44 protein-coding genes and 1 pseudogene (1 of these 45 running past the window's edge) are annotated in these 57,671 nt (G+C 53.0%); 19 read left to right on the forward strand and 26 right to left on the reverse strand.

Going from position 1 to position 57,671, the window contains the following annotated elements; translation table 11 throughout:
• From fghA to UC15_RS04175, 3 genes are all read right to left on the reverse strand, one after another.
• A partial coding sequence (fghA, locus tag UC15_RS04165; protein ID WP_112287267.1) for an S-formylglutathione hydrolase occupies positions 1–764 on the reverse strand: 764 nt, incomplete at its 3' end.
• Positions 765–775: 11 nt separating this feature from the next.
• The gene (locus UC15_RS04170) at positions 776–1,900 is read right to left on the reverse strand and encodes an S-(hydroxymethyl)glutathione dehydrogenase/class III alcohol dehydrogenase (protein ID WP_112287268.1); all 1,125 of its coding nucleotides are present in this window, start codon (positions 1,898–1,900) and stop codon (positions 776–778) included.
• Positions 1,901–1,944: 44 nt separating this feature from the next.
• Positions 1,945–2,874, reverse strand: coding sequence for a LysR family transcriptional regulator (locus tag UC15_RS04175; RefSeq protein ID WP_112287269.1), 930 nt, complete (start codon positions 2,872–2,874; stop codon positions 1,945–1,947).
• Between the two features lie 199 nt (positions 2,875–3,073).
• On the opposite strand from UC15_RS04175, the gene UC15_RS04180 reads away from it, so the two are divergent.
• The 7 genes from UC15_RS04180 to mglC all read left to right on the forward strand — a co-directional run bounded on the left by UC15_RS04180 (position 3,074) and on the right by mglC (position 11,757).
• A complete protein-coding gene (locus UC15_RS04180; RefSeq protein WP_112287270.1) occupies positions 3,074–4,201 on the forward strand; it encodes a YbfB/YjiJ family MFS transporter in 1,128 nt (375 codons plus the stop codon).
• Between the two features lie 126 nt (positions 4,202–4,327).
• The gene (folE, locus tag UC15_RS04185) at positions 4,328–4,993 is read left to right on the forward strand and encodes a GTP cyclohydrolase I FolE (RefSeq protein WP_112287271.1); all 666 of its coding nucleotides are present in this window, start codon (positions 4,328–4,330) and stop codon (positions 4,991–4,993) included.
• 114 nt (positions 4,994–5,107) lie between these two features.
• Positions 5,108–6,262, forward strand: a complete 1,155-nt coding sequence (gene yeiB / locus UC15_RS04190; protein ID WP_112287272.1) for a DUF418 domain-containing protein YeiB — start codon at positions 5,108–5,110, stop codon at positions 6,260–6,262.
• A gap of 270 nt (positions 6,263–6,532) precedes the next feature.
• Positions 6,533–7,576 (forward strand): HTH-type transcriptional regulator GalS, encoded by a 1,044-nt coding sequence (galS, locus tag UC15_RS04195; protein ID WP_112287273.1) that lies wholly within the window; start codon positions 6,533–6,535, stop codon positions 7,574–7,576.
• 249 nt (positions 7,577–7,825) lie between these two features.
• On the forward strand, positions 7,826–8,824 hold the full coding sequence (gene mglB / locus UC15_RS04200) for a galactose/glucose ABC transporter substrate-binding protein MglB (protein ID WP_112287274.1): 999 nt from the start codon (positions 7,826–7,828) through the stop codon (positions 8,822–8,824).
• A gap of 368 nt (positions 8,825–9,192) precedes the next feature.
• Positions 9,193–10,728 carry a galactose/methyl galactoside ABC transporter ATP-binding protein MglA gene (mglA, locus tag UC15_RS04205; protein WP_112287275.1) on the forward strand — a complete coding sequence of 512 codons (1,536 nt, stop codon included), beginning with the start codon at positions 9,193–9,195 and terminating at the stop codon, positions 10,726–10,728.
• 18 nt (positions 10,729–10,746) lie between these two features.
• Positions 10,747–11,757, forward strand: a complete 1,011-nt coding sequence (mglC, locus tag UC15_RS04210; RefSeq protein WP_112287276.1) for a galactose/methyl galactoside ABC transporter permease MglC — start codon at positions 10,747–10,749, stop codon at positions 11,755–11,757.
• A 108-nt stretch (positions 11,758–11,865) separates the two neighbouring features.
• Here the strand turns inward: mglC and sanA are convergent, their stop codons facing one another.
• The 9 genes from sanA to UC15_RS04255 form a co-directional block, all read right to left on the reverse strand.
• Positions 11,866–12,783, reverse strand: coding sequence for an outer membrane permeability protein SanA (gene sanA, locus UC15_RS04215; protein WP_112287277.1), 918 nt, complete (start codon positions 12,781–12,783; stop codon positions 11,866–11,868).
• A 227-nt stretch (positions 12,784–13,010) separates the two neighbouring features.
• Complete coding sequence (locus UC15_RS04220) at positions 13,011–14,708, reverse strand: NAD-dependent malic enzyme (RefSeq protein WP_112287278.1); 1,698 nt, start codon at positions 14,706–14,708, stop codon at positions 13,011–13,013.
• A gap of 158 nt (positions 14,709–14,866) precedes the next feature.
• Positions 14,867–15,751 (reverse strand): cytidine deaminase, encoded by an 885-nt coding sequence (cdd, locus tag UC15_RS04225; RefSeq protein WP_112287279.1) that lies wholly within the window; start codon positions 15,749–15,751, stop codon positions 14,867–14,869.
• A gap of 298 nt (positions 15,752–16,049) precedes the next feature.
• Complete coding sequence (locus UC15_RS04230; RefSeq protein WP_112287280.1) at positions 16,050–16,784, reverse strand: arginine ABC transporter substrate-binding protein; 735 nt, start codon at positions 16,782–16,784, stop codon at positions 16,050–16,052.
• Positions 16,785–17,009: 225 nt separating this feature from the next.
• On the reverse strand, positions 17,010–17,678 hold the full coding sequence (gene artM, locus UC15_RS04235; protein ID WP_112287281.1) for an arginine ABC transporter permease ArtM: 669 nt from the start codon (positions 17,676–17,678) through the stop codon (positions 17,010–17,012).
• Positions 17,678–18,394 (reverse strand): arginine ABC transporter permease ArtQ, encoded by a 717-nt coding sequence (gene artQ, locus UC15_RS04240; RefSeq protein ID WP_013574753.1) that lies wholly within the window; start codon positions 18,392–18,394, stop codon positions 17,678–17,680. Before artQ ends, artM begins: the two co-directional genes overlap by 1 nt.
• Positions 18,395–18,406: 12 nt before the next feature.
• Positions 18,407–19,138 carry an arginine ABC transporter substrate-binding protein gene (gene artJ, locus UC15_RS04245; RefSeq protein ID WP_112287282.1) on the reverse strand — a complete coding sequence of 244 codons (732 nt, stop codon included), beginning with the start codon at positions 19,136–19,138 and terminating at the stop codon, positions 18,407–18,409.
• Between the two features lie 47 nt (positions 19,139–19,185).
• Entirely contained in the window at positions 19,186–19,914 is a 729-nt protein-coding gene (artP, locus tag UC15_RS04250) for an arginine ABC transporter ATP-binding protein ArtP (RefSeq protein WP_112287396.1), read from the reverse strand.
• Positions 19,915–20,124: 210 nt separating this feature from the next.
• Positions 20,125–20,706: a lipoprotein gene (locus UC15_RS04255; protein ID WP_112287283.1), complete on the reverse strand. Its 582-nt coding sequence runs from the start codon at positions 20,704–20,706 to the stop codon at positions 20,125–20,127.
• 189 nt (positions 20,707–20,895) lie between these two features.
• Here UC15_RS04255 and UC15_RS04260 point away from each other — a divergent pair, with 189 nt between their 5' ends.
• On the forward strand, positions 20,896–21,222 hold the full coding sequence (locus tag UC15_RS04260; RefSeq protein ID WP_112287284.1) for a heavy metal-binding domain-containing protein: 327 nt from the start codon (positions 20,896–20,898) through the stop codon (positions 21,220–21,222).
• On the forward strand, positions 21,219–22,067 hold the full coding sequence (locus tag UC15_RS04265; RefSeq protein ID WP_112287285.1) for an N-acetylmuramoyl-L-alanine amidase: 849 nt from the start codon (positions 21,219–21,221) through the stop codon (positions 22,065–22,067). The genes UC15_RS04260 and UC15_RS04265 overlap by 4 nt, the downstream gene beginning before the upstream one ends.
• Positions 22,068–22,104: 37 nt before the next feature.
• Here UC15_RS04265 and UC15_RS04270 read toward each other — a convergent pair whose 3' ends face one another.
• From UC15_RS04270 to UC15_RS04300, 7 genes are all read right to left on the reverse strand, one after another.
• Complete coding sequence (locus UC15_RS04270) at positions 22,105–23,139, reverse strand: NAD(P)-dependent oxidoreductase (RefSeq protein WP_112287286.1); 1,035 nt, start codon at positions 23,137–23,139, stop codon at positions 22,105–22,107.
• 156 nt (positions 23,140–23,295) lie between these two features.
• Positions 23,296–24,750, reverse strand: a complete 1,455-nt coding sequence (locus tag UC15_RS04275; protein WP_112287397.1) for a DUF2867 domain-containing protein — start codon at positions 24,748–24,750, stop codon at positions 23,296–23,298.
• Positions 24,751–24,834: 84 nt separating this feature from the next.
• Positions 24,835–25,848, reverse strand: a complete 1,014-nt coding sequence (gene ltaE, locus UC15_RS04280; RefSeq protein WP_112287287.1) for a low-specificity L-threonine aldolase — start codon at positions 25,846–25,848, stop codon at positions 24,835–24,837.
• 188 nt (positions 25,849–26,036) lie between these two features.
• Entirely contained in the window at positions 26,037–27,758 is a 1,722-nt protein-coding gene (poxB, locus tag UC15_RS04285; protein WP_112287288.1) for a ubiquinone-dependent pyruvate dehydrogenase, read from the reverse strand.
• A 294-nt stretch (positions 27,759–28,052) separates the two neighbouring features.
• Entirely contained in the window at positions 28,053–29,066 is a 1,014-nt protein-coding gene (gene hcr / locus UC15_RS04290) for an NADH oxidoreductase (protein ID WP_112287289.1), read from the reverse strand.
• A gap of 6 nt (positions 29,067–29,072) precedes the next feature.
• A complete protein-coding gene (gene hcp / locus UC15_RS04295; protein ID WP_112287290.1) occupies positions 29,073–30,725 on the reverse strand; it encodes a hydroxylamine reductase in 1,653 nt (550 codons plus the stop codon).
• A 166-nt stretch (positions 30,726–30,891) separates the two neighbouring features.
• Positions 30,892–31,791, reverse strand: coding sequence for a lysine exporter LysO family protein (locus UC15_RS04300; RefSeq protein WP_112287398.1), 900 nt, complete (start codon positions 31,789–31,791; stop codon positions 30,892–30,894).
• Positions 31,792–31,980: 189 nt separating this feature from the next.
• Here UC15_RS04300 and UC15_RS04305 point away from each other — a divergent pair, with 189 nt between their 5' ends.
• Entirely contained in the window at positions 31,981–33,714 is a 1,734-nt protein-coding gene (locus UC15_RS04305) for an ATP-dependent endonuclease (RefSeq protein WP_112287291.1), read from the forward strand.
• On the opposite strand, the gene UC15_RS04310 is transcribed toward UC15_RS04305, so the two are convergent.
• Together UC15_RS04310 and cspD are read right to left on the reverse strand one after the other, a co-directional pair.
• On the reverse strand, positions 33,711–34,700 hold the full coding sequence (locus UC15_RS04310) for a VirK/YbjX family protein (protein WP_112287292.1): 990 nt from the start codon (positions 34,698–34,700) through the stop codon (positions 33,711–33,713). The genes UC15_RS04305 and UC15_RS04310 overlap by 4 nt on opposite strands.
• A gap of 294 nt (positions 34,701–34,994) precedes the next feature.
• Positions 34,995–35,216 (reverse strand): cold shock-like protein CspD, encoded by a 222-nt coding sequence (gene cspD, locus UC15_RS04315; RefSeq protein ID WP_015696601.1) that lies wholly within the window; start codon positions 35,214–35,216, stop codon positions 34,995–34,997.
• 394 nt (positions 35,217–35,610) lie between these two features.
• Between cspD and clpS the strand changes: the two genes are divergently transcribed.
• Positions 35,611–35,931: an ATP-dependent Clp protease adapter ClpS gene (gene clpS / locus UC15_RS04320; RefSeq protein ID WP_013574769.1), complete on the forward strand. Its 321-nt coding sequence runs from the start codon at positions 35,611–35,613 to the stop codon at positions 35,929–35,931.
• Between the two features lie 27 nt (positions 35,932–35,958).
• A complete protein-coding gene (gene clpA, locus UC15_RS04325) occupies positions 35,959–38,241 on the forward strand; it encodes an ATP-dependent Clp protease ATP-binding subunit ClpA (RefSeq protein ID WP_112287293.1) in 2,283 nt (760 codons plus the stop codon).
• A 231-nt stretch (positions 38,242–38,472) separates the two neighbouring features.
• Here clpA and infA read toward each other — a convergent pair whose 3' ends face one another.
• The 5 genes and pseudogenes from infA to trxB all read right to left on the reverse strand — a co-directional run bounded on the left by infA (position 38,473) and on the right by trxB (position 44,160).
• Positions 38,473–38,691 (reverse strand): translation initiation factor IF-1, encoded by a 219-nt coding sequence (gene infA / locus UC15_RS04330; RefSeq protein WP_002211347.1) that lies wholly within the window; start codon positions 38,689–38,691, stop codon positions 38,473–38,475.
• Between the two features lie 93 nt (positions 38,692–38,784).
• Entirely contained in the window at positions 38,785–39,519 is a 735-nt protein-coding gene (gene aat, locus UC15_RS04335; RefSeq protein WP_112287294.1) for a leucyl/phenylalanyl-tRNA--protein transferase, read from the reverse strand.
• A gap of 53 nt (positions 39,520–39,572) precedes the next feature.
• Positions 39,573–41,294, reverse strand: coding sequence for a cysteine/glutathione ABC transporter ATP-binding protein/permease CydC (gene cydC, locus UC15_RS04340; protein WP_112287295.1), 1,722 nt, complete (start codon positions 41,292–41,294; stop codon positions 39,573–39,575).
• Between the two features lie 2 nt (positions 41,295–41,296).
• The gene (gene cydD / locus UC15_RS04345; RefSeq protein WP_112287296.1) at positions 41,297–43,063 is read right to left on the reverse strand and encodes a cysteine/glutathione ABC transporter permease/ATP-binding protein CydD; all 1,767 of its coding nucleotides are present in this window, start codon (positions 43,061–43,063) and stop codon (positions 41,297–41,299) included.
• Between the two features lie 129 nt (positions 43,064–43,192).
• Positions 43,193–44,160, reverse strand: a pseudogene (trxB, locus tag UC15_RS04350) (thioredoxin-disulfide reductase).
• A gap of 732 nt (positions 44,161–44,892) precedes the next feature.
• Here trxB and lrp point away from each other — a divergent pair.
• The 7 genes from lrp to dmsA all read left to right on the forward strand — a co-directional run.
• Positions 44,893–45,387 (forward strand): leucine-responsive transcriptional regulator Lrp, encoded by a 495-nt coding sequence (gene lrp, locus UC15_RS04355; protein ID WP_013574775.1) that lies wholly within the window; start codon positions 44,893–44,895, stop codon positions 45,385–45,387.
• Positions 45,388–45,507: 120 nt separating this feature from the next.
• Positions 45,508–49,029: a DNA translocase FtsK 4TM domain-containing protein gene (locus UC15_RS04360; RefSeq protein ID WP_112287297.1), complete on the forward strand. Its 3,522-nt coding sequence runs from the start codon at positions 45,508–45,510 to the stop codon at positions 49,027–49,029.
• 281 nt (positions 49,030–49,310) lie between these two features.
• The gene (gene lolA, locus UC15_RS04365; protein ID WP_112287298.1) at positions 49,311–49,922 is read left to right on the forward strand and encodes an outer membrane lipoprotein chaperone LolA; all 612 of its coding nucleotides are present in this window, start codon (positions 49,311–49,313) and stop codon (positions 49,920–49,922) included.
• Positions 49,923–49,929: 7 nt separating this feature from the next.
• Positions 49,930–51,273 carry a replication-associated recombination protein A gene (locus UC15_RS04370; RefSeq protein WP_112287399.1) on the forward strand — a complete coding sequence of 448 codons (1,344 nt, stop codon included), beginning with the start codon at positions 49,930–49,932 and terminating at the stop codon, positions 51,271–51,273.
• Positions 51,274–51,380: 107 nt separating this feature from the next.
• On the forward strand, positions 51,381–52,673 hold the full coding sequence (gene serS, locus UC15_RS04375) for a serine--tRNA ligase (RefSeq protein WP_112287299.1): 1,293 nt from the start codon (positions 51,381–51,383) through the stop codon (positions 52,671–52,673).
• 201 nt (positions 52,674–52,874) lie between these two features.
• Positions 52,875–55,331 carry a selenate/tellurate reductase subunit YnfE gene (gene ynfE, locus UC15_RS04380; protein WP_112287300.1) on the forward strand — a complete coding sequence of 819 codons (2,457 nt, stop codon included), beginning with the start codon at positions 52,875–52,877 and terminating at the stop codon, positions 55,329–55,331.
• 81 nt (positions 55,332–55,412) lie between these two features.
• Positions 55,413–57,671, forward strand: partial view of a dimethylsulfoxide reductase subunit A gene (gene dmsA / locus UC15_RS04385; protein WP_112287301.1) — the 5' portion only. The gene runs 189 nt beyond the window's last position; only the first 2,259 of its 2,448 coding nucleotides appear in the window; its start codon is at positions 55,413–55,415; its stop codon lies beyond the right edge, outside the window.

A 57,671-nucleotide genomic window follows, 5' to 3' on the forward strand; every position in this document is an offset into this window, starting at 1 on the left:
GCGCGCAACTGTAAAGGCCAGCCGCGCTGACGGGCGATTTCTGCCAGCTTTGACGGCTGCAACTGATCCGCCAGGAACTGATCGTCGTCGCCCTGATCAACTAAAATCGGGAACGTTTTCTGATCCGCAGGCAATGCACTCAGCAGGTGGCAACTGTCGTATTGCAGCCACTGGCTTTCGTCATCCCCCAGATACGCAGTGAAAGCTTTACGCCCCCACGGCACCTGAGCCGGGTTCACAATCGGTGCAAACGCGGACACAGAACAGAAACGCTGGGGATTACGCAACGCCAGCATCAGCGCGCCGTGGCCGCCCATCGAATGGCCGAAGATTGACTGCCGGTCGCTGACCTTGAAATGCCCGCTGATCAGCGCAGGCAACTCATCGAGCAGGTAATCGTACATCCGGTAATGCGCTGCCCACGGCGACTGCGTGGCGTTCAGGTAAAAACCTGCGCCCTGACCGAGGTCGTAGCCTTCGTCGTTGGCGACACCTTCACCGCGCGGGCTGGTGTCCGGCATCACCAGAATCAGCCCCAGCTCAGCCGCGACGCGCTGCGCCCCGGCTTTAAGGGTGAAGTTTTCATCATTACAGGTCAGGCCCGACAGCCAGTACAGTACCGGCGGCGGTGCATCGTCTTTTGCCGGTGGCAGATAAATGCTGAACGTCATGCTGCAATTCAGGCTCGCAGACGTATGACGGTAGCGCTGCTGCCAGCCGCCAAACATCCGGTGTTCTTCGAGTAGTTCAATCGAGCTGCTCATCGAAACATTCCTTACTTATTAAAATGAATAACCGTGCGGATAGATTTCCCTTCGTGCATCAGGTCAAACGCTTCGTTGATTTCTTCCAGCGGCAGGGTATGGGTGATGAAATCGTTCAGGGCGAATTCACCGTCCATATAACGCTGCACAATGCCCGGCAACTGGCTGCGGCCTTTCACGCCACCAAATGCGGAACCACGCCATACACGACCGGTCACCAGCTGGAACGGACGGGTGGAGATTTCTTCACCGGCACCGGCCACGCCGATGATGACGGATTCGCCCCAGCCTTTGTGGCAGCATTCCAGCGCGGAACGCATCACGTTGACGTTGCCGATACATTCAAAGGAGAAGTCCACGCCGCCGTCGGTCATTTCAACGATCACTTCCTGAATCGGCTTGTCGTAATCTTTCGGGTTGATCAGATCTGTAGCGCCGAGTTTACGTGCCAGATCGAACTTGCTGGTGTTCAGATCGATACCGATGATGCGGCCTGCGCCGGCCATCACTGCGCCGATAATCGCTGAAAGGCCAATGCCACCCAGACCGAAGATCGCCACGGTGTCGCCTTTTTTGACTTTAGCCGTGTTCATTACCGCGCCCATGCCGGTGGTCACGCCGCAACCGAGCAGACACACTTCTTCCAGCGGCGCTTCTTTGTTGATTTTCGCCAGGGAGATTTCAGGAACAACGGTGTATTCGGAGAAAGTCGAAGTGCCCATGTAATGGAAAATCGGCTTGCCGTCTTTGAAGAAACGGGTGGTGCCGTCCGGCATCAGGCCTTTACCTTGTGTGGTGCGGATCGCCTGACACAGGTTGGTTTTGCCGGATTTACAGTATTTACACTCGCCACATTCCGGCGTGTACAGCGGGATCACGTGGTCGCCGACGGCCAGGCTGGTGACGCCTTCGCCAACGGCTTCAACGATACCGCCGCCTTCATGACCGAGGATTGCCGGGAAAACGCCTTCCGGATCTTTGCCGGACAGCGTGTAAGCGTCTGTATGACAAACACCGGTGGCGACGATACGCACCAGCACTTCGCCTTTTTGTGGTGGCATCAAATCGACTTCTTCGATGGACAGAGGTTGATTCGGGCCCCAGGCGACGGCCGCACGCGTTTTAATCATTTCCATTATGTAGCTCCAGTCAGGTGTTTTTTACTTAATCAGATTTCAGGTTAATACGTCGGATGCAAAGCCGGGTCATGTTCGCCAGCCAGCGGGTGTTTCAGTAACGGGATCACACCGTCATTCTGTTCAATAATCAGTTCTTTCAGCGCCCGGACATTCGGGCTGAACGCATCCCTGCGCCAGATAAGCCAGGTGGCGGTATCGGCGAATTCATCCGGAATTTCGTGAATTTCTACCCGTTCGTGCCCGGGCAATTGTTCCAGCACCGAACGCGGGATCATCGCGATACCCGCACCGCTGGCGACACAGGCCATCATTGAATGATAGGACTGGATCTCCATTGTGTTGGCAACCGGCACATTCATATGCTTAATCCAGCCCTGCAACCGCTGGCGGTAGGAACAGCTCGGGCGAAACGCAAAAACGGTATGACCGCTGCGACCGGCGGGCACGTCGAGCGGTGATTCGCGCAGCGGACTGATCACCACCATGCGTTCGTGAAAAGAGATACAACCGTTGATGTCGTCAAAATCGATCGGGCCATCAACCAGCGCCGCCGCGAGACGTCCCGCCCGCACGCTGTCGATGGTTTCACCGGACGTGGCGGTCACCAGCGACAATGCCACCTGCGGGAATTTCTGATGATAGGCCGCCAGCAACGAAGGCAGACGCGTTGCTGCCGTGCTTTCCATCGAGCCCAGCGCGAAGTTCCCGGCAGGTTCTCCGGCATGTGTGATGCTCATGGCTTCATCACTCAGCGCCAGAATACGTTCGGCGTAGTTAAGGAAGTTGTGACCCATCGCGGAAAGGCGGATGCGCTGTTTTTCACGGATGAACAAATCTGTACCCAGTTCGAGTTCGAGCTGGCGTAAACGGGTGGTCAGGTTTGATGGCACGCGGTGTAACTGCTCTGCCGCACGCGCCAGCGAACCGGTTTCCGCTACGCAGCAAAACATCCGTAACTGAGTCAGATCCATTATGGGTTCCTGTGTTCTCTTATCGTAAGCAAGTTGGTTTGTATTATTCAGTTTTCGTGATTGTACTCATAAGGCATCATAGCCACAACTTCCAATTAACTTTCTTTTAAGAAATCTGCTGTTTTCGGCAACAGGCTTTGAGTATGTTTATTCATTGTTTCTGATATGTTGCATCGCGGTTTCTTCTGACGGAGCAGTTATGGCTTTTCGTATTGCATTAAGTGGTTTTCTGGCTTTTGTGGTCGCGATGGGTATCGGGCGCTTCGCCTTTACGCCGCAGGTTCCTTTAATGATAGCTGAACATCAGTTCAGCCTGACCGGCGCCGGGCTGGTCGCGGCCTTCAACTATCTTGGTTATCTGTGCGGCGCATTCGATGGAATGCGTGCCAGCAAACATCTCGAACGCCGTCTGTGGCTCGGCGTGTGGGGCGGGGTAGTTCTGACGTTATTATCCGCAGTGATTTCCGGTGAAGTGCTGCACAGCATTGTGCGCTTCATGATTGGCTGGACCAGCGGCTGGGCGATGGTAATGGTGTCGGCGTGGTGTAACGAACGGCTGGCGCATTATGGCCGTCCGGCACTGAGTGCGGCGGTTTTCGCCGGGCCAGGGGCGGGAATTTTTCTCAGCGGCACGTTAGCGGTCGGTATCCACAGTTTGCAGCTGAGCTCGGCGCAGGCCTGGTGTGTCTACGGCGTGCTGGCGCTGATTTTTGTGGCGATTATCACCCCGAACCTGCCGCGCAAAGGCGATCTGCACCGTTCCCATGTGGCGACGGAACCGCTAGTGATGACGCCTGCGCTGAAACGTCTGGTGTGGAGTTACAGTCTGGCGGGTTTTGGTTACATCCTTCCGGCGACGTTTTTATCGCAAATGGCGAGTGCGCGTTTTCCTGACAGCCTGTTCGCGCAGTTCGTCTGGCCGGTGTTTGGCGGCGCGGCGGTTATCGGTATTATCATCGGCATTCTGACCCGGCACCGCCTGACGACGCATAAACGTCTGGCGCTGACATTATGGGCGCAGGGGCTGGGAATTTTATGTGCGGAAGTGGTGCCGGGCGTGACCGGTCTGGTGCTCGGCGCATTGCTGACCGGCGGCGGTTTCCTCAGCGTGGTTCAACTCGCTTTGCAGTGCAGCCGTGAACTGGCGCCGAATCACAGCCGTTATATGGCCGGATTGCTGACCACCGGTTACGCCGTCGGTCAGTTATTTGGCCCGGTTCTGTCGGCAATTTCTACCGCGCTGACGCATCAGCTGGAGCCTGCGTTGTACGTCGCGCTGGCTGGTTTCATTATTGCAGGGGCGCTGGTCTTCCGGCATAACCGATAAGTTGCAGCTATTTCATCCATCATGAAACACTATCACTGGATTCTGAACCGGCTCTCCTCTACAGTAAGCCACCTCACTTTAGCGTGATCTGCGTCAAAGTGATTACATCTGCCGGAGAAAGAAAGAATGCCAATCCTGAGTAAAGAAGCCAATTTGGTTCACGAGGCCCTGTTAGCCCGTGGTCTGGAAACCCCTCTGCGTGAAGCTTTGCCGATCGACAATGAAACGCGCAAGCAGCGGATCCAGGAACATATGACCGGTATCATGCAGCTTCTTAATCTGGATCTTTCCGATGACAGTCTGGCGGAAACGCCGCACCGCATCGCCAAGATGTATGTGGATGAAATCTTCTCCGGGCTCGATTACGCCAACTTCCCGAAAATCACCGTCATCGAAAATAAGATGAAAGTGGATGAAATGGTCACCGTGCGCGACATCACGCTAACCAGCACCTGCGAACACCATTTCGTGACCATCGACGGTAAAGCGACCGTGGCGTACATCCCGAAAGACACTGTGATTGGCCTGTCGAAAATCAACCGCATCGTGCAGTTCTTCTCGCAGCGTCCACAGGTTCAGGAACGTCTGACCCAGCAGATTCTGGTGGCCTTGCAGACCCTGCTCGGCACCACCAACGTGGCGGTTTCCATTGATGCGGTGCATTACTGCGTGAAAGCGCGCGGTGTGCGTGACGCGACCAGCGCAACGACCACGACGTCTCTGGGCGGTCTTTTCAAATCCAGCCAGAATACGCGACAAGAATTTTTAAGAACCGTAAGACACGCCAGCTAACAGCAGCGTTTTAAACAGTCAGACACTTTAATATTGCGGCACCTTCAGGGTGCCGTTAGTCTGTCTGGAGCCCGCACAATTATCAGCTCCTTACCGTTAACAGGAACGCCAGGTATGCGCTCACGTATTGCCACGCTCGACTTTGCCCGTGGTCTCGCCATTTTTGGCATTCTTCTGCTCAATATCAGCGCCTTCGGGTTACCGAAAGCCGCTTACCTGAATCCGGCATTTGCCGGTACTCCCTCGACTTCTGATACCTGGACATGGGCGGTGCTCGACGTCGTGGCGCAGGGCAAGTTCCTGATGATGTTCGCCATGCTGTTTGGCGGCGGACTGTATTTGTTGCTGCCGCGTGGTAAACACTGGATCCAGGCGCGTCTTTCGATTCTGTTGCTGTGCGGATTTTTACACGCGACCTTGCTGTGGGATGGCGATATTTTGCTGTCTTACGGACTGATCGGTCTGGTGTGCTGGCGGATGGTGCGGGAAGGGCGCAGCAGTCAGTCGCTGATTTCCACGGGCATTATTTTGTATCTGATTGGCGTGGCGGTACTGGCCATGCTCGGGCTTATCAGTTCGCCCAAGCCCGGCAGTTTCTGGCTTCCGGGACCGGCGGAGATTCAATATGAACAATACTGGCGGCTGAAAGGCGGCTGGGAAGCGATTCAGAACCGGCTCGATTTGCTGTCGTCGAGTCTTCTGGCGATCGGCGCGCAATATGGCTGGGAACTGGCGGGCGCAATGCTCATAGGTTCCGGTCTGATGCGCAGCGGCTGGCTGAAAGGCGGATTTCGTCCCTCGCATTACCGTAAAGTTGCCGCAGTACTGTTACCGCTTTCATTGCTGATACAAATCCCGGCGATTTATATGCAATACCGCACCGTCTGGGACTACCGCTGGAGTGGTTTTTTATTGCAGGTGCCGCGTGAAATTGGCTCACTGATGCAGGCCGTCAGTTATCTGGCGCTGTGTTACGGCTTCTGGCCGCAGATCTCCCGCTGGCGACTGACGCGCTGGGTATCAATGATTGGTCGCACGGCGCTGACCAACTATCTGTTGCAGACTCTTATCTGCACCACCTTTTTCAACATTTTCGGCTTCTACCAGCACTTCGACCGCTTGCAACTGGTGGCGCTGGTGCCGATGGTCTGGGCATGTAATCTGCTGGTGACGCTGCTGTGGTTGCGCCGTTTCAGTCAGGGGCCGGTGGAATGGTTATGGCGTCTTCTGACGGCGAAAGCCGCAGGCGAAGAACTGAAAACCACCTGAGCCTGAGGTCGATACATCATCCTAAATGATGGATTTGGGATGAAGGTTGCAAAATTGTATGTAAACGTTTTCTTTCCTGTGACGAGATTCACGCAGGCGTTTTCACAAAATGATTAGGATAGCGGTCGTGCCAGTCCGACGACCACTACACTAATAAAGGAAACGCCATGAGCACTTCACCTCGCTTCTCTTTGTCTGCATTTTTTACTTCCTGGGTCAAAAACTTCCGTATTCCTCCTTACCATTCTCTGGCTGATCACGGAGCGACGCATGGTCACCATTCGTGATGTCGCCCGGCTGGCGGGCGTTTCTGTCGCCACCGTTTCACGTGTTCTGAACAATCCGGCAATCGCCAGCAAAGAAGCGCGCGAACAAGTTTTACAGGCGGTCGCCACGCTGGGATACCGGCCAAATGCCAATGCGCAGGCGCTGGCAACTCAAACCAGCGACACTATCGGCGTTGTCGTGATGGACGTTTCCGATCCGTTTTTTGGCGCGCTGGTGAAAGCGGTGGATACCGTTGCACAGCAGCATCAGAAATATGTCCTGATAGGTAACAGCTATCATATTGCCGAAAAAGAAAGGCATGCTATTGAGGTTTTGATTCGACAACGCTGTAACGCGCTGATTGTGCATTCCAAAGCACTGGGCGATGACGAGCTTTCCCGCTTTATGGATCAGGTTTCCGGCATGGTGCTGATTAACCGGGTTATTCCGGGCTACGAACACCGTTGCGTCTGGCTTGATAACGTCAGCGGTGCGGAAATGGCGACCCGTTTACTGCTATCTCAGGGGCATCAGCGCATTGGTTATATCGGTTCCAGTCACGGAATCGAAGACGATTTGCAGCGTTATCAGGGCTATTCACAAGCAATGACGCAGACAATGACGCAGGCACATCAGAGCGGTGATGCGCCACCTGCCGCATGGCGGGCGCAAAGTTCGCCGGATCTGCAGGGCGGGGAGGCGGCGATGGTGGAATTGCTTGGCCGTAATTTACATCTGAGTGCGGTGTTTGCGTATAACGATTCGATGGCGGCGGGTGCGATGGCCGTGTTGAAAGAAAACGGAATTAACATTCCAGACGATTTTTCTTTGATTGGTTTTGATGATATTCCGATTGCCCGTTATACCAGTCCGAAGATGACGACGGTGCGCTATCCGATCGTTTCTATGGCAACACTGGCAACCGAACTGGCGCTAAAAGGTGCGGCAGAACAGCTATCTGCGGGCGTATCGCATTGTTTTATGCCGACGCTGGTCAGACGCCATTCGGTGTCACCGTGGCAAAATGTGGCGCCCGTCACTTATTGATCAAATAACGCGATGTAACCGTTTTCAATCTGTGAGAACTTTCACAGTTTATTAACATCACGCACATTATGATTCATTCGTTTTCAATATGATTCAATTTGGGTCCGCCTGGCGGACTTGTTTCACAGCGAGTCAGGACGTTATAAGTCAAGGATGGCAGGCACCCGCAAACATAGCGTGGATCTGTACTGCTCCCGCATGGATTTCCGGTGCCACATTCTGTAACACCCTACATAACCGGAGATACAAATGAATAAGAAGGTCTTCACCCTGGCGACTCTGGCTGCAAGCATGATGTTTGGTTTTGCCGCGCATGCTGCTGATACAAAAATCGGCGTCACCGTCTACAAATATGATGACAACTTCATGTCCGAAGTTCGCAAAGCCATTGAGAAAGATGCAAAAGCGTCTCCAGATGTGCAACTGCTGATGAATGACTCGCAAAACAGCCAGTCCACCCAGAATGACCAGGTTGACGTTATGCTGGCGAAGGGTGTTAAAGCGTTAGCCATCAACCTGGTTGACCCGGCTGCTGCCCCGGTAATTATCGAGAAAGCCCGCGGTGCTGGCATTCCTGTTGTTTTCTATAACAAAGAACCTTCCCGTAAAGATTTAGACAGCTACGACAAAGCGTATTACGTCGGGACTGACTCTAAAGAATCCGGCGTTATCCAGGGTGAGCTGATTGCTAAACACTGGAAAGCTAACCCGGCCTGGGATCTGAACAAAGACGGCACCATCCAGTACGTACTGATCAAAGGCGAACCGGGTCACCCGGATGCTGAAGCGCGTACTAAATACGTGATCAGCACCCTGAATGGCAAAGAAGGCCTGAAAACTGATCAGCTGCAGCTCGATACCGCCATGTGGGATACCGCTCAGGCGAAAGACAAAATGGACGCATGGTTGTCCGGTCCTAACGCTAACAAAATCGAAGTGGTTATCGCCAACAACGACGCAATGGCAATGGGCGCTGTAGAAGCACTGAAATCTCATAACAAATCCAGCATTCCGGTCTTCGGTGTGGATGCGTTGCCGGAAGCGCTGGCACTGGTTAAATCTGGCGCAATGGCCGGTACCGTGCTGAACGATGCAAGCAACCAGGCTAAAGCAACCTTTGAGCTGGCTAAAAATCTGGCTGCAGGCAAATCCGCAGCTGATGGCACCAGCTGGAAAGTTGAAAATAAAGTCGTTCGTATTCCTTACGTGGCGGTAGATAAAGATAATCTGTCTACTTTCACGAAATAAGACTGACTTTTAGTTTTATGTAGTAAGCATCAAGACTGACAGACAGCAATAAAGAAAAACAAAGTTAAGCAGTGGCAATTAATATTGCGGTTAAGCTGTAAAAAAGAGTAAGTGTTATACCCAAAATAATTTGAGTTGCAGGAAGGCAGCAAACGAGTGAGTCCCGATGAGCTTACTCAGGTAAGTGATTCGGGCGAATAAGAGCGGCCAACGCATCTGCAACGTGAAGAATGAAGGGTATTGAGACGTTAATGCTTATCTGACAGGACGTCATGTCATGATGCAGCCGGCAGGTTCGCTTGCCGGCTGCATTACTGACATCAGGTATTAATACATCCGTTTATTTTTATCTTTAGCCAGGTACAACTATGGCCGATATTTCGTTATCTGACACAAAAACAGAAAAGCCAGGTGAATTCCTGCTGGAAATGAGCGGCATTAATAAATCATTCCCAGGCGTTAAGGCGTTAGATAATGTGAATTTAAAAGTGCGTCCGCATTCCATCCATGCCTTAATGGGTGAAAATGGCGCGGGTAAATCCACATTATTAAAATGTCTTTTTGGAATTTACAGCAAAGACTCGGGTACGATTCTTTTTCAGGGACAGGAAGTTAATTTTAAAAGTTCCAAAGAGGCGCTTGAACAAGGTGTGTCGATGGTGCATCAGGAATTAAACCTGGTGTTACAACGTACCGTCATGGACAACATGTGGCTGGGACGTTATCCGACCAAAGGCATTTTTGTCGATCAGGACAAAATGTACAAAGACACCAAAGCGATTTTTGATGAGCTGGATATCGATATCGATCCGCGTGATAAGGTCGGTAAATTGTCTGTTTCCCAGATGCAGATGATCGAAATCGCCAAGGCGTTTTCCTACAATGCCAAAATCGTCATTATGGACGAACCGACATCTTCCCTGACGGAAAAGGAAGTGAACCACCTGTTCACGATTATCCGTAAGCTGAAAGATCGCGGCTGCGGCATTGTGTATATCTCTCATAAGATGGAAGAAATTTTCCAGCTGTGTGATGAAATCACCATCCTGCGTGACGGCCAGTGGATTGCCACTCAGTCGCTGGAAGGCCTCGACATGGACAGAATCATTTCCATGATGGTCGGTCGTTCACTCAGTCAGCGCTTCCCGGACCGTCAGAACGTCCCGGGTGAAGTGATCCTCGAAGTCCGTAATCTGACTTCACTGCGTCAGCCTTCGATCCGCGATATTTCCTTTGATTTACATAAAGGGGAAATCCTCGGAATTGCCGGTCTGGTCGGTGCGAAACGTACGGATATCGTTGAAACATTATTTGGCATCCGTGAGAAAGTATCCGGAACCATTAAACTGCACGGCAAAAAAATTAACAATCACAGCGCCAATGAAGCCATTAATCACGGGTTTGCGCTGGTGACTGAAGAGCGTCGTTCAACCGGTATTTATGCGTATCTGGATATCGGTTTTAACTCGCTGATTTCGAACATCCGTCAATATAAAAATAAAGCCGGATTGCTCGACACCGCCCGTATGAAAAGCGATACCCAGTGGGTTATCGATTCCATGCGCGTGAAAACACCAGGGCATAAAACCAGTATTGGCTCTTTGTCTGGCGGGAACCAGCAAAAAGTCATTATCGGGCGCTGGTTATTAACCAATCCTGAAATATTAATGCTGGATGAACCAACTCGTGGGATTGACGTTGGCGCTAAATTTGAAATTTACCAGTTAATCACCGAGTTGGCTAAAAAAGAGAAGGGGATCATTATTATCTCCTCTGAAATGCCTGAGTTGCTGGGTATTACTGACAGAATATTGGTTATGAGTAATGGACAGGTTGCGGGTATTGTTGACACAAAAACGACTTCGCAGAATGAAATATTACGCCTGGCTTCCTTGCATCTCTAATTTTTAAGGGTTCTTATTATGAAAGCATTAAATAAGAAAAGTGTGCTCACTTATTTAAAAGAGGGCGGGATTTATGTGGTACTGCTGGTCTTACTGGCCATTATTATCATCCAGGATCCCAGCTTCCTCAGTCTGGTTAACTTAAGTAACATTCTTACGCAATCTTCTGTGCGCGTGATTATTGCGCTTGGTGTGGCGGGTCTGATTGTCACACAAGGTACCGACCTGTCTGCCGGTCGTCAGGTTGGTTTAGCGGCGGTTGTCGCAGCCACCATGTTGCAGGCAATGGACAACGTCAACAAAGTCTTCCCACATCTGGAAGTGGTGCCGATCCCGCTGGTCATTCTTACCGTGTGTATCGTCGGCGCGCTGATCGGTTTGCTTAACGGTATTATCATCGCTTACCTGAACGTGACGCCGTTTATCACTACGTTGGGTACCATGATTATCGTTTACGGGATTAACTCCCTGTATTACGACTATGTGGGCTCCTCACCGATTGCCGGTTTCGATCCTGCTTTCTCCAAGTTTGCACAGGGCTTTATCCACCTGGGCGGCCTGAAGCTTTCCTACATCACCTTCTATGCGGTCATTGCTATCGCTTTCGTCTGGGTGTTGTGGAACAAAACGCGCTTTGGTAAAAACATCTTCGCCATCGGCGGTAACCCGGAAGCTGCGAAAGTTTCAGGCGTTAACGTACCGTTAAACCTGATCATGATTTACGCGCTCTCTGGTGTGTTCTATGCCTTCGGTGGTTTGCTGGAAGCAGGGCGTATCGGCAGTGCGACCAACAACCTCGGCTTTATGTACGAACTCGATGCCATCGCAGCGTGCGTGGTCGGTGGCGTATCATTCGCCGGTGGTGTGGGTTCTGTGGCAGGCGTGGTAACCGGTGTGCTGATCTTCACCGTCATCAACTACGGTCTGACCTATATCGGCGTCAACCCTTACTGGCAGTACATCATCAAAGGCAGCATCATCATCTTCGCGGTGGCGCTGGACTCTTTGAAATACGCCAAGAAAAAATAAGTTATCGGGTAGTAAAAACAAAAGGCCGCGTATGCGGCCTTTTTGCTGTCGTAAATTCGGAGCTCGATCAACTCCCTCCCCTGCGAAGGGGTGGGAGCTGTGTGGTTTTCACTGCTGGAATGGATTTCTGCCCACCGGTTTCGCCGGTTCAGGTTGAGGAGCGGCATCCTCGGTTTCAGCCTGAGCGGCTTCATTGGCTTTCTGCTCGGCCTTCAATTTTGCCGCTTGTTCTTCGGCGGCTTTATCCGCAGCCGCTTTATCTGCTGCTGCTTTATCAGCCGCGGCTTTGGCGATAGCGGCTTTCTTCTCGTCTTCCAGCTGTTGTTGCAGAGCCAGTAACTGCTCAGGCGTCACCGCCGGATAGCCCTGTGCATCATCAGGAATATTGTGTATCGCAGGGATTGGGATCAACGGGCCAAGGAAGCGCGGCTCGCGTTTAAGCAGATACAAATCGGTCAGCGCGCCCAGACGGGCGAAGATTTCACGGCTGCGGACGCTGAGCATGTTTTTCGGCGAAGGGACGGCAAAACATTGCGCCTGAATCCCCATATGCAACGCGATAAACAGCGCACGTTCACAGTGGAAACGCTGGGTGATGATGATGAAATCGTTGGTGTCGAAGACTTTACGCGTGCGCACGATGGAATCGAGCGTCCTGAATCCGGCGTAATCGAGCACAATGTCGCTGGCGGGGATCCCGGCGGCGATGAGGTCACGTCGCATGGTGCTCGGCTCATTGTAACTTTGCTGCGCATTGTCACCACTGAGCAGTAAGTATTTTACCTTACCGCTGTTGTAAGCATTAATCGCGCCCTGAATGCGGTACAGGTAATACTGGTTGATCACGCCGGTGCGGTAATATTTTGACGTTCCGAGTACCACGCCGACCTGACGATGTGGCAGGGTCTGTACTTCGTCGTAAATATAAGGCTGGGTGCGTAAGCTGATCCACTGATCAAGTCCAATAGCGACAGCCAGCATCAGAATAATGATGCCGAAAACGCCAGCTATAAGTCGCTTAATCATAGGTATCCCTGTTATGACCAGATGGAAATCGTATCCAAGGCTACTTTACCTCTTCGGGGTTCGCAATACGTTGGACTCTGTATCGGCCGGCTTCGCGGGTTTTTTCAGCACTTTTCAGGCAATTACTTTCGAATCTGCGTAATGCGCTGCAATTTAGCGGAAAAAAAAGACCAATGCGCAGGGCATTGGTCTGGATCATGGCCGGTCAGCTTTTGACGAAAATTCTATCAGAAAGAGGTGCGTTTATAGCTGCGGTATTGCGGTGCCCAGAAGTTGTGCTCGATCGCTTTCGACAGCGAATCTTCCGACGTCACCATCGCCACGCCCTGCAACTGTGCGGCTTTGCCGACTTCCAGCGCGATGCATTTAGACACGCCCTGAATATCGTCGACGTCCGGCAGCAGGGAGCCTTTACCTTCGGTTGCCAGCGGAGAACACTCTGCCAGTGTACGGCTTGCGGCCATCAGCATACCGTCAGTGACGCGGGTGGCGCCTGAAGCAATGACCCCCAGACCGATGCCCGGGAAGATAAAGGAGTTATTGCACTGGGCAATAGGGTAAAGCGTGCCTTTATGGCTTACCGGTGCAAACGGGCTGCCGGTGGCCACCAGCGCCGCGCCGTCGGTCCAGTTCAGGATATCGGCAGGCGTGGCTTCTACGCGTGATGTCGGGTTGCTCAGCGGCATTACCACCGGACGCGCACAATGTTTATGCATTTCGCGGATGATTTCTTCGGTGAACAGACCCGGCTGGCCGGATACGCCGATAAGCACAGTCGGCCTGGCGTTACGCACCACATCCAGCAACGAAATGCTGTCATTCGCCATACCCCAGCTTGCCAGTGCGATGCTTTTCTGCACCAGTTTGCTCTGAAAATCCAGCAGGTTTGGCAGTTTGTCGGTCAGCAAACCAAAACGATCCACCATGAAGACTTTTGCACGGGCTTCTTCTTCGCTCAGACCTTCTGATTTCATCTGCGCAACGATTTGCTCGGCGATACCACAACCGGCAGAACCCGCGCCCAGGAAAGCGACAGTCTGATCACTCAGTTTGCCACCGGCGGCTTTGCTGGCGGCAATCAGGCTGCCCAGCGCCACGGAAGCTGTGCCCTGAATATCATCGTTAAAGCAGCACAGCTCATCGCGATAACGTTCGAGGAGCGGCATGGCGTTCTTCTGCGCAAAATCTTCAAACTGCAACAGCACGTTCGGCCAGCGGATTTTTACTGCCTGAATGAACTGATCGACGAAGGCTTCATACTCTTCACCGGTGATGCGCGGATGACGCCAGCCCATATATAGCGGGTCGTTAAGCAGTTGCGGATTGTTTGTCCCCGCGTCGAGCACGACCGGCAGGGTATACGCCGGGCTGATGCCGCCACACGCGGTGTAAAGAGACAGTTTACCAATCGGAATGCCCATCCCGCCGATGCCCTGGTCGCCCAGTCCAAGAATGCGCTCACCGTCAGTTACCACCACGACTTTTACGTGTTGTTTGGTGGCGTTTTGCAGCATGTCATCGATGTGGGCGCGGTTCGGATATGAGATAAACAGGCCACGTGCGCGGCGGTAAATATCAGAAAAGTGTTCACAGGCTTCGCCGACGGTCGGGGTATAAATCACCGGCATCATTTCGCTGAGATGGCTGTCGAGAAGGCGGTAGAACAGTGTTTCGTTGGTGTCCTGAATGTTTCTCAGATAGATATGCTTATCGATGTCGGTTTTGAAATTCTGAAACTGGCGGTAAGCACGGTCGGCTTGTTCTTCGATAGTTTCAACCGCTTCCGGGAGCAACCCGTGGAGGTTGAAATTGCTGCGTTCTTCTTCGGTGAACGCACTGCCTTTATTCAGCAGCGGGAATTCTAACAGGATCGGGCCAGCGTGAGGGATGTACAGGGGACGTTTACTTTCGTATTCAAGTTCCATCGTTTTACTCTTCCGGTATTCAGAATGTTGTTTTTTATATTTCGGAGCGGTGAGGGTAACAGAGAGGAAATAAGGATTTCAAATGACAAATGTAATGACAATGTTATGTAACTAAAGACTCCGCAATTGGAGTCTTTAGTGTTAACCCGCTCACACTATCAGCAGGTCAGCGTGCTAACATCCTGACAGCCCAGCGCGTTTAAGGTGGCGCGTGTGGCATCGTTTTGGGTGATCAGCGCCTCTTTTTGCTCAACCAGCACCGCGCGACGAACGTTCAGGCAATCTTCTCCCGACATATTCAGCAAGATTAATGCGGCCTGTAAAGGAGGCAGGCTTGGGTTAAACGCAGCGTTTTCTGCGTAGCGGCCAGCAAACTGTTTGCCGCTGGATGTTTCCAGTGCCACACCACTGTGCGATTTGCTGTAAGGCGCATGACTCTGGTTACAGGCATCCAGCGCAAGCAGCGCCAGCGCATCAGTCGTATCGGTTTTGAAACCGTGATCGACCTTATCCATCAGCAGGGTGGTGATATCCAGATCCTTCGGTCCGAATGAATGCGGCAGATAATCGCCCAGCGTGGCGACGTCTCTGTCCGGCAGATGAATATTCAGCGCCGTTCCGCTGGTCAGTTCATTCATGAACTGACGGCAGTGACCGCAAGGCGTGTAGTTCACGGTGATGGAAGCCAGACGGGTTTCGCCCCGCAGCCAGGCATGCGTGACTGCAGATTGCTCGGCGTGAACCGTTTGCTGCATTGGCGCACCGGCGAATTCCATATTGGCACCGAAATACAGATTGCCGGAAATACCGCGGGCAATGGCACCGACGTGGAAATGAGAAATAGGCGTGACGGAACAGGCGGCGGCCAGCGGCAGTAAAGCAAAGGCCAGCGCATCGTCATTCAATCCTGTCGCTTGTTTTATCTCTGCAACATCCGCCGCAGAGAACATTGCCGGAAAGTCGTCATGTCGCAGAAATGGCTCAAGCGCGGAGGATAAATTTTCAGGGAGTGCCGCAAAGGCGGTATGAAAACGTGCGTGCATAAACATTCGATCTCGACAGTGATTACGGTTGAACAGTTTAAAAGTCATTCCATGAATGTAGTGTGACGGATATCACTTTTTCGATGTAATAAGTTCTGGCAGATTACATTTTTGAGAGATGTTACGCAGAACAGCCGCCTTTATAGTCCGTTCCCCAAAATCATTCGAGTTGAATCCAGGCGGCAACTGAGTGAGCCCCGGTCACATACATCAGTATGTGGCCGGGGTGAGTGACCAATCTGCCGGGAGCAGATTGGAACGCTGCCAACGCAGCGTCAGCTCGAAGGATGACGGGGGATCAGTGGGACGGGAACCACTTATCATTGATCTTTTGGAATTCGCCGTTGGCTTTGATGCCTTCCAGCGCCGTGTTCAGTTTCGCCAGCAGTTCCTTATTATCAGGACGCACCGCCATGCCGACACCGGTACCAAAGTATTGCGGATCTCTAATCAGTTCACCCACTTCACCGAGATTCGGGTTGGATTTCAGCCAGCCATTTAGCACTGCGGTGTCGCCTAGCAGGCCGTCCAGGCGACCACTTTTCAGATCCAGAATCGCATTCTGATAGCTGTCATACCCGACGGTGGTGATTTCAGGGTGTTTTTCCATCAGGTATTTCTGGTGTGTGGTGCCATTTTCCAGTCCGACGCGTTTGCCTTTCAGGTCAGCGATGGACGCGAACTTGCCTTTTGGCCCGATGATCATCGCGGTATTGGCGTAGTAAGGCTGGGTAAAGGTGACCTGCTTGCTGCGCTCTTCGGTAATGTCCATGCCGGAAATGATCACATCGAAACGACGGAATTTAAGCGCCGGGATCAGACCATCAAACGGCTGATTGGTAAAGGTGCAGGTTTCCTGCATTTGCTTACACAGCGCGTTCGCCAGATCGATATCAAAACCAATAATCTGATTATCAGCACCGATCGATTCAAACGGCGGATACGTGGCGGAAGTACCGAAACGAATAGTATCTGCAGCAGTGGCAGCAAAAGCAGTGGCAGACAAAAGGGCAGCGAGGATCAGCTTTTTCATGCAATACATTCCTGTTCAAAAAATGACATTCCCTTCACGGTACAGTTTACTGATTTTATTAATATAATCGGGTAACTGGCAGGAAGTGAGACCGGTAATTAAAGTGCCATTAAATGAATTTGTATGCAATAAATTTGATTAAAAAATTATAAACTGGCATGGGGCCGGTCTTACAGGCACAAAAAAAGGGACGATTTCTCGTCCCTTCAGGTATTTTCTGCTTAATCAGTTGCGGCGTTCAAATGCCAGCGCACGGCGTTCAATCAGACGCATCATCAGGGTCAGTAAACCGTTGACGCACAGATACACCAGACCGGCTGCACCAAAGACCATCACGTCATACGTGCGGCCATACATCAGCTGGCTGTGACCCATAACATCCATCAGCGTGATGGTGTAGGCCAGCGAGGTACTTTTAAACACCAGCACCACTTCGTTGGAATATGACGACAGCGCACGTTTAAACGCATATGGCAGCAGGATACGCAGGGTCTGGGGCTTCGACATACCCAGCGCGTCACAAGATTGCCACTGACCGGAAGGAATGGCGCGTACCGCACCGGTAAACAGCTGCGTGGTATATGCCGCGCTGTTCAGCGCCAGCGCAAACATCGCGCAAAGCCACGGTTGTGACAGCACTTCCCATAACCACGGAATTTCACGGATCGAAGGAAACTGACCCGGACCGTAGTAAATCAGGAAGATTTGCACCAGCAACGGGGTGCCGGTAAACAGCGTGATGTAACCTTTCACAATCTGGCTGGCGACCGGCACTTTCAGCGTCAGAATCACGGTGAAAATCATCGCCAGCAGCAGCGCCACAATCAGCGCCGCCACGGTCAGCGTCAGGCTGGTGTGCAATCCTTTGAGGACTTCAGGTAAATATTCCCACATCAGGAAGCACTCCGTTCAAAGCGGGTGGTACGCAGTTCGATGCGTTTGATCACGAACTGGCTGAACAGGGTGACAAGCAGATAAATGCAGGCCGCAATCACATACCAGGTAAACGGCTCCTGAGTACGGGTCGCGATGCTTTTGGTTTGCAGCATCAGGTCATTCACGCTGATAAGCGACACCAGCGCGGTATCTTTCAGCAGCACCAGCCACTGATTGCTCAGCCCCGGCAATGCATGACGCCACATTTGCGGCATGATCAGGCGAAAGAAAATCGCTGATTTTTTCATGCCCAGCACCTGACCTGATTCCCACTGACCTTGCGGCACGGCTTTCAGTGCGCCACGTAAAGTCTGCGATGCATAAGCCGAATACAGCAGGGAAAGGGCGATCACGCCACAGACGAACGGGCTGACTTCGAAATTCTCAATCGGCAACTTGATCGGGATCGCGAACAGACCAAGATTGATGCTAAAGCCATCGGCCAGCACCATCAGCAGCTGAGAAGAACCAAAATAGATGAACAGCACCACCAGGATTTCCGGCAGGCCGCGCAGCACGGTGACCCACGCGGTGCCCAGCCAGCTAAGCGGCTTCCACGGCGCGGATTCCCAGACAGCGAAGATCATCGCCAGCACCAGGCCGAGTATCAGCGCACAAACGGCAAGGCCGACGGTCATCCCGGCGGCGCTTGCTAAAGGTTGGAATTCAGTCATTGATAGGCAAACTTATTGCTGGAACCATTTTGAATACAGCGTTTTGTAAGTGCCGTCTGCTTTCACTTTTGCCAGAGCATCATTCAGTTTAGTCAGCAATTCAGTATTGTTCTGACGAACCGCAACACCCAGACCGGTACCGAAGTATGTCGGGTCAGTGATTTTGTCACCGACAGCGGCCAGGTTTTTGTTCTGCTTCAGCCATTCGTTCACCACTGCGGTGTCACCGAATACCGCGTCCAGACGACCATTTTTCAGGTCCAGCACGGCATTCTGATAGCTGTCGTAAGGCACGGCAGTGATTTCAGGATGCTTATCCATCAGGAATTTCTGATGAGTGGTGCCGTTTTGCATACCGACACGTTTGCCTTTCAGCGCAGCAACGTCAGCGAACTGACCAGAATGCGCGATGAAAATAGCGGAGTTGTCGTAGTAAGCATTGGTGAAGGACACTTGTTTTTCACGTTCAGGCGTGATGTCCATACCGGAAATCACCGCGTCAAAACGGCGGAATTTCAGGCTTGGGATCAGACTGTCGAAGGCCTGGTTGGTAAAAGTACAGGTTGCCTGCATCTCTTTACACATCGCATTAGCCAGATCAACATCGAAGCCCTGAATCTGATTGCTGGAGTCTACAAACTCAAACGGAGGATAAGACGCTTCCATCGCAAAACGGATGGTATCAGCCGCGCTGGCTGACAAACTGACGGTAGCCAGAACCGCGGCAATTACTAATTTTTTCATCGCTAACTCCGTAGAAAACATCAATCAATGTATTGGTGAAAATACAGTTAATGGGAAAGATAGCTGGCAAACTCTTTGGTTTGCGGCTGGGCGAAAATGGAGGCATCACCCTGTTCGACGATGCGGCCATTTTCCATATACACCACGCGGCTGGCGGTTTTACGCGCCACTTCAACCTCATGGGTCACGATAACCTGGGTAATGCCGGTGCCAGCCAGTTCGCGGATGATGCTGACGATCTGAGCGGTGATTTCCGGATCCAGCGCCGCCGTCGGTTCATCAAACAGCAGAACCTGAGGCTCCATCATCAGCGCACGGGCAATCGCCACACGCTGTTGCTGGCCACCGGAAAGATGCAGCGGAAAACGATCCGCGTAATCGGTCAGACGCAGACGGGTCAGCAATTTCTCGGCGCGTTGCATCGCGACATCTTTGGTCAGACCCAGAACACGCATCGGGGCTTCCAGTAAGTTGTCGAGCACGGTGCGGTGCGGCCACAGATTGTATTGCTGGAAGACCATTCCGACATTCTGACGCAGTTCACGAACGGCTTTCTCGTCCGGTTTACGGGTGAAATCGAAGGTATTACCGGCGATTTGCAACGTCCCTGAACGCGGCATTTCCAGCAGGTTCAGAACACGTAACAGGGAGCTTTTACCTGCGCCACTGGGTCCGAGTAAAACCAAAGTCTCACCGGCGGGGCAGTTAAGCTGAATGTCAAAAAGCGCCTGATGCACGCCGTAGAAGCAGTTGATGCTATTAAGTTGAATACTCATGCGCAAATAGTGAATAGCCATTGATGCCGCAGATGGTAACTTCCACAGCATAGTTATGCAACGATCGCGGCTTAAAAATTATGTGTTGCCGCAGGAAGGCTAAAGTCTAGCACAACATATTGTTAACTATCTGTGACGGGGGTGTTGGTCAATGACGTTATTCATCACTGACCAACCTTTTTCACGAGGTATTTTTAGAAAGCAGAGCGGTTACTGGTGTTCTAAAACCTGGCGTAATGTTCCGCTGGAAGCAAAATCAAGATTCGCCATGTAGCGGACATCATCGACGGTCCAGCATTTCCCTTCGCGTACCATTAACACTTCATCTTTCCAGCTGGTGGATGCGCCTTTGTCCTTCTCATGTGTGAAGGTCACGCGCAGAGGAATGTTGCGGGCGTCAGTGTTTGGAATGGTTGAGGCGCTGTCCACGGAAGCGGACGTCGGGCCATCAAACAGGCTGGAGAAGATATCGCCGTCGACTGCGCCGTTACCAGTTTTTTCATTCGGTGTGGCGGCGAGATCCACTTTAGGCTGTGACTGCGCTTTGAGTAACGCATTATACAACGCCGTACTCAGGTAAGGCCGGTAAGCGGCAAGCTGGCTGGAGTTTGGTAAACCGCTGCCGCCTTGCTTAATGCGGAAATCATAGAATTGCTGAGCCACGCTGTCCGGGCCGCCGTCGACACACGGTGCGGTACGGCTGCCAATGTCCTTGTATGCAGGTTCGACCGTGGTGCAGGCATTTAACATGAACACCAACGGGATTGCGGCGACAAGAGTTTTCTTTTTCATCGTATTCCTTACTGAAAGATTGAACATTTTCACCATGACTTTCTTTACCATACAGTATAAAACCGATTTGGCTTAATGCATGGCGAAGAGAAAATCAGTCACCGGCTGATACCTCGATGCCGCACGCATGGTTTATGCTGTAAATGAAATGAATGCCAGGCTTTGGACGACAACTGATAAGGAATACTCATGCAAGTTTCAACTACTCCGACCCTCGAAGGTTTCACTATCGCTGAATATTGTGGCGTGGTGACAGGCGAAGCGATTTTAGGCGCGAATATTTTCCGTGATTTCTTTGCCGGTGTGCGCGATATCGTCGGCGGGCGCTCAGGCGCGTATGAAAAAGAGCTGCGCAAGGCGCGTGAAATTGCTTTCCGTGAACTGGAAGAACAGGCGAAAGAACGTGGCGCGAATGCCGTTGTCGGTATTGATATCGATTATGAAACCGTGGGCAAAGACAGCAGCATGCTGATGGTGAGCGTCTCCGGTACGGCTGTCATTGTGCATCGCAAATGATCGGCCAGTGTATCAGGCGTGGTCTGTTAACCGCCGCTTTACTGATGCTGGCCGGTTGTCAGCACGCCAGCCAACAGCCGGACGATGCACCGTTCCGGCTGGAAACTACGCGACAGGCGCAGGGTGCGGATCAGCGGATCCGCTTTCTGGTCATCCACTATACTGCGGAAGATTTCCACAACGCATTAAATACGCTAACCGATGAGCACGTCAGTGCGCATTACCTTATTCCGGCAAAACCGCCGCTGGAAGACGGTAAACCGGTGGCGTGGCAACTTGTGCCGGAAAATATGCGTGCCTGGCACGCGGGTGCCAGTGGCTGGCGCGGGCGCACCAATCTGAACGATACGTCGGTGGGCATCGAGCTGGAAAACAAAGGCTACAGCCATTATCTGCTCGGCAAAAAGTTCTATCCGTTCCCGCCTGCGCAAATTGATTTGCTGGCAAATTTGAGCAAAGAGATTGTCGCACGTTATCAGATTGAGCCACGCAATGTGGTGGGACACAGTGATATTGCGCCGCAGCGCAAGGACGATCCCGGGCCGTTATTTCCGTGGCAGGAAATGGCGAAACGCGGCGTGGGCGCCTGGCCGGATGCGAATGTGGTGAAGCAGTATCTGGCGGGGCGCAATCCGCAACAGCCGGTGGATCAGGCGTATTTACTGGCCTTGCTGAAAGCGTACGGATATACAGTGGACGATAATATGACACCGCAGCAACAAAAGCGGGTGATTGCAGCGTTCCAGATGCATTTCAGGCAGAGTGATTATCGCGGGAATGCGGATGCCCAGACCGAAGCCATTGCTCAGGCATTGTTGCAGCAGTATCCGGATCCAAATAGCTGATCAGCGCGGCTGACCATTGCGGTCAGTCGCACTTTTGTCAGTCTCGTTTTGGCCCGATACCGTGCAGTCCCTGAAGTTTACCGTGATCGCGCAGCCAGTCGGCGGTGCGGATAATCCCCTGATCGAGCGAAATCACCGGCACGTAGCCAAGTTCTTTCTGCGCACGTTGGGTATCCAGCGTCAGGTCAAAATTCAATTTTGCCACGCTGTAATGTGTCAGCACTGGTTCTTTATGGGAGCTTTTGCTGATACGCTCCATGCCCCGCGCCATCATATCCAGCAGCGGATACGGCACTGAGCGGATGCGGTATTTGATATCCAGATTTTCCATCAGCTGTTTGACCAGCGTACGCAGCGGGCGGGGTTGCTGATTAGTGATATTGAATGCGCGGCCAGATTCTGTGGCTTGTGTTTGGGTTGCCAGCCACATCGCATGGACGGCGTTTTCAACATACGTCATGTCTACCAGCGCTTCACCGCCGCGCGGCAGCATCAGCGTTCCGCCATATTTCAGCATCTGCATCAGGCGCGGCAACAGCACGTTATCGTGCGGGCCAAAAATCCCCTGCGGTCGCAAAATAGTGAAATGGGTTTGCGGGTTAGACATCGCCAGCGTGTGGATCACCTGCTCACCGGCGGCTTTACTGCGCGCAAAAGAGTTGGCAAAACGGTGCGGACGGAAGTCTTCCTGAATGTCCCGATGATGATGGAAATCGAAATAGATGGCCGGCGATGAAATATGGACGAAGTTTTCCACGCCATATGCCGCAGACCACTCGCCCAGACGTCGCGTCGCGCGCACATTCGCCAGTTCGAATTCCTGTTCGCTGCCCCAGGGCGACATCAGCCCCGAACAGTGCCAGACGGTATCGATATCGGCCAGCAGCGCTTTCGCCTGCGAAGAGATAAGCGTGGTGAGATCGGCATGAATAAATTCTGCGCCCATTTTCTGCAAAAGTGAGCCCATAGCGGCATTACGGCCTGTCGCTCTGACTTTAATGCCTTTATTTCGCAGAAACTCGACAGCGTTACGCCCTAAACCGCTGCTCGCGCCGGTAACCAAAACCTTCATATACAGGCCAATGCCTTCAGAAATAGAGAAAAAATGTCTGCTGCGTCGGAGTTCTGGCACCCCTGAGCAATAAGGGGGCCATTCTTTCGTGAAATTGTGCGGGTTGCAATGAGAAAGGGTGCAAGCTGTGTGCGAAAGCGGATTAATTAACCCCCTTTAGCGTCCGCAACGATCTTTCTGACGGGCCAGGCTGGCGATACGCTTTGCCATGCCACGAAAAATAAACTGATGAGCGGGCATCATACTGAACCAGTACAGCAGACCGCTGAATCCGGCAGGGTGCCACCACGCACGAACATCCAGACTGCGGCTTTCACCATTATCGGTGATGGTGAAGGTCAGACGCCCCAAACCTGGCGCTTTCATGCCGAACAGCAACGCCAGTTCGCGCTGAGGTTTCAGCCCGATCACTTTCCAGCCATCAATTTTATCGCCAATTTTCAGGAAATCCCGATCCGGACGACCGTATTTCACACCGCCGCCGAGTAGATCGTCCATGCGCGCGCGGGTTTTCCATAATCCGTTGGCATAAAAATAGCCTTCCTGACCGCCAAGTTGCTGCACGACTTTCCAAAGCGAGGCTTTTGAGGCGGACGTTTCCAGCGTGAAACCGGCTTGCTTCGGGTAATAACCGTAACCGGGACGCCAGCGCGCACGGGCATCCGGATCATATCCCCAGTCCGGTGAATCCATCACCTGCTTTTGTTCCTGCTCAAGCGTGCTGCAGATCGCGTCATCAATTGAGATAAGATCCTGGGGAATCAATCTTTGCAATTCTGCGCTGTCGGCGGGCAAATCATGGTTCAGCCCCTGGATCAGTGCCTTTGCGAGCGACGTCGGAACAGACGTGATCAGACTAAGAAAATACACCGAAACAAAAGAAGTCGGCAGGGGAATGGGGATCAGCCAGCGGCGTTTTCCGCTCATGGCGATAAAGCGTTCAAACAACGTCTGATAGCTGATGTACTCCGGCCCGGCGGCTTCCAGAATACGGTTCCCGGTGGCCGGTAATGTCACCATGCCCTGTAAATAATTGAGCAGATTTTCCAGCGCAACCGGTGAGGATTTTGAACGCACCCAGCGAGGTGGCGTCAGTACCGGCAGGTTATAGACCATGTCACGCATCACTTCGAACGCCGCTGAACCCGCGCCAATGACAATGCCGGTGCGCAGCTCGGTCACTGGAATATTGCTCATGCGCAGTAAATCACCGGTCAGTTTTCTGGCCTGTAAATGCGGGGAGTGATTGTCTTCAGGCTGCATCGAACCGAGATAAACGATGTGCTTTATCTGAGAGTCTTTCAGTGCCAGCAGGGTATGCTGCGCCGCCTGCCGCTCTTTCTCCAGAAGGTCATCATCTTCCGTCATGGCGTGAACCAGATACACCAGCACGTCAGCGCCTTCAAAGGCAGCGGCCAGTGTTTTACTCTGATAAACATCGGCAAAACAGCAGCGCACATGCGGCCATTTTTGCTGTTGCAGCCACTCTATCCGGCGTGCGGCTGCCGTCACCTGAAAACCATTCCTGCTCAGGTGGGCGGTAAGGTGTTGTCCTATATATCCGCTGGCACCGAGAATGACGACCCGGCCAGTTTGTGTCGAGATTGGCATTTCCATTTGCTCAGTCAGTGTAGGGAGAGAATTCAGAAAGTACGGCGATAACCCGCAGGTTACCGCCGCAGACATAACGGACTATCAGGCGTGCTGGTGCAGGAATTCCTGCCACAACGTGACCACTTTTTGCAGGTCTTCACGGCTGATATTGATGTGCGTCAGCACGCGGGTCACAGGACCTGCGCTGATGATCACGCCGCGCTCGCGCATCCACGGGCCCATTTTAGCAGCCAGTTCCGCGCTTTGTTTGATGTAGAGCACGTTGGTTTGCGCACCGGGCTCTGCGATTTCAACGCCGATTTTGCTTAGTTCTTCTGCCAGCCACTGCGCATTGTCTTGGTCATCTTTCAGACGTGCGACGTTATTTTCCAGCGCATAAATCGCCGCCGCTGCCAGAATGCCCGACTGACGCATACCGCCGCCGGTCATTTTGCGCCAGCGGTTAGCACGCTGGATATACTCTTTGCTGCCGACCAGCAGTGAGCCAACCGGCGCACCCAGACCTTTCGACAGGCAAATGGTCAGCGTGTCGCAATACTGTGTAATTTCACGCAGTTCAACGTTTTGCGCTACGGCCGCATTCATAATGCGCGCGCCGTCGATATGCAATGCCAGTCCTTTTTCACGGGTGAACGCGTAGGCCTTTTGCAGATAATCCAGCGGAAGCACTTTGCCGCTGTGCGTGTTTTCCAGGCTCAGCAGGCGGGTACGCGCGAAATGGATATCATCGGGTTTGATGGCTGCGGCCACTTTATCCAGCGGAATAGAACCGTCGGCGTCCATGTCCAGAGGCTGCGGCTGAATGCTGCCGAGTACCGCTGCGCCGCCTGCTTCATACATATAGTTGTGGGCTTTCTGGCCGACAATATATTCTTCGCCACGCTGGCAGTGCGTCAGTAACGCCACCAGATTGGCCTGCGTTCCGGTCGGTAAAAACAGCGCGGCTTCTTTGCCGCAAAGTGTTGCCGCCATGTCCTGTAAAGCGTTTACCGTTGGGTCATCGCCGTAGACATCATCGCCGACTTCAGCGCTGGCCATGGCCTGACGCATAGCTTCACTGGGGCGGGTTACGGTATCACTGCGTAAGTCGATCAACGTGGCTTCCTTCTGGGTGAATGCCCGACATACCTCGAATTGCTGATGCGTTGACTGCGTTTACTCACCCCGGTCACTTAGTTATCTAAGCTTCCGGGGACTCGCAAACTTGTCGCCTTACTTCAATCCGGACTATTTAGGGCTGCATATGAGAGTTTGTCTAATCATGCACTATAGCCCTGTCAGGGTTATCGCAGCCAGTTGGTTTTTGCCAGATCGACCACTTCGTCGCCGCGGCCGCTGATCACTGCGCGCAGCATGTAAAGGCTGAAACCTTTTGCCTGCTCGAATTTAATCTGCGGTGGCATTGCCAGTTCTTCGGTGGCGGTGATCACGTCAATCAGTACCGGCCCTTCGTAGGCGAAGGCATCCTGCAAAGCAGTATCGATATCAGACGCTTTCTCGACACGGATCCCTTTGATACCCGCGGCTTCGGCAATGGCGGCGAAATCCGGGTTTTTCAGTTCGGTACCGTCAGTCAGGTAACCGCCTGACTTCATTTCCATCGCCACAAAGCCCAGCACGCTGTTGTTGAAAATGATGATTTTCACCGGCAGCTTTTGCTGCGCCAGCGTCAGGAAATCCCCCATCAGCATCGCGAAACCGCCGTCACCGCACAGCGCAACGACTTGACGCGAACGGTCGATGGCCTGCGCGCCAATTGCCTGTGGCATGGCGTTCGCCATTGAGCCGTGGTTGAAGGAACCGAGCAAACGGCGCTGGCCGTTCATTTGCAGATAACGACATGCCCACACGGTCGGCGTACCGACGTCGCAGGTGAAAATCGCATCGGCAGCAGCAAAGCGGCTGATTTGCTGCGCCAGATATTGCGGGTGAATGGCCTGCTTGTCGTTCGGCGTGGCCAGCCCGTCGAGATCTTTACGTGCCTCTTCGTAATGCTTCAGCGCCTTGTCGAGGAATTTGCGTTCGTTCTTCACCTGCAACTGCGGCAGCAGGGCGGTCAGGGTAGATTTGATGTCGCCGACCAGCGCCATATCCACGTGACAATGCGCGCCGATGCTGCCCGGATTGATATCAATCTGAATGATTTTGGCATCGGTCGGATAAAACGCCCGATACGGGAATTGCGTGCCGAGCAGGATCAGCGTGTCGGCATTGAGCATGGCGTGGTAACCGGAAGAAAATCCGATCAGACCGGTCATCCCGACGCTGTACGGATTGTCCCATTCGATATGTTCTTTACCGCGCAGTGCATGGACGACAGGCGCTTTCAGGGTTTCAGCCAGCTTAATCACTTCGTCATGCGCACCCGCACAACCGCTGCCGCACATCATCGTAATGTTCGTCGAACCGTTCAGCAGTTCGGCCAGCTTTTCCAGTTCGGTCGGCTGTGGTGTGACTTTAGGCAGTACCGGCGGATACCAGCTGATTTTGGCGTCTTCCGGCGCAGGTTTAAGCGCCACGTCGCCTGGCAGCACAATCACGGACACGCCACGGTTGAGAATGGCTTTGCGCATGGCAATCGCCAGCACCTGCGGCAACTGTTCGGGATTACTGATCAGCTCGCAGTAGTGGCTGCATTCGCGGAATAATTCTGTCGGATGGGTTTCCTGAAAATAGCCGCTGCCGATTTCGCTCGACGGAATATGCGCGGCAATCGCCACCACCGGAACATGATTACGGTGGCAGTCGAACAGACCGTTGATCAGATGCAGGTTGCCGGGCCCGCAGGAACCGGCGCACACCGCCAGTTCACCGGTAATTTGTGCTTCGGCACCGGCGGCAAAGGCGGCGACTTCTTCATGGCGCGTGCCCAGCCATTCAATAGTCCCCATGCGGTTCAGGCTGTCGCTGAGCCCGTTCAGGGAGTCGCCGGTGACGCCCCAGATCCTTTTTACGCCTGCTGCTTCAAGAGTTTTCGCCAGGTATGCTGCTACGCTTTGTTTCATAGTCCCTCCGGTGCGCCCGTCATCCTTCGAGCTGCCTCTGCGTAGGCTGCTTTCGCGAACCCCGGTCACATACTTATGTATGCTCCCGGGAATTCACTCAGTTGCCGCCTTGATCCAACTCGAATGATTTAGGGCTAATTTTCAAATAAGTGGATTAAGCATAGTCCACTGATTACATCCTTGAATGTTCAGCCTTAAACCATACAAAAATATGCGGGGTAGGGAGGTGAAGATTTGTAAATCTGCCCGCGAAGACTGTAAAAAGTCATGTGCGGGCAGTGAGTTAATGTGTGATCAGGCGAGGGTGACGTCACCCTGAAGCTGACAGCTACAGGCCAGCACATAACCCTGGGCGACTTCTTCATCGGTCAGCGTCATGCGGCTGGTGGTCTGATAATCGCCGGAAAGTATCCGGGTTTTACAACTGCCGCAGACGCCTGCACGGCAGGCAGCGGTGACCGGCAAACTATGCTGTTCCATGGCAGCCAGCAATGTCGTTCCCACCGGAACGCGGTAATTCTGTAACGGCATCAGGCGTGTCAGCGTCAGTTGCTGATCGGCAGATACCACGGTTTCAATCGCCTGAAATTGCTCTTTGACGATGTTGCCCGCCGCCACACCGAGTTCTTTTGCCCAGTCACCCGCCAGTTGCATATAGGGCGCGGGGCCACAAATCATCACGCGTCGTGTCTTAATATCCGGCACCCGGCTTTGCAGTAAATCCTGACTCAGACGCCCTGCGATTTGCCCCGGCAGTGCACCATTTTCAGCAAGAAGGGTCAGATTCAGTTGCGGATAGCGCGCCGCCAGCTGCTGCCATTCGCTGGCAAAGATAATGTCCTGCGGGCTGCGCACGCTGTAAAACACCTGTACGCTTTGCGCCGGATGATGTGCCAGAACATCGCGCGTGATCGACATCACCGGCGTCACTCCGCAACCTGCAGCCAGTAAGAGCAAGGGCTGTTCCGTATCGCAGGTGAATTCCCCTTGCGCGTCACTCAGCCACAGATAATCACCGGGTTTTACCTGCTCATTCAGCCACTCTGAACCTGCGCCTCCTTCAATGCGGCGCACCGTCAGCTGAATAAAACGGCTCTGGCCCGGAGTGGAAGACAGCGTATATGCGCGCTGTACGTCGCCACTCTGACGGATATTGACCAGCGCAAACTGGCCGGGACGATACGGATACACATCGTGATTTATCAGCGACAGCGTGCGGACATCCGGTGTTTCCTGCGTGACGGAATACACCTGCATACGGTTCTGGCACAGCGCGGTCGGCTGATCGGGAAATAAAGGAAAATTCATTTCAGTTTACTCCGGCAGCATGGTTTTCAGATCCTGCTCAACCGAAGTGATTGCGCGCAGGCCAAATTTTTCATTCAGGATTGCCAGCAGGTTATCGGTCAGGAAGGCAGGTGCCGTCGGACCGGTAGCGATATTTTTTACGCCGAGCGACAGCAGCGTCAGCAGGATCACAATAGCTTTTTGTTCAAACCAGGAAAGCACCAGACTCAGCGGTAAATCATTCACACCGCAGCCTAATTTCTCGGCCAGATTGACCGCAAGAATAATGGCAGAGTAGGCGTCGTTACACTGGCCGACGTCCAGCAGGCGCGGCAGGCCTTCGATGGAACCGAAATCCAGTTTGTTAAAACGGTATTTGCCACAGGCCAGCGTCATGATCAGGCAATCCTGCGGTACGCTGCGTGCCAGATCGGTGAAGTAGCTGCGCTCGCCGCGGCTGCCGTCGCACCCGCCGATCAGGAAGATATGGCGCAGTTTTTTAGCGGCGACGAGATCAATCACGGTATCCGCCGCGCCGAGCAACGTCTGGCGGCCAAATCCGACCGTTATTTTCTGCTCAATTTCGCTGTAACGGAAGCCCGGAAGCTGCAAGGCCTGCGCGATCACCGGCGCAAAATTTTCACCTTCCAGATGCTGGACGCCCGGCCAGCCGACGATGCTGCGTGTCCAGATCCGGTCGCCGTAGTTGCCGACGTTCGGGTCAATAATGCAGTTGGACGTCATCACCACCGGCCCCGGGAATTTCGCGAATTCCACCTGCTGATTTTGCCAGCCGCTGCCGTAGTTACCGGCCAGATGCGGGAATTTTTTCAGTTCCGGATAACCGTGGGCAGGCAGCATTTCGCCGTGGGTATAAATATTGATGCCGGTATCGGCGGTTTGCTCGAGCAGCATCTGCAAATCTTTCAGGTCATGGCCTGAAATCAGAATCGCTTTACCCGCCAGCGGACGGACATTGACGTTGGTCGGCTGAGGGTGACCATAGGCATCGGTTTCGCCCTTATCCAGAATTTCCATCACACCAAAGTTCATTTTGCCGATTGCCATCGCGTTTGCGAGCAGTTCCCCCATGTCCGCTGGCTGCGTGCCGAGCCACGCCATCAGACGGTGATATTCGGCGTAAATAGCGGGGTCAGACTGACTCAGAACGTGCGCGTGCTCCATGTATGCCGCTGCACCTTTCAGGCCGTACAAACACAGCATCCGCAGGCCATGAATGTCATCGCCAATCTGCGCTTTGTCGCCGTTCAGCGCAAACTGCTGCGCCTGTTGTTGCAGCTCGTGGAGGCTATCGCTGACCAGTTCCAGCGCTGCCAGCGGATGGCTGACGGTGATTTGCGGATCCATCAGGCGGCAACGCACGGCCAGAGATTCACGGTGGATAATGGCTTCACGGGCATAGCCGACGATGCGGTCAGAGTCGAAATTCACATTAGTCAGGGTGGAGAAAAAGGCGCGGGGCGCGAAGCTGTCGATCTCTTCATCGATAATCCCGTAGCCTCGTGCGGTCAGCGCCCAGGCGGACAGGCCTTCGAGCACGGCGACCAGTAAGTCTTGTAAATCAGAGGTTTCTGCCGTTTTGCCACACATTCCCTGCGCATAAGCGCAGCCGTTGCCCGCCGGGGTACGGACTGTTTGTTCACATTGCACACAAAACATCATGAGGTCCTTTTTAAAGTTGCATTTAAAATGCTTGTTTTAATGCAAGCCTAAAACTGGCAGGGACAGAAATGAAGGGGTTTTTAAGACTAAGTGAAGGGGAATTGATTTATCGCAAGTTTTACAGGGGAGTGCCCGCTGCCGGAAAGCAGCGGGAAAACATGTGTCAGGCGGAGAAGAATGCCATCAGCACAGGCGCTATCAGGCTTAATACGAATCCATGAACGACGGCGGGCGGAACCATATCCAGGCCGCCACTGCGCTGTAGCACCGGCAGGGTGAAGTCCATTGACGTGGCACCGCACAAGCCGAGCGCCGTCGAGCGGCTGGTACGCACCAGCGTCGGGATCAGCATAATGGCGCACAGTTCGCGGGCCAGATCGTTAAAGAACGCGGCGCTGCCGATCACCGGGCCAAAAGAATCGGTAAGCACAATGCCGGAAAGCGAATACCAGCCGTAGCCGGAGGCGAGCGCCAGACCGGTTTTCAGCGGCAGGCCGAGCAATAACGCGGCGATTGCACCACCGGCTAACGCACTGACGGCGACCACCACCCCGACCATCATTCCGCGACGGTTAAGGATAATCTGTCGCAGCGTCATGCTGCTGTTGCGAAGCTGTATACCGACCAGTGCCAGCAGGAATAACAGCGCAATTTCGCTTGCCTGCGAGGCGAAGGTCAGCCAGTGCCATTGGGTCAGGCCGAGCGCGAAACCACCGATCACCACACCGCATAACTTCAACGATTCCAGCGCCATGTGAATACGCGACGGCAGTTTTTCCTGTTTGTGCTCTGATTTCCACGGACGGCGGCGTTCAAGCAGCCACAGCGCAGCGTAATTCATCACAAAAATGCACAGGAAACACACTGCCGCATATTTGAAAATCAGCAGTAAATTTGTGCTGAGATTATCGAGGAAAGCCAGACTGATGCCCATAATGAAAAGGATGACGTACACCATCCAGCTCAGCAACTGATTAACAATATGCAGCAGGGGCCGGTTTTTTAGCGGAATAAGGTAGCCGGCGATCAGCGGCAGGAGAATAATTAACAGCCCGGAATACATGATGCAAAAGTCCCTGAAAAGTGAGATCCCATAAGTGGAACGCGGCGCAGAAAAGGCCGCCCGCCACGCTAACGAAAAGTTATCTGACTGTAAAGCAGCTTCGGCACGCAGAGATATCTTTGCACGCTTGACCTGAACCATTTTTTAACGCCATGCTCAGGAAAGTTTTGAGCGCACAGGAGGCGTCTGATGTATCTGGAACGTATTGATATTGTCGGTTTTCGCGGGATTAACCGCCTGTCTTTAACGCTGACACAGCCCGCTCAACGTGGCGCATCGATTACCGGCGCCTCCCGACAGGGGGAGGGCGAATCCTTTCCGACCAACACCGTTCTCATCGGTGAGAATGCCTGGGGTAAATCCAGTCTGCTCGACGCGTTAACTCTGCTGCTTTCCCCGGAACCCAAACTGTACTGCTTTAAAGAAGAGGATTTCTATTTCCCCGCCGGCGAGGAGGAATCCAAATCCCAGTACCTGCACGTGGTATTTACGTTCTGTGAGAATCAGGCCGGTCATCATATGTCGCCGCGGTTTAATTCACTCTCACCGCTTTGGGTGAAATGTGCTGACAAACTCAACCGGATTTATTACCGACTGGAAGGCGAACTTGACGACGATGGCAGCGTCATGACGCTGCGCAGCTTCCTGTCGTCCAGCGGTCAGCCTTTAAATCTGACGACGATTGATCCGCTGGCGCAGGCTTTGATCCGCCTCAATCCGGTATTACGTTTACGCGATGCGCGTTTTATCCGCCGTCTGCGCAGTGAAACACTGGCGCCACGGCTGGCGGCTAATAACGAAGAACTGGCAAAACAACTGGATGAACTGACACGGGAGCTGGTCCACAGCCCGCAGACGCTGAAAAACAGCGAACTGCGCAGCGGGCTTTCGGCGATGCAGCAGTTGCTGGAACATTATTTTGCCGAGCAGGGGACATCGAACAGTGTGCCGTGGCAGCAAAAACGTCATGGCCGCGCAGAAAGCCGCCGGGCATGGCGTTCTCTGGATAACATCAACCGTATGATTGCCGAACCCAACAGCCGCAGTATGCGGGTGATGCTGCTTGGCATGTTCTCGACGCTGTTACAGGCTAAAGGATCAGTGGTGTTGCATCCCGATGCCAGACCGCTGTTGCTTATCGAAGACCCCGAAACCCGCCTGCATCCGATCATGCTTTCTGTGGCGTGGGGCCTGCTGGATCAGCTGCCGTTGCAGCGGATCACCACCACCAATTCTGGCGATTTGCTTTCCCTGGTACCGGTCGAACAAATTTGTCGTCTGGTGCGTGAATCCGGTCGCGTGGCCGCGTATGGCATTGGTCCGGAAGGGCTGAGTCTGGAAGACAGCCGCCGCATTGCGTTTCATATTCGCTTCAACCGGCCGTCTTCTTTGTTCGCCCGTTGCTGGTTGCTGGTTGAAGGGGAAACGGAAGTCTGGTTGCTGAATCAGCTGGCGCGGCAATGTGGTTATCATTTTGAATCTGAAGGGATCAAGGTCATTGAGTTTGCGCAGTGCGGGCTTAAGCCGTTGCTGCGTTTTGCCCGGCAAATGGGTATTGAATGGCATGCGCTGGTCGATGGTGATGAAGCGGGGCGAAAATACGCGGCGACGGTGATGGCTAATGTGGAAAGCCATGAAGATACGTTGCGTTACCGGCTGACGGCCTTACCTGCACAGGACATTGAATATTTTTTGTATCGCGAGGGTTTTGAAGATGTTTACCGCAAGAATGCGGGAATACCGGATAACGCGCCAATGTCGCCAAGGCGCATTCTTGATAAAGCTGTTCACCGCAGTTCGAAGCCGGATCTGGCAATAGACGTGGCGATGGCGGCATCTTTGCGGGGAACCTCATCGATTCCCCCGTTGCTGCGACAGATGTTTTCCCGCGTGGCCTGGCTGGCGCGCGGGAGAGCCGATTAAGCAGCCTGAGTTTGGGCGACAGTAACCGGATTGCCGTGTCCGCTGGTGAATGTCTGGCGGATCTGGCTTTCCAGGTCATCTAACAGCAGATAACGGCGGCGGTACTCGGAACGGCGTTTACTGGCGATTTCTTCCAGCGGGCGGTGCGCAATCTGACGCGGCAGATGGAAATAACCGTCTTCGCCCTGTTTGGCATCCAGCGTTTCCCAGAAGCTGTCGTAATCGGCATACACCATCCCTTTACGTTTTTTGTAACGCGGATCCTCATAAATATGCGTGTGGTTGCCGACGGCAATCAGTTGCGTCATGCCTGTTACATCCGCCAGCGTTGTCAGCGCTTCAATCACCAGACGTTTCGGGAACAACCCATGGCAGGCTTTAGTAGCTGTCTGAATTTCCTGGTGATCCACATGGGCGCGCGGCCCCTGCAATGCGCCAATAAACAGCGTCGGCTGACCCTGATACTCAATAAAAGAGAACGTCACGATAGCAATCGGTTCTCCCTGCGGATTATTGAAGGACAGCGTCGCTTCGCCTTCTTTATCCAGACGGCTGACGGCGTTAAAGGTGATGGCATAACGCTGATCTTCTTTACCGGTCAGGGTGGCAATCGCCATCGGTTTTTTATTCAGATAGCCGTGATTAATGGCGTCCGGCAGGCAGTCCTGGATCATATCGTAATGATCGGTGATCCGCTTCAGGGCCTGAGCCTGATTGATATTGGCTGCCTGATAGGTGCGATGTAATTTCGCTGGCAGGCCGGGCATTGCCAACAGAATTTCATCACGTTGCGGATGCTGCGCCAGATAATCGAGCAGTGCAAACGTTCTGCGCGGCTGCTTCAGCGTGCGGAAAAGGAATTTAAGGCGATAGCGCGGTAATTTCCAGGACGGCCCCGGCGTGATGCGGTTGGTGAGGAGTGCCTTCATCAACTGCAAGCCTGAAAGCGGGGCTTTTTCTACGCCAGGATAATGGAGAGTCGTCATGGTCTTTACCTGTTATTTGCAACCGGGTTTTTGTTACCGATATTTCAACAGGAGCTGCATAAACGACTGTGCAACGGGGAAAAGTATGGAGAAATTGAACGTGATTTGTTGAGATTGTGTTTAGATTTGATTTTGTTTATGTCGTGTCTTAGCAATTGGTGTCTAAAAAATGTACTTTATTTTCGTAAAGAGGGCTTGAAGCCTGAGCCATTCTCCCCCATAAATAAAAATGCCAGTCAGTGAGTGACCGGCATTTGCAGTAGACGTGTTATCTGATACGTGATGCTGAACCGGTCAGGCGACCGCTTCACTTTCCACTGGAATAATGAGGCTGGCATGATTCCCCTTTGGGCCTTCATGAACGTCGAAATTGACCTGCTGGCCGGCTTTTAAAGTCCGGTAACCCTCCATCTGTATTGTGGAGTAGTGAGCGAAGATGTCTTCACCGCCATTTTGCGGGCAAATGAAGCCAAAGCCTTTAGCATTATTGAACCATTTAACCGTACCCGTCTGCATGCTTCTACATCCCTCTCATGACTAGTCTGGTAGTAAATAGATAAAGCCAGTTGAGTGAGCACGTAGGCCAGAACGTCGGCGATAAGCGCCTGTTCAGGCCGGTTTAAACCCCGTCCGGCTCACGAATTTACACTCTAGTGGAATAGAGAAAGACGTCAAGGAAACGGCATTTGTCCCGGGGGAGCAGATAACCAAAGTTTGAAGCAGGTAACGCTATTGACATATTTTGTTAAATTTTCATCCGCGTTATCTGTTGCACGTAAGACATTTTGTGCAGCGGCAAGGTGAGGCCAGAGATGGTAAAATACGGTAATAACGGCGTGAGGCTCTGCAGAAAGCCTTCATGCTTGTGTATTTGGCTTCCGATACGATCTTCACAGGTGATGAACAGGCAATGGGCAATAATCAAGACTGGCTAAATTTTGAACATTTGGCGGCGGATAAGCAAAAGGATGAGGTAAAACCGCCATCTATGTATAAAGTTATATTAAACAACGACGATTACACTCCAATGGAATTTGTGATTGACGTTCTGCAAAAGTTCTTTTCTTATGATATTGAACGTGCAACGCAACTGATGCTCCAGGTGCACTACAGAGGCAAAGCGATATGCGGTGTTTATACAGCCGAAGTCGCCGAAACCAAGGTCGCACACGTAAATGAGTACGCCAAGGAGAATGAGCATCCGTTGCTGTGTACGCTGGAAAAAGCCTGATTAAGGCAATCTATTTGGGAGGTGCCTATGCTCAATCAAGAACTTGAACTCAGTCTCAACATGGCTTTCGCAAGAGCCCGTGAGCACCGGCATGAGTTTATGACCGTGGAGCACCTGTTGCTGGCGTTGCTCAGCAACCCTGCTGCCCGTGAAGCGCTTGAAGCTTGTACAGTCGATCTGGTGGCATTACGCCAGGAGCTGGAAGCCTTCATCGAGCAAACCACACCCACCTTACCCGCCAGTGAAGAGGAACGTGACACCCAGCCTACGCTGAGTTTCCAGCGCGTTCTGCAACGTGCGGTATTCCACGTGCAATCTTCTGGCCGCAGCGAAGTCTCGGGCGCTAACGTTCTGGTCGCGATTTTCAGCGAACAGGAATCTCAGGCAGCCTATCTCCTGCGCAAACATGACGTCAGCCGCCTTGATGTGGTGAACTTTATTTCGCATGGCACCCGTAAAGATGAATCGGGCAGCCAGGCGCAAAACAATGCGGAAAACCCAGTTAACGAAGAGCAGTCGGCGGGGGAAGATCGTATGGAGAACTTCACCACTAATCTCAACCAGTTAGCGCGTGTAGGTGGTATTGATCCGCTGATTGGCCGTGACAAAGAACTGGAGCGCGCCATTCAGGTGCTCTGCCGTCGCCGTAAGAATAACCCGCTGCTGGTGGGTGAATCCGGCGTGGGTAAAACCGCGATTGCCGAAGGTCTGGCATGGCGAATCGAGCAGGGCGATGTGCCGGAAGTGATGGCCGACTGCACCCTGTATTCTCTGGATATCGGTTCGTTGCTGGCGGGCACTAAATACCGCGGTGATTTCGAAAAACGTTTCAAATCTCTGCTGAAACAGCTGGAGCAGGATAAGAACAGCATCCTGTTTATTGATGAAATTCACACGATCATTGGTGCCGGTGCGGCATCAGGCGGTCAGGTGGATGCCGCAAACCTCATCAAACCATTGCTTTCCAGCGGGAAAATCCGCGTGATCGGTTCCACCACGTATCAGGAATTCAGCAATATCTTCGAGAAAGACCGTGCTCTGGCACGTCGCTTCCAGAAAATTGATATTACTGAGCCAAGCGTGGAAGAAACGGTTCAGATCATTAACGGCCTGAAAACCAAATACGAAGCGCATCACGATGTGCGTTACACCGCGAAAGCGGTGCGTGCGGCGGTTGAGTTGTCGGTCAAATATATCAATGACCGTCATCTGCCGGACAAAGCCATCGACGTCATCGACGAAGCGGGCGCGCGCAGCCGGTTAATGCCGGTCAGCAAACGCAAGAAAACCGTTAACGTCAGCGATATTGAAAGCGTTGTGGCGCGTATTGCCCGCATTCCGGAAAAAACTGTGTCTGCGACAGACCGCGATGTGCTGAAAAATCTGGGCGACCGTCTGAAAATGCTGGTCTTCGGACAGGATCCTGCGATTGAAGCGCTGACTGAAGCGATCAAAATGAGCCGCGCCGGTCTGGGTCAGGATCACAAGCCTGTCGGTTCGTTCCTGTTCGCCGGTCCTACCGGTGTGGGTAAAACAGAAGTTACGGTACAGCTGGCGAAAGCGCTGGATATCGAACTGCTGCGCTTTGATATGTCGGAATACATGGAACGTCATACGGTCAGTCGTCTGATCGGTGCGCCTCCGGGTTATGTCGGCTTTGACCAGGGCGGTTTGCTGACGGATGCGGTGATTAAACATCCTCACGCCGTGGTGCTGCTCGATGAAATCGAAAAGGCGCATCCGGATGTCTTCAACCTGCTGTTGCAGGTCATGGACAACGGCACGCTGACCGATAACAACGGGCGCAAGGCCGATTTCCGTAACGTGATTTTGGTAATGACCACTAACGCCGGTGTGCGTGAAACGGAACGTAAATCGATTGGTCTGATTCATCAGGACAACAGTCCGGATGCGATGGAAGAGATCAAACGTACCTTTACGCCGGAATTCCGTAACCGTCTCGACAACGTTATTTGGTTCAACCATCTGTCTACGGAAGTTATCCAGCAGGTTGTCGATAAGTTTATCGTTGAACTGCAGGCGCAGCTGGATGCGAAAGGCGTTTCTCTCGAAGTCAGCGATGAAGCTCGCGACTGGCTGACCGTGAAAGGCTACGACCGTGCGATGGGTGCGCGTCCGATGACCCGTACCGTTCAGGAAAACCTGAAAAAACCACTCGCCAACGAACTGCTGTTTGGTTCACTGGTGGATGGCGGTTCCGTCTCTGTGGCTCTGGATAAAGCGGCTGACAAGCTCACTTATCACTTCATGAGTGCGCAGAAGAAAAAACCGGAAGGTGCGGTGCATTAATTTTCATCTGTGATGAAAAAACAAAAGGCGATGTGAAAACATCGCCTTTTTTCTTTCCGAAATTCTTTATTTAATTGCAGTAATTAGTGAGGGATTTCAGAAAGGATAGGGGAATACATCGTGGAACAAATGCCGGATTGCGGATACCACAAAACGCCCTTGCAACAGCAGGAAGGGCGAAAAGGGTATCCTCAGGTATCGCCGGAAAATCAGCGATGAGTGAGCCGCTTATTAACGGCTACGGAAGACAATGCGGCCTTTGCTCAGGTCGTACGGGGTCAGCTCTACAGTGACTTTGTCGCCCGTCAGGATGCGGATGTAGTTCTTACGCATTTTACCGGAGATGTGTGCGGTAACTACGTGTCCGTTTTCTAATTCTACGCGGAACATAGTGTTTGGCAGCGTATCAAGTACGGTGCCTTGCATTTCAATGTTGTCTTCTTTGGCCATCGAATCCTCTAGGTCTAACTACCATAGTTTTTAACCGGCAAGATAATGCCGAAAAACCCACATTATGTAAAGAAGTATGGTCCATGACCGCACCTATTCCCTATCCTTCGGGAACACCGGCAGGTCTTCATCATGTGGGGATAAGTCTTGTGGCAACCAGCAATCCGGCGCTAACGCTCGTTGCGAAAGTTCGGATAACTGCTGCAAAAATTGGCGGCGGGGGATCTCTCTCGCACCCAGCGACGCAGTGTGAGGGTTGAGCACCTGACAGTCAATCAGTTCTCCACCATTGCGGGAAAAATGTTGGCAAAAAACCATCAGCGCGGCTTTTGAAGCGTTTTCACGGCGACTGAACATCGACTCGCCGCAAAATAACCCGCCAACAGAAACACCGTATAATCCGCCAACCAGTTCATTTCCTTCCCAGACTTCAACTGAATGCGCGCGTCCGGCTTCGTGTAACTCCTGATAACCGCGCTGAACCAGCGGTCCGATCCAGGTACCTTCCTCACGCTGCATCGCACACGCACGTATGACCTTTTCAAATTGCTGGTTAAGTGTGAAACGAAAAGGCATTTTGCGCATGAAACGTTTCAGACTCCGGCTGACGTGACGTTCATCCGGAACTAAAATTGCACGGGGATCGGGTGACCACCAGAGGATCATCTCTCCCGGTTCAAACCAGGGGAAAACGCCGTACTGATACGCGGAAAGCAGGCGAGGGGCGGTGAGATCACCTCCGATAGCCAGCAGGCCATTCGGGTCCTGCAAGGCAGTTTCAGGATCCGGAAAATTAACCGAATTGGCCTCAAGCTTTACTAACCGCATAGATCTCCTTATCCGGCGACTCACGGGCCGCCGCTAAACTGGCAACTACGACGTCAGGTACGTGACAAAAACCGCGCGTACCGGCCCTGTGCAGCAATTAACGACGCATGATCACCTTGTTCCACAATCTGACCTTCCTCCATGACGCAAATCCTGTCGAAAGTTTCCAGACCGTGCAGCCGGTGCGTCACTAAGAGTAGCGTTTTATTCTGACAATGCTTGTGCAGCAGAGCCAAAATATGTTGTTCCGTTTCCGCATCAAGCCCTTCTGTCGGTTCATCAAGCAACAACAGCGGAGCATCATGCAGCAAAGCACGTGCCAGCCCGATACGACGCTGTTCGCCACCGGAAAGCTGACGTCCACCTTCACCGAGCCAGGCGTTCAGGCCTTCATTTTCCAACAACACATGTAAATCAACCTGTCTCAGGACTTCCGCGATCTGCTCATCGGTGCAATCCGGTGATGCCATGCGCAGGTTTTCGCGCAGCGTAGTGTTAAAGACATGTGCTCGCTGACTGACAACGGTGATCATCTTACGCAGCGTTGCTTCATCGTAGGCACCGATAGCATGGCCATTGATTTCAAGCGTGCCGCTGGTGATATCCCAGCCGCGGGTCAGCAATTGCAGCAGGGTAGATTTGCCACAACCAGTCTGGCCGAGCAGGGCGATATGTTCACCGGCCCCGACATCCAGCGTGACGTTTTTCAGCACCGGAAGCGGTTGTCCGGGATAGGTGAAGTTCACATTTTGCAGCGACAGGCTGACGTGTTCAGCGGCAACAGGACCTTGTGTCGGGAAGGTTACGTCGGCAGGCTGGTCAATAATCTGGCTGACGCGCTGAGCCGAAGCGATGACTTGCCCCAGATGCTGGAATGCCGCAGCGACCGGCCCCAGCGCTTCGAAAGCGGCCAGCGGAGTAAATACGAACAAAGCAATCAGTGCGCCGGGCTGCGGGAACTGGCTGATGCCACCCGCGGCCAGCCACAGCATTAGCGTCACGGTCAGACCGGCTGCTGCAATCACCATCGCCTGCGACAAACCGGTCAGTTTTGCCTGCTGCTGCTGGCGCAACATCCAGCGGCGCTCGATATCGTTCAGTTGCTGGCGGAATCGTGGCTGAGCGCCAAAGACCACCAGCTCGGACTGACCCTGTAACCATGACGTCAGCTGCATGCGGTAATCACTGCGCAGCGCCGTCAGTTCACGGCCAGCCGGTTTACCCGCCCGGTAGAAAATCACCGGCAGAAGCAGCATCAGCACCAGCATGATCGCACCGAGGGTCAGCGCCAGTTTCACATCGAGGAAACTCAGGCCAAACGTCACCAGCAGGATCACCACCAGCGCACTTACCAGCGGAGAAATCACCCGCAGATACAAATGATCCAGCGTATCGACATCGGCCACCAGCCGGTTCAGTAATTCGGCCTGACGAAAACTGGCAATACCGCCCGGAGACAGCGGCATGATTTTGGTGAAAGTAAACACGCGTAAATGTGCGAGCACGCGGAATGTCGCGTCGTGGCTGACCAGACGCTCGGCGTACCGGCCTGCAGTACGAAATATCGCCGCCCCGCGCACACCGGCGGCAGGAAGCATGTAGTTGAAACTGTATAAACCGGCGATACCCGCCACGGCGGAGGCCGCGAGGAACCATCCCGAAAGCGTCAGCAGCCCGATGCTCGCCAGTAAAGTGACGATAGCCAGAATGATGCCCAGAGACAGTCGGAACCAGTGACGGCGATACAGCGCGAGATAAGGCAGAAGAATTTTCATGATTACAGCTCCTTATTCCGCTGAGAAAGCAGGCTGGCGAATAAACCATCCTGAGCGACCAGTTGCGCGAAGGAGCCGCGCTCGGCGATCAGGCCTTTATCCATTACCCAGATTTCGTCGTAGTCCCGGGTGTCTTCCAGCTGATGCGTCACCAGCAGGGAGGTTTGTGCTTTAGACGCGTCGTTCAGCGCGCTCATTACCCGTTTTTCGCTGTGTGCGTCGAGGCTGGCGGTGGGTTCATCAAGCAGTAATAAACTGCACGGCGAGAGCAGGGCGCGGGCTACGGCCACTCGCTGCGCCTGACCGATGGATAAACGCGCCGCGCTGTCGCCCAGTTCGGTTTCCAGTCCCTGCGGTAACAGCGGCAGGAATTCACTCACATACGCACGGTCGATGGTAGACTGAAGCTGTTCATCGCTGACATCCGGCTGATTGAGCAGAATGTTGGCACGCAGGGTTTGTTCGGGCAGATGTGGGTTCTGGCCGACCCAGCTCAGCTGTTTACGCCATTCATCGTTGCGTAATGATTTCAGTTCCATACCGCTGACGGTAACGGAACCCTGATACGGCAGGAAGCCGAGCAGGGCGTTTAGCAATGAACTTTTACCCGCACCGCTCAGGCCGACGATGGCGATACGTTGTCCTGCCGGAATACTGAAGGTCAGCGGACCGGCCAGCGTTTTACCCTGTGGCGACTGAATAATCAGATCGCGGGCTTCCAGTTCCACCGTTTTACCGGCCGGGAAATTCTGGTCACCGTCACCCATATCGGCACTTTCAGCACTCAGGAACGTCACCAGACTTTCTGCTGCGCCGACGGCCTGCGCTTTGGCGTGATAAAACGCGCCCAGATCACGCAGAGGCTGGAAAAACTCCGGGGCAAGTATCAGCACCAGAAAACCGGCGAAAAGGGTTACAGGCGTGCCGTAGCTGCCAAAGTTCAGTTCGCCGAGATAAGAGAAACCGAAGTACACCGCGACAACCGCAATGGAGATGGAAGCGAAGAATTCCAGGACTGCGGAAGATAAAAAGGCCAGACGCAGAACGTCCATTGTGCGTGCGCGAAAGTGTTCCGTTGAGCGTTTGATCTGGTCGATTTCTGCCGTGCCGCGGTGGAACAGGCGAAGTGTATCCAGACCGCGCAGACTGTCGAGGAAGTTTCCGCTAAGACGCGCCAGCGCGACAAAGTTGCGGCGGTTAGCATCTGCCGCACCCATTCCGACCAGCGCCATAAACAGCGGGATCAGCGGTGCGGTAACCAGCAGGATCAGCCCTGCGGCCCAGTTAATCGGGAAGACGCTGACTAAAATCAGCAGTGGAATAATACCGGCAAGTGCAATTTGTGGCAGATAGCGGGAATAGTAATCCTGCATATCTTCGATTTGTTCAAGAATGATGCTGGCCCAGCTGCCCGCCGGTTTGCCCTGGATCCATGCAGGCCCCAGTTTTTCCAGACGATCCAGCACCAGTTTGCGCATTTCCTGGCGGATAACGCGTCCGCAGATAAAGCCCACCTGTTCACGTAGCCAGGTCACGACGGCACGCAACACAAAGGTCAGTGCCATTAACAGGAAACTTTGCAGCAGCGCATCACGCGGAGTGTGCTCGATGATCAGGCTGTGCAGTAATCCGGCCATCAGCCAGGCCTGTGCGAGGATCAGTAAACCAGAAAGCAGACCCAGCATCATAGACAGACGGATCCAGCCTTTGGCGCGGGAGCTTTGTTGTTTTAACCAGCGGGTAAGTTCTTGTTGTCGTGTTTTATTCATCAGGCTTCAGTCTGTGCAGCAATCCGGATGGGAGGGCGCTTATGTTACATGCTCAGACCGCAAACTGAAAATATGAAAAAGGCGGCAATCACGCCGCCTCTTTTTAAGGGCAAACAGAAGGGGAGATGCTTACAAATCCGGTGCTTGCGATAAACCGTCCAGATAGCGTTCGGCATCCAGCGCGGCCATACAACCGGTTCCGGCAGACGTAATCGCCTGACGGTAGATATGGTCCATGACATCGCCTGCGGCGAAAACACCCGGAATACTTGTTTGTGTCGCATTGCCGTGGGAACCGGACTGCACTTTGATGTAGCCGTCTTTGAGTTCCAGCTGGCCTTCGAAAATGCCGGTGTTCGGGCTGTGACCGATAGCGATGAATACACCGGCAACATCCACCTGTGATTTCTCGTCAGTGCGCACGTCGAGCAAGCTCGCGCCGGTAACACCCATCTGATCGCCGACCACTTCGTTCAGAGTTTTATGGGTGTGCAGAACAATATTACCGCTGGCCACTTTGTCATTCAGACGGTCAACCAGAATTTTTTCGGCACGGAAACTGTCGCGACGGTGGATCAGGTGTACTTCAGAGGCAATGTTCGCCAGATAAAGCGCTTCTTCAACTGCGGTATTCCCGCCGCCAACCACTGCGACTTTTTGATTACGGTAGAAGAAACCATCACAGGTGGCGCAGGCAGAAACGCCGCGACCTTTGAACGCTTCTTCAGAAGGCAGACCGATATAACGTGCGGATGCGCCGGTGGCGATGATCAGTGCGTCACAGGTGTATTCGCGCTGTCGCCGGTGAGGCGGAACGGACGGTTCTGCAATTCGACTTTGTTAATGTGGTCGAAAATAATCTCGGTATTAAATTTGGTCGCATGTTCATGCATACGTTCCATCAGACCCGGACCTGTCAGACCTTCCGGATCGCCCGGCCAGTTTTCGACTTCGGTGGTTGTGGTCAGCTGACCGCCTTTTTCAACACCGGTAATCAACACCGGATTAAGGTTGGCGCGTGCTGCATAAACTGCTGCGGTATAACCCGCCGGACCAGAACCTAAAATCAATAATTTACTGTGTTTAACCGTACTCATGCGTAATTCATCTCCGCGGTAGCGACAAGCGATAGACCGATTGTAGGGAAAACGGCGCAGTAAAAAAAGCAAACTCAGATGTTGTTAACGATTTGTCTGATAGTTTTTACAGAGAAACACGGGTAAAAAGGTTTCCTTTGCTGATTATCAGACACTTAACTGTTTGATGAACAGCGTGAAAAACAACGGCGGTGATGTCAGTCGCTGTGAATGTTGTTTAACAGAGTGCGGTCTTTTAGTCACAATTCACGGCAGGTTGTGGGGTTTTGGCTGAATTATTTCGCGCACTGAGTTGTTATTGTCCAAAGAGAAAAGACAGCTAAAAAGGGGGGATCAGCTTTTCAGGTTGGCACGTTCTTCTGATTTTGCTTCTTTTACTTTGACAATCCGCTGTGCATTTGCGAAAACATCAGGGGAAGAAGAAATTAACTGCCTGTCTGTGACTTGAATTTATGCAATTGGCTGCTACCGGACCCGTTCTGGTCTTGCTTTTTTGCGTTTTTGTTGCAGCAGGGTTTAGTGAATCAGGTTGGCTGTATGCAATCTATTAATTTCGCAGGGTTATTTCTTTTGAGTATCCGTTTTACGGTCGTGTTCCTTTTGACAGGGGATCAACGCGGCTTTGGGATGCGTAAACCTTAATAATCGGGTCTTCGCTTGGGACAACCCTTAGACATTGAAGTTGGCTGGGGTATGGCAGGTGCAGGGAAGGACAGCAGAGAGACAATAATAATGGTAGACAACAAAAAACGTCCGGGAAAAGATCTCGACCGTATTGACCGTAACATCCTCAACGAATTGCAAAAGGATGGCCGGATTTCAAACGTCGAGCTTTCCAAACGTGTGGGATTATCTCCAACTCCATGTCTGGAGCGCGTTCGTCGTCTGGAACGTCAGGGCTTCATCAATGGTTATACCGCATTGCTTAACCCGCATTATCTGGATGCCTCGTTGCTGGTGTTTGTTGAGATTACCCTCAACCGTGGCGCGCCGGATGTGTTTGAGCAATTTAACGCGGCAGTACAAAAACTCGAAGATATTCAGGAGTGTCACTTGGTTTCAGGGGACTTCGACTATTTGTTGAAAACCCGCGTACCTGACATGTCCGCCTACCGTAAGCTGTTAGGTGAGACATTACTTCGTCTTCCAGGTGTTAACGACACCCGAACCTATGTGGTCATGGAAGAAGTAAAACAGACAAATCGCCTGGTCATCAAAACCCGGTAATTGTTCAGGTGCAAAACCTTGTAATTTTAGCTACACTCCTGTGTATCTATACAGCTATGGCGCCGGGGACTCTCGGCGCTGTTGCTTTTTCTCAGTTCACAGGAACCTGGAGAGCCTTTCTTGAGCCAGGAATATACAGAAGATAAAGAAGTTACCCTTAAAAAGCTGAGCAATGGTCGCCGTCTTCTGGAGGCTTTGCTGGTGGTGGTAGCGATTTTTGCTGCTTATTTAATGGCGGCATTGGTGAGTTTTAACCCCTCTGATCCAAGCTGGTCTCAGACCGCATGGCATGGGCCAATTCATAACTGGGGCGGTGGTGTGGGAGCCTGGATGGCTGACACGCTGTTCTTCATCTTTGGCGTATTTGGTTACGCTATTCCCCCAATTATTCTATGCCTCTGCTGGGCGGCGTTTCGTCAGCGGGATAAACAGGATTTCGTCGATTATTTTGCCCTTTCGCTGCGCCTTATCGGGACGCTGGCGCTCATTGTCACGTCTTGTGGTCTGGCATCAGTCAATATTGATGACCTTTACTACTTCGCTTCCGGTGGTGTCATCGGCAGTTTGTTGAGTACAGCGATGACGCCGTATTTCAACAACGTGGGTGCGACGCTGGTGTTGTTATGTGTGTGGGCAGCCGGACTGACACTGTTTACCGGCTGGTCATGGCTGACCATTGCCGAGAAAATTGGCGGTGCCGTGCTCGGTGTCACCAACATCGTGACCAACCGTTCCCGTCGTGACGATGATTATGACTACGACGAGCACGACGATCCGTTACTCGAAGACGACGAAGCCAAACCGGTAGCTAAAGTTGCTCCTGTCGTCGCAGGTGCAGCGGCGATCCCTGCGGCTTCCGCAGCGACTGCGGAAACCGATGACGATGACGTGCTGTTCTCTGCGCCTTCAGTTAATGAGCATCCAGCAGCACAAGCACCAGCAGCTTCTGCTCCTGTTTCTTTTGCTGTTCCTGAAACAGCCGCGGCAGTCGCTGAACCGGCTTCGGTCGTGACACCAGCGCCAGCAGCTGATCCTTATGCTGCAGAACCGCCGGTGGCTGAGATTTCACCCTATCCGTCTACGCCGGTTTCAACGGCGCCGCCGCTCTATAATTTCGAAATCCCGGAAGAAACGCCGGTGCCGCGCCATCCGCAGCCGGTACAGCAATCACCTTCTCCTGCGCCGGTTGAGCGCAATCAGGAAGATGGCCCGAGTCTCGGGAACTGGCAAACAGCCGTTGAACCCAGCCGTTCACCGTTTGATTTCAGTTCGCCGGTACCCGATGCCGCGCAGGCCGCCAGCGTCGCTGCTACGGCTGCACTTGCTACGGGGCTGGCTCAGGCAGGGCAGTCTGCGGCATCTTCTGCAACCAATACCTTTATGCCTGCTTTCAGCGCTGTGAGTGATGAAAATCCGCAGGTGAAAAAAGGGTTTGGCCCAGAATTGCCGCGTCCAAATCCGGTGCGTATTCCAACGCGTCGCGAGCTGGCGTCGTACGGCATTAAATTGCCGTCTCAGCGTATGGCCGAACAACAGGAAAACGCGCAAGCTGCGGCCCAGCAAAATACCGGGCAGGAAATCTGGCATAACGATCCTCTGGCTCAGGCCGACGAGGAAGCCAGGCAGGAAGCCGCATTGCAGCAGGCGTTTGCCGAACAGCAGCAAGAGCGTTACGGCGATGCGGTGACTGAAAGTGAACCGGACGCTGAAGCCGCCTTGCAGGAAGCTGAATTACGCAGTGCTTTCGCTGCGCGCGAGCAGGCTCGTTATCAGCAAGAAGTCGAGCCGCAAAGCGGTCTGGTTCAGCATCATCATTCGCAAAATAATCAGGAAGAAATTTCCCATTCTCCTGCCGATGATTTTGCTGCTGCCGCGATGAAACTCAGTCAGCACGATGCTTTCAGCTTCTCGCCAATGGCTGATCTGGTGGACGATACGCCGTCTGAGCCATTGTTCACGTTGTCAGCCCAAGCGGAAGAAGAACCGCAACCTGCCGCGTTTGCTCAGCAACCTTATCAGCGCGCTGGGGCTTCGGAACCGGTTCAACATGCGCAGGAATATGAAGCGCCACGTCAGTCATCGCCATCGGCGCAGCCTGACATGGACAGCCTGATCCACCCGTTCCTGATGCGTAATGAACAGCCGCTGGTGAAACCGACTACGCCGCTGCCATCACTGGATTTGCTGACATCGCCTCCGGCGGAAGCGGAACCTGTGGACGAGTTCGCGCTGGAACAGATGGGTAACCTTATCGAAGCCCGCCTGAATGATTACCGCATCAAAGCAGACGTCGTCGGCAAATTACCGGGTCCGGTCATTACACGTTTCGAACTGGATCTGGCGCCGGGCGTTAAAGCCGCGCGTATTTCTAACCTTTCGCGTGACCTTGCACGTTCATTGTCAGCCGTTGCGGTGCGTGTCGTGGAAGTTATTCCCGGTAAGCCTTATGTCGGCCTGGAATTGCCAAACAAGAAACGTCAGACCGTGTATCTGCGGGAGGTGCTGGACTGTGCGAAATTCAAAGAAAGTACGTCTCCGCTGACGATTGTGCTGGGTAAAGATATTTCGGGTGAGCCGGTTATTGCCGATTTGGCGAAAATGCCTCACTTGCTGGTGGCCGGTACGACCGGTTCCGGTAAGTCTGTCGGCGTTAACGCCATGATCCTGAGTATGCTTTACAAATCCAAGCCGGAAGATGTGCGCTTCATTATGATTGACCCGAAAATGCTCGAGTTGTCGGTATATGAAGGCATTCCGCATTTGCTGACTGAAGTCGTCACCGATATGAAAGATGCAGCCAATGCGCTGCGCTGGTGTGTCGGCGAGATGGAACGTCGCTATAAACTGATGTCGGCGCTGGGTGTACGTAACCTTGCGGGCTATAACGAACGAATTCTGGAAGCGGAAGCGATGGGACGTCCAATTCCTGATCCATTCTGGAAGCCGGGTGATGGCATGGCTGCTGAGCCGCCATACCTGCAAAAAGAACCGTTTATCGTGGTGATGGTCGATGAGTTTGCCGATCTGATGATGACCGTCGGTAAAAAGGTAGAAGAACTGATCGCGCGTCTGGCCCAGAAAGCCCGTGCCGCAGGTATTCACCTGGTTCTGGCGACGCAGCGACCTTCTGTCGATGTGATCACCGGTCTGATTAAAGCGAACATCCCGACCCGTATTGCCTTTACGGTGTCGAGTAAAATCGACTCCCGTACCATTCTGGATCAGGGCGGTGCTGAATCCCTGTTAGGAATGGGGGACATGTTGTACATGGCGCCAAACTCCTCGATTCCGGTGCGTGTTCACGGTGCGTTCGTCCGTGACCAGGAAGTTCATGCGGTAGTTCAGGACTGGAAAGCCCGCGGTCGTCCGAAATACATCGAAAGCATTGTTTCCGGTGGTGACGATGGTGAAGGTGGCGGTTTAGGTCTGGACGGTGATGAAGAGCTTGATGCTCTGTTTGATCAGGCTGTGGCATTCGTCGTCGACAAACGTCGTGCATCAATTTCAGGCGTTCAGCGTCAGTTCCGTATTGGTTACAACCGCGCGGCACGTATCGTTGAACAAATGGAAGCGCAGGGCATTGTCAGTACGCCGGGTCATAACGGCAACCGTGAAGTACTGGCACCGCCATCGCATGAGTAAATCCTTCCAAAATTAATGTCCACAGTCATTCGGGCTGAGTCAGGGCGGTACTGACCGAACCCCAGGAGCTTAGCTTACTAGGTGACTGGGGTGATAGAAGGCAGCCAACGCAGAGGTAGTTCGAATGATGAAGGATATTTGCAAAGATGCGTAAAACACATGTTTTTCAGATGATTGAGCTACCACCGGAGCGCTGCCTCGGATAAAGTTCGCACCATACGTCTTTTGCCTGTGTAAAAGGCATCGTCTGAAGTTTATGGATTTCTGAGGTAAGTATAAGAATGAAAAAATTGTTAATGGTAGGGTGTTTACTGACCGCATTTACCTCCGCTTCCGTATTAGCGGACGCCAGCAGTGATCTCAAATCCCGTCTGGGCAAACTCAATACTTTCCACGCCAGCTTCACTCAGACTGTCACAAGCGATGATGGTGCAGCCGTCCAGCAGGGCGAAGGTCAGCTTTGGATCAAACGTCCGAACCTGTTTAACTGGCATATGACGACGCCAGATGAAAGCATTCTGGTTTCTGACGGCAAAACCTTGTGGTTCTACAACCCGTTCGTTGAGCAGGTCACGGCGACCTGGCTGAAAAACGCGACCGGCAATACGCCGTTCATGCTGATCACCCGTAACGACAGCAGCGACTGGGCTAAATACAACGTGAAGCAGAAAGGCGATGATTTTGAATTAACGCCAAAAGCTTCTACGGGCAATCTGAAGCAATTCGCAATCACAGTCACGCCGACCGGCACCATCAAAAGTTTTACTGCGGTTGAGCAGGACGGCCAAAAAAGTGCTTATACCCTGAAGGGCGAGCAAAATGCGGCTGTAGATGATGCTAAATTTAAATTTACTCCACCTAAGGGTGTGACGGTGGATGACCAGCGTCAGTGAGGTTAGTTTGAGTAATCTGTCACTCGATTTTTCCCAAAACGAATTCCAGCCACTGGCCGCCCGTATGCGGCCAGTAACCCTTGCTGAATATATCGGGCAGCAGCATCTGTTAGCGCCAGGCAAACCTCTGCCGCGGGCGATTGAAGCAGGGCAGCTGCATTCGATGATTTTGTGGGGGCCGCCGGGTACCGGGAAAACAACGCTGGCAGAACTGATTGGCCGCTATGCTAATGCCGATGTTGAGCGTATTTCGGCGGTCACATCAGGCGTGAAAGATATCCGTGAAGCGATTGAACGTGCCCGACAGAATCGTGATGCCGGGCGTCGTACGATTTTGTTCGTTGATGAGGTCCATCGTTTCAACAAAAGTCAGCAGGATGCTTTCCTGCCGCACATAGAAGACGGCACCATAACGTTCATTGGTGCGACGACTGAAAACCCTTCGTTCGAACTCAATTCCGCATTGCTTTCCCGCGCACGTGTTTATCTGCTCAAATCACTGACAGCGGAAGATATTGAGAAAGTGATCGATCAGGCACTGACCAACGCTGAGCGCGGTTATGCCAATGAAAAAATCCGTGTCCCGCCGGAAACCCGCCGTATGCTTTCGGAACTGGTAAATGGTGACGCGCGCCGTGCTTTGAATAGTATTGAGATGATGGCCGATATGGCCGAAATTGACGGCAAAGGTTACCGGACGTTAACGCCAGAATTGCTCACGGAAATAGCCGGTGAGCGCAGTGCGCGTTTCGATAATAAAGGCGATCGTTTTTACGATTTAATCTCTGCGTTGCATAAATCAGTCCGTGGCTCCTCGCCTGATGCCGCACTTTACTGGTATGCCAGAATCATCACTGCTGGCGGCGATCCGCTGTATGTGGCGCGCCGTTTGCTGGCGATTGCCTCAGAAGATGTCGGCAATGCGGATCCGCGCGGTATGCAGGTCGCCATTTCTGCCTGGGATTGTTTCACCCGCGTCGGTCCGGCGGAAGGTGAGCGTGCGATTGCTCAGGCCATTGTGTATCTGGCGTGTGCGCCGAAAAGTAATGCTGTTTATACCGCGTTCAAATCGGCGATGCGCGATGCGCGCGAAATGGCGGATTACGATGTTCCGGAACATCTGCGTAATGCGCCGACCAAGCTGATGAAAGAAATGGGGTTAGGTGCGGAGTATCGTTATGCACATGATGAACCCAACGCCTACGCGGCTGGCGAAGATTATTTCCCACCTGAAATGGCCCGTACGCAGTATTATTACCCGACGTCACGCGGGCTTGAAGGCAAGATCGGCGAAAAGCTGGCATGGCTTGCCGAGCAAGATCAAAATAGCCCGACAAAACGCTACCGCTAACTTTATCGTTGCGGTAAGGTTACCCGTGATAACTCTTTGACACGCTGCCGTTTCAGTCAGCGTGCATCATCAAAATAACATTCAATAATGACACGTACAGGATTAGCATGCTCGATCCCAATATGCTGCGTAATGAGCTAGACGCAGTTGCAGAAAAACTCGCTCGCAGAGGTTTTAAACTCGATGTGGAAACGCTGCGTTCTCAGGAAGAACGCCGCAAAGTCTTGCAGGTAGAAACGGAAACTCTCCAGGCTGAACGTAACGCACGATCGAAAACTATCGGTCAGGCAAAAGCCCGTGGCGAAGACATCGAACCTTTGCGTCTGGAAGTGAATACGCTGGGTGAGAAGCTGGATGCCGCGAAGGCTGAACTGGAAGCATTGCAAAATGATATCCGTGATATCGCTTCTGCTATTCCGAACCTGCCTGATGATTCCGTACCTGCTGGTAAAGACGAAAACGACAATCAGGAAGTGAGCCGCTGGGGTACGCCGCGTCAGTACGATTTCACTGTCCGTGATCACGTGTCGCTGGGCGAAATGGCCGGTGGTCTTGATTTTGCCGCGGCTGTTAAGCTGACCGGTGCGCGTTTTGTAGTGATGAAAGGGCAAATCGCCCGTATGCATCGCGCACTGTCCCAGTTCATGCTGGACTTGCACACCGAACAGCACGGTTATCTGGAAACGTACGTACCGTATCTGGTCAACCAGGAAACGTTGTACGGTACTGGTCAGTTGCCGAAATTTGGCGAAGACCTGTTCCATACTAAACCGCTCGGTGAAGAAGCGGGCAGCAGCAACTATGCGCTGATACCGACGGCTGAAGTTCCACTGACCAACCTGACACGTGATGAAATTCTTGAAGAAGAATCTCTGCCACTGAAAATGACGGCGCACACGCCTTGCTTCCGTTCAGAGGCCGGGTCTTACGGTCGTGATACCCGTGGTCTGATCCGTATGCACCAGTTTGACAAGGTCGAGATGGTACAGATTGTTCGTCCGGAAGAATCGATGGATGCTCTGGAAGAACTTACCGGTCATGCAGAAAAAGTGCTTCAGTTGCTGAATCTGCCGTACCGCAAAGTTCTGCTGTGTACCGGCGACATGGGCTTTGGCTCATGCAAAACCTACGATCTGGAAGTCTGGCTGCCAGCGCAGGATACTTATCGCGAAATTTCTTCATGTTCAAACATGGGTGATTTCCAGGCCCGCCGTATGCAGGCGCGCTGCCGCAGCAAAACTGACAAAAAACCACGTCTGGTTCATACCCTGAATGGTTCTGGTCTGGCTGTGGGTCGTACGCTGGTGGCTGTGCTGGAAAACTACCAGCAGGCTGACGGCCGTATTGAAGTGCCGGAAGTATTACGTCCTTATATGGGCGGTTTAGAATATATCGGCTAATCCCGTTATATATGTAGTAATATAGCGAAAAAGCGCCTGAGGGCGCTTTTTTTATGCATAAAATCGTGCGCTGCGTTAAGAATTCCTCATTTCCGCCAACACAACCCTGCCTTTTTTGATAGCAGACAAAGTTTCCTACCTCCTTATTAGTAGTATCCCTGCATTCTGAGTGGGTAACTACTTTATGACCGGAGCAGGAAAATGTCGGTAATCGAACCTGAAGTCATCACGATAAAAAGTGGTATCAGCCGCCGGACGCTGATGAAAACATCAACGCTGGCAGGACTGGCCATTGCCGCGGGCGGCGTATCTCTGCCATTCAGCCGCAAAGCACTGGCACAGGCTGTGGGTGAGGCGAAAAATTCCGCACCTGAAGACAAAGTGGTCTGGGGTGCCTGCTCGGTTAACTGCGGCAGCCGCTGCGCCCTGCGATTACATGTACGTGATGATGAAGTGTACTGGGTTGAAACCGATAATACCGGACATGACATCTACGGTGAGCATCAGGTTCGCGCCTGTCTGCGTGGCCGCTCAATCCGCCGGCGAATGAACCATCCGGAGCGTCTGAATTACCCGATGAAGCGCGTCGGTAAACGTGGCGAAGGTAAATTCAGGCGCATCAGCTGGGAAGAAGCCTTTGATGAAATCGCCAATAACCTGAAGCGTATTGTTGCTAAATATGGCAATGAGGCCGTGTACATCAACTACACCTCCGGCGTTGTCGGCGGCAATATCACCCGTTCTTCCCCTTACGCCTCGCTGGTTGCCCGCCTGATGAACTGTTACGGCGGCTTCCTCAGTCATTACGGGACTTACAGTACCGCGCAAATCGCCTGCGCCATGCCATACACTTATGGCAGTAATGATGGCAACAGCACATCAGATATTGAAAACAGTAAGCTGGTGGTGCTTTTCGGTAACAATCCTGCCGAAACACGCATGAGCGGTGGCGGTATCACCTATTACCTGGAGCAGGCGCGTCAGCGTTCCAGTGCCCGAATGATCGTGATCGACCCGCGCTACACCGACACTGCTGCAGGCCGTGAAGATGAGTGGATCCCGATCCGTCCGGGAACCGATGCTGCACTGGTCGCCGGTCTTGCACATGTGCTGATCACCGAAAACATGGTTGATCAGCCTTTCCTCGATGCCTGTTGCGTGGGCTACGACGAAAAAACCTTGCCCGCGGATGCACCCGTAAACAGCCACTACAAAGCGTACATTCTCGGTCAGGGCGAAGATGCGACGGCGAAGACGCCTGAATGGGCATCCCGTATTACCGGCATTCCTGTGGATCGCATCGTTAAACTGGCCCGGGAAATCGGACAAGCCAAACCTGCTTATATTTCTCAGGGCTGGGGCCCGCAGCGTCAGGCCAATGGTGAACTGACGTCCCGGGCTATCGCCATGCTGCCGATTCTGACCGGCAATGTCGGTATCAATGGTGGTAACAGTGGTGCGCGTGAATCAACCTATACCATTACTATCGAAAGAATGCCGGTGCTGGAAAATCCGGTGAAGACACAGATTTCCTGTTTTAGCTGGACCGATGCCATTGCGCGCGGACCTGAAATGACTGCCAAAGCAGATGGCGTGCGCGGTAAAGACAAGCTGGATGTGCCGATCAAATTCATCTGGAACTATGCCGGTAACACCATCACCAACCAGCATTCCGACATCAATAAAACCCACGATATTCTGCAGGATGACTCGCAGTGCGAAATGATCGTGGTGCTGGAAAACTTCATGACGTCATCGGCGAAATACGCCGATATCCTGCTGCCGGATCTTATGACCGTCGAACAGGAAGACATTATTCCCAACGATTACGCCGGCAATATGGGATACCTGATTTTCATCCAGCCCGCGACCTCTGCCAAATTCGAGCGCAAAGGAATTTACGAGATGATGAGCGAAGTGGCGCGTCGTCTTGGTCCGGATGTTTACAACAAATTCACCGAAGGCCGCAGCCAGCGGGAATGGTTGCAGTATCTGTACACCAAAATGCTGGCGAAAGACCCGGCGTTACCTGCGTATGAAGAATTGCGCGAAATGGGAATTTATAAACGTAAAGATCCGGCAGGGCATTTTGTGGCCTATAAAAAATTCCGTCAGGATCCTGTCGCTAATCCGTTGAAAACACCCTCAGGAAAGATCGAAATTTATTCCTCTGCACTGGCGAAAATTGCCAGCGAATGGGAGCTGCAAAAAGACGAAACAATCAGCCCGCTGCCGGTCTATGCCTCAACCTTTGAAGGCTGGGATGACCCGAAACGCAGCCAGTTCCCTCTACAGATGTTCGGCTTTCACTACAAAGCCCGCACCCATTCCACTTACGGCAATATCGACGTGCTGCAGGCGGCCTGCCGTCAGGAAGTGTGGATCAATCCGCTGGATGCCAAAACCCGTGGTATTGAGAACGGTGACAAAGTGAAAGTGTTTAATGACCGTGGCGAAGTGCGTGTGGCAGCCAAAGTTACGCCGCGCATCATGCCCGGCGTTGTTGCTATGGGGCAGGGCGCATGGCATCAGGCCAATATGAGTGGTGACCGTATTGACCATGGTGCCTGCATGAACACGCTGACGACCCAACGCCCGTCCCCGCTGGCGAAAGGAAATCCTCAGCATACGAATTTGATTCAAATAGAAAAAGTCTAAGAAGCTACGGCCCAGGAGCCAGGCTCGATGGCATGGTTGTTAAATTTTCGCCCTTCAGATGAGGGCGCAACGGAGTAAGTAATGTCGGATTCAAACAGTAAGAAAACGGGTTCAGGCGGAGGGATCAGTCGCCGTGACCTGGTTAAGGGAACTACGCTCGCCGGTATGGCAGCTGCCGTCGGGGGCATATCACTGCCGTTTAAATCAATACGTGCTGAAACACGTCAGGATTCGGTTAAAACCGCAGACGAGAAAATTGTCTGGAGTGCCTGCACCGTAAACTGCGGCAGCCGCTGTCCGCTGAGAATGCACGTCGTTGATAACGAGATCCGTTATGTCGAAACCGATAATACCGGTGATGATAATTATGAAGGATTGCATCAGGTTCGCGCCTGTCTGCGCGGGCGTTCCATGCGTCGCCGTGTTTATAACCCTGACCGCCTGAAGTATCCGATGAAGCGTGTAGGGAAACGTGGCGAGGGTAAATTCAAGCCAATCAGCTGGGACGAAGCGTTCGATACCCTGGCTGGCAGCCTGAAAGGCATTATCAGCCGTTATGGCAATGAGGCCATTTATCTGAATTATGGCACCGGCACGCTGGGTGGCACCATGACCCGTTCATGGCCGCCAGGTAAAACGCTGATTGCCCGTCTGATGAACTGCTGCGGCGGTTATCTGAATCATTATGGTGACTACAGTTCGGCACAAATCGCTGCCGGTTTGAATTATACCTACGGTGGCTGGGCGGATGGAAACAGTCCGTCTGATATCGAAAACAGCAAACTGGTGGTGCTGTTTGGTAATAATCCGGGCGAAACGCGCATGAGCGGCGGGGGCGTGACGTATTACCTCGAACAGGCACGTCAGCGTTCCAACGCCCGTATGATCATTGTCGATCCGCGTTATACCGATACCGGTGCCGGCCGTGAAGACGAATGGGTGCCGATCCGACCGGGTACGGATGGCGCACTGGCTGCGGCACTTGCGCATGTCATGATCACTGAAAATCTGGTCGATCAGCCTTTCCTCGACAAATATTGCGTCGGTTATGACGAAAAAACATTACCGGCAGGTGTCCCGCAGAATGCACATTATAAAGCGTATATTCTCGGAACCGGCCCAGATGGCGTGGCAAAAACGCCGGAATGGGCATCAAAAATCACCGGTATTTCTGTCGATAAAATCGTCAAGCTGGGGCGAGAAATCGGTCAGGCGAAACCGGCATTTATCACCCAGGGCTGGGGGCCGCAGCGTCATGCAAATGGCGAGATTGCCACCCGTGCGATCGCTATGCTGGCAATTCTGACCGGTAACGTCGGCGTTCATGGCGGTAATTCCGGTGCCCGCGAAGGCTCTTACGAAATTCCGTTTGTTCGTATGCCAACGCTCGAAAACCCGGTTCAGACCAGCATATCCATGTTTATGTGGACGGACGCGATTGTGCGTGGTCCGCAAATGACTGCCACTAAAGATGGCGTGCGCGGAAAAGCGAAGCTGGATGTGCCGATCAAATTTATCTGGAACTACGCAGGTAACTGCCTGATTAACCAGCATTCTGATATCAACCGCACCCACAACATTCTGCAGGATGACCAGCAATGCGAGATGATTGTGGTGATTGATAACCACATGACGTCTTCGGCGAAATACGCCGACATTATCCTGCCTGACTGTACCGCTTCTGAGCAGATGGATTTCTGCCTCGATGCGTCGTGCGGCAACATGGATTACATCATTTTTGCCGATCAGGCGATCACGCCTCGCTTCCAGTGCAAAAACATTTATGAGATGACCAGCGAGCTGTCCCGCCGTATGGGTGTTGAGCAGCAGTTCACCGAAGGCCGTACGCAGGAAGAGTGGTTGCGTCATTTGTATCAGCAATCCCGTGAAGCATTGCCTGAACTGCCGGATTTCGACACCTTCCGCAAACAGGGCATGTTCAAAAAACGCGATCCTGAACAGCATCACGTCGCTTACAAAGCATTCCGTGAAGATCCGGCGGCCAATCCGCTGAGCACGCCGTCTGGCAAAATCGAAATCTACTCCGCGGAACTGGCGAAAATTGCCTCTGAGTGGGAACTCTCTAAAGACGATGTCATTGATCCGTTGCCGGTCTATGCCGCTGGTTTCGAAAACTATGACGATCCGCTGGCCAGCAAATATCCGTTACAGCTGACCGGTTTCCACTACAAGGCGCGTACGCACTCCACTTACGGCAACGTTGATGTGCTGAAAGCCGCATGCCGGCAGGAAATGTGGATCAACCCGATGGATGCTGCGCAGCGCGGTATCACCAACGGCGACATGATCCGCATCTTCAACGATCGTGGCGAAGTTCAG

Source organism: Rahnella sp. AN3-3W3, assembly GCF_003263545.1.
GTDB lineage: Bacteria > Pseudomonadota > Gammaproteobacteria > Enterobacterales > Enterobacteriaceae > Rahnella > Rahnella variigena.

What these genes read in the sequence shown, in the direction of transcription:
- UC15_RS04170 (WP_112287268.1), bottom strand. Translation starts at nt 1,900, where the DNA reads ATGGAAATGATTAAAACGCGTGCGGCCGTCGCCTGGGGCCCGAATCAA.
- UC15_RS04175 (WP_112287269.1), bottom strand. Translation starts at nt 2,874, where the DNA reads ATGGATCTGACTCAGTTACGGATGTTTTGCTGCGTAGCGGAAACCGGT.
- UC15_RS04180 (WP_112287270.1), top strand. Translation starts at nt 3,074, where the DNA reads ATGGCTTTTCGTATTGCATTAAGTGGTTTTCTGGCTTTTGTGGTCGCG.
- folE (WP_112287271.1), top strand. Translation starts at nt 4,328, where the DNA reads ATGCCAATCCTGAGTAAAGAAGCCAATTTGGTTCACGAGGCCCTGTTA.
- yeiB (WP_112287272.1), top strand. Translation starts at nt 5,108, where the DNA reads ATGCGCTCACGTATTGCCACGCTCGACTTTGCCCGTGGTCTCGCCATT.
- galS (WP_112287273.1), top strand. Translation starts at nt 6,533, where the DNA reads ATGGTCACCATTCGTGATGTCGCCCGGCTGGCGGGCGTTTCTGTCGCC.
- mglB (WP_112287274.1), top strand. Translation starts at nt 7,826, where the DNA reads ATGAATAAGAAGGTCTTCACCCTGGCGACTCTGGCTGCAAGCATGATG.
- mglA (WP_112287275.1), top strand. Translation starts at nt 9,193, where the DNA reads ATGGCCGATATTTCGTTATCTGACACAAAAACAGAAAAGCCAGGTGAA.
- mglC (WP_112287276.1), top strand. Translation starts at nt 10,747, where the DNA reads ATGAAAGCATTAAATAAGAAAAGTGTGCTCACTTATTTAAAAGAGGGC.
- sanA (WP_112287277.1), bottom strand. Translation starts at nt 12,783, where the DNA reads ATGATTAAGCGACTTATAGCTGGCGTTTTCGGCATCATTATTCTGATG.
- UC15_RS04220 (WP_112287278.1), bottom strand. Translation starts at nt 14,708, where the DNA reads ATGGAACTTGAATACGAAAGTAAACGTCCCCTGTACATCCCTCACGCT.
- cdd (WP_112287279.1), bottom strand. Translation starts at nt 15,751, where the DNA reads ATGCACGCACGTTTTCATACCGCCTTTGCGGCACTCCCTGAAAATTTA.
- UC15_RS04230 (WP_112287280.1), bottom strand. Translation starts at nt 16,784, where the DNA reads ATGAAAAAGCTGATCCTCGCTGCCCTTTTGTCTGCCACTGCTTTTGCT.
- artM (WP_112287281.1), bottom strand. Translation starts at nt 17,678, where the DNA reads ATGTGGGAATATTTACCTGAAGTCCTCAAAGGATTGCACACCAGCCTG.
- artQ (WP_013574753.1), bottom strand. Translation starts at nt 18,394, where the DNA reads ATGACTGAATTCCAACCTTTAGCAAGCGCCGCCGGGATGACCGTCGGC.
- artJ (WP_112287282.1), bottom strand. Translation starts at nt 19,138, where the DNA reads ATGAAAAAATTAGTAATTGCCGCGGTTCTGGCTACCGTCAGTTTGTCA.
- artP (WP_112287396.1), bottom strand. Translation starts at nt 19,914, where the DNA reads ATGAGTATTCAACTTAATAGCATCAACTGCTTCTACGGCGTGCATCAG.
- UC15_RS04255 (WP_112287283.1), bottom strand. Translation starts at nt 20,706, where the DNA reads ATGAAAAAGAAAACTCTTGTCGCCGCAATCCCGTTGGTGTTCATGTTA.
- UC15_RS04260 (WP_112287284.1), top strand. Translation starts at nt 20,896, where the DNA reads ATGCAAGTTTCAACTACTCCGACCCTCGAAGGTTTCACTATCGCTGAA.
- UC15_RS04265 (WP_112287285.1), top strand. Translation starts at nt 21,219, where the DNA reads ATGATCGGCCAGTGTATCAGGCGTGGTCTGTTAACCGCCGCTTTACTG.
- UC15_RS04270 (WP_112287286.1), bottom strand. Translation starts at nt 23,139, where the DNA reads ATGAAGGTTTTGGTTACCGGCGCGAGCAGCGGTTTAGGGCGTAACGCT.
- UC15_RS04275 (WP_112287397.1), bottom strand. Translation starts at nt 24,750, where the DNA reads ATGCCAATCTCGACACAAACTGGCCGGGTCGTCATTCTCGGTGCCAGC.
- poxB (WP_112287288.1), bottom strand. Translation starts at nt 27,758, where the DNA reads ATGAAACAAAGCGTAGCAGCATACCTGGCGAAAACTCTTGAAGCAGCA.
- hcr (WP_112287289.1), bottom strand. Translation starts at nt 29,066, where the DNA reads ATGAATTTTCCTTTATTTCCCGATCAGCCGACCGCGCTGTGCCAGAAC.
- hcp (WP_112287290.1), bottom strand. Translation starts at nt 30,725, where the DNA reads ATGTTTTGTGTGCAATGTGAACAAACAGTCCGTACCCCGGCGGGCAAC.
- UC15_RS04300 (WP_112287398.1), bottom strand. Translation starts at nt 31,791, where the DNA reads ATGTATTCCGGGCTGTTAATTATTCTCCTGCCGCTGATCGCCGGCTAC.
- UC15_RS04305 (WP_112287291.1), top strand. Translation starts at nt 31,981, where the DNA reads ATGTATCTGGAACGTATTGATATTGTCGGTTTTCGCGGGATTAACCGC.
- UC15_RS04310 (WP_112287292.1), bottom strand. Translation starts at nt 34,700, where the DNA reads ATGACGACTCTCCATTATCCTGGCGTAGAAAAAGCCCCGCTTTCAGGC.
- cspD (WP_015696601.1), bottom strand. Translation starts at nt 35,216, where the DNA reads ATGCAGACGGGTACGGTTAAATGGTTCAATAATGCTAAAGGCTTTGGC.
- clpS (WP_013574769.1), top strand. Translation starts at nt 35,611, where the DNA reads ATGGGCAATAATCAAGACTGGCTAAATTTTGAACATTTGGCGGCGGAT.
- clpA (WP_112287293.1), top strand. Translation starts at nt 35,959, where the DNA reads ATGCTCAATCAAGAACTTGAACTCAGTCTCAACATGGCTTTCGCAAGA.
- infA (WP_002211347.1), bottom strand. Translation starts at nt 38,691, where the DNA reads ATGGCCAAAGAAGACAACATTGAAATGCAAGGCACCGTACTTGATACG.
- aat (WP_112287294.1), bottom strand. Translation starts at nt 39,519, where the DNA reads ATGCGGTTAGTAAAGCTTGAGGCCAATTCGGTTAATTTTCCGGATCCT.
- cydC (WP_112287295.1), bottom strand. Translation starts at nt 41,294, where the DNA reads ATGAAAATTCTTCTGCCTTATCTCGCGCTGTATCGCCGTCACTGGTTC.
- cydD (WP_112287296.1), bottom strand. Translation starts at nt 43,063, where the DNA reads ATGAATAAAACACGACAACAAGAACTTACCCGCTGGTTAAAACAACAA.
- lrp (WP_013574775.1), top strand. Translation starts at nt 44,893, where the DNA reads ATGGTAGACAACAAAAAACGTCCGGGAAAAGATCTCGACCGTATTGAC.
- lolA (WP_112287298.1), top strand. Translation starts at nt 49,311, where the DNA reads ATGAAAAAATTGTTAATGGTAGGGTGTTTACTGACCGCATTTACCTCC.
- serS (WP_112287299.1), top strand. Translation starts at nt 51,381, where the DNA reads ATGCTCGATCCCAATATGCTGCGTAATGAGCTAGACGCAGTTGCAGAA.
- ynfE (WP_112287300.1), top strand. Translation starts at nt 52,875, where the DNA reads ATGTCGGTAATCGAACCTGAAGTCATCACGATAAAAAGTGGTATCAGC.